The 57,671-nt window shown below is 42.2% G+C and carries 49 protein-coding genes, 4 tRNA genes, 3 pseudogenes and 1 riboswitch (1 of these 57 running past the window's edge); of the genes and pseudogenes, 34 read left to right on the top strand and 22 right to left on the bottom strand.

Annotation, left to right across the window (positions count from 1 at the left end; genetic code table 11):
• The 8 genes from glnE to ACPUEY_RS07345 form a co-directional block, all read left to right on the top strand.
• A protein-coding gene (gene glnE / locus ACPUEY_RS07380) for a bifunctional [glutamate--ammonia ligase]-adenylyl-L-tyrosine phosphorylase/[glutamate--ammonia-ligase] adenylyltransferase (RefSeq protein WP_425121673.1) crosses the window boundary here: on the top strand, window positions 1-696 show its final stretch. The gene continues 2,064 nt to the left of window position 1, outside the view; only the last 696 of its 2,760 coding nucleotides appear in the window; the start codon falls outside the window, past its left edge; it ends in the stop codon at window positions 694-696.
• An 18-nt stretch (window positions 697-714) separates the two neighbouring features.
• Complete coding sequence (locus ACPUEY_RS07375; protein ID WP_086199767.1) at window positions 715-1,641, top strand: branched-chain amino acid transaminase; 927 nt, start codon at window positions 715-717, stop codon at window positions 1,639-1,641.
• Window positions 1,642-1,718: 77 nt separating this feature from the next.
• Window positions 1,719-2,513 (top strand): GT-D fold domain-containing glycosyltransferase, encoded by a 795-nt coding sequence (locus ACPUEY_RS07370; protein ID WP_425121672.1) that lies wholly within the window; start codon window positions 1,719-1,721, stop codon window positions 2,511-2,513.
• Window positions 2,514-2,553: 40 nt separating this feature from the next.
• The gene (locus ACPUEY_RS07365; protein ID WP_180174407.1) at window positions 2,554-3,432 is read left to right on the top strand and encodes a mitochondrial fission ELM1 family protein; all 879 of its coding nucleotides are present in this window, start codon (window positions 2,554-2,556) and stop codon (window positions 3,430-3,432) included.
• A 12-nt stretch (window positions 3,433-3,444) separates the two neighbouring features.
• Window positions 3,445-4,473, top strand: coding sequence for a glycosyltransferase (locus ACPUEY_RS07360; protein ID WP_092820324.1), 1,029 nt, complete (start codon window positions 3,445-3,447; stop codon window positions 4,471-4,473).
• Complete coding sequence (locus ACPUEY_RS07355; protein WP_213031973.1) at window positions 4,470-5,225, top strand: polysaccharide deacetylase family protein; 756 nt, start codon at window positions 4,470-4,472, stop codon at window positions 5,223-5,225. Before ACPUEY_RS07360 ends, ACPUEY_RS07355 begins: the two co-directional genes overlap by 4 nt.
• Window positions 5,219-5,998 carry a glycosyltransferase family 2 protein gene (locus tag ACPUEY_RS07350; RefSeq protein ID WP_092820326.1) on the top strand — a complete coding sequence of 260 codons (780 nt, stop codon included), beginning with the start codon at window positions 5,219-5,221 and terminating at the stop codon, window positions 5,996-5,998. The genes ACPUEY_RS07355 and ACPUEY_RS07350 overlap by 7 nt, the downstream gene beginning before the upstream one ends.
• Complete coding sequence (locus ACPUEY_RS07345; RefSeq protein ID WP_425121670.1) at window positions 5,995-7,029, top strand: glycosyltransferase; 1,035 nt, start codon at window positions 5,995-5,997, stop codon at window positions 7,027-7,029. Before ACPUEY_RS07350 ends, ACPUEY_RS07345 begins: the two co-directional genes overlap by 4 nt.
• Here ACPUEY_RS07345 and ACPUEY_RS07340 read toward each other — a convergent pair whose 3' ends face one another.
• The gene (locus ACPUEY_RS07340; protein WP_409449188.1) at window positions 7,030-7,914 is read right to left on the bottom strand and encodes a glucosamine inositolphosphorylceramide transferase family protein; all 885 of its coding nucleotides are present in this window, start codon (window positions 7,912-7,914) and stop codon (window positions 7,030-7,032) included.
• A 79-nt stretch (window positions 7,915-7,993) separates the two neighbouring features.
• Between ACPUEY_RS07340 and ACPUEY_RS07335 the strand changes: the two genes are divergently transcribed.
• Window positions 7,994-8,761, top strand: a complete 768-nt coding sequence (locus ACPUEY_RS07335; RefSeq protein ID WP_092820329.1) for a glycosyltransferase family 25 protein — start codon at window positions 7,994-7,996, stop codon at window positions 8,759-8,761.
• 13 nt (window positions 8,762-8,774) lie between these two features.
• Window positions 8,775-9,545, top strand: coding sequence for a glycosyltransferase family 25 protein (locus ACPUEY_RS07330; RefSeq protein WP_092820330.1), 771 nt, complete (start codon window positions 8,775-8,777; stop codon window positions 9,543-9,545).
• A gap of 96 nt (window positions 9,546-9,641) precedes the next feature.
• On the opposite strand, the pseudogene ACPUEY_RS07325 reads toward ACPUEY_RS07330, so the two are convergent.
• From ACPUEY_RS07325 to ACPUEY_RS07305, 5 genes and pseudogenes are all read right to left on the bottom strand, one after another.
• Window positions 9,642-9,867 (bottom strand): annotated as a pseudogene (locus ACPUEY_RS07325) (hypothetical protein).
• 104 nt (window positions 9,868-9,971) lie between these two features.
• Window positions 9,972-10,835, bottom strand: coding sequence for a lysophospholipid acyltransferase family protein (locus ACPUEY_RS07320; protein WP_092820331.1), 864 nt, complete (start codon window positions 10,833-10,835; stop codon window positions 9,972-9,974).
• Between the two features lie 194 nt (window positions 10,836-11,029).
• Window positions 11,030-11,251, bottom strand: coding sequence for a hypothetical protein (locus ACPUEY_RS07315; protein WP_131274343.1), 222 nt, complete (start codon window positions 11,249-11,251; stop codon window positions 11,030-11,032).
• Between the two features lie 116 nt (window positions 11,252-11,367).
• Window positions 11,368-13,158, bottom strand: a complete 1,791-nt coding sequence (aspS, locus tag ACPUEY_RS07310) for an aspartate--tRNA ligase (RefSeq protein ID WP_092820333.1) — start codon at window positions 13,156-13,158, stop codon at window positions 11,368-11,370.
• Window positions 13,159-13,233: 75 nt separating this feature from the next.
• The gene (locus ACPUEY_RS07305) at window positions 13,234-14,580 is read right to left on the bottom strand and encodes an O-antigen ligase family protein (protein WP_425121669.1); all 1,347 of its coding nucleotides are present in this window, start codon (window positions 14,578-14,580) and stop codon (window positions 13,234-13,236) included.
• 433 nt (window positions 14,581-15,013) lie between these two features.
• On the opposite strand from ACPUEY_RS07305, the pseudogene ACPUEY_RS07300 reads away from it, so the two are divergent.
• The 3 genes and pseudogenes from ACPUEY_RS07300 to ACPUEY_RS07290 form a co-directional block, all read left to right on the top strand.
• Window positions 15,014-15,673, top strand: a pseudogene (locus ACPUEY_RS07300) (IS982 family transposase); the annotation flags it as partial.
• A gap of 129 nt (window positions 15,674-15,802) precedes the next feature.
• Complete coding sequence (gene znuD / locus ACPUEY_RS07295) at window positions 15,803-17,911, top strand: zinc piracy TonB-dependent receptor ZnuD (protein ID WP_425121668.1); 2,109 nt, start codon at window positions 15,803-15,805, stop codon at window positions 17,909-17,911.
• A 107-nt stretch (window positions 17,912-18,018) separates the two neighbouring features.
• Entirely contained in the window at window positions 18,019-19,482 is a 1,464-nt protein-coding gene (locus ACPUEY_RS07290) for a phospholipase D family protein (protein ID WP_425121667.1), read from the top strand.
• Between the two features lie 91 nt (window positions 19,483-19,573).
• Here the strand turns inward: ACPUEY_RS07290 and ACPUEY_RS07285 are convergent, their stop codons facing one another.
• On the bottom strand, window positions 19,574-20,026 hold the full coding sequence (locus ACPUEY_RS07285) for a hypothetical protein (protein ID WP_092820356.1): 453 nt from the start codon (window positions 20,024-20,026) through the stop codon (window positions 19,574-19,576).
• A 184-nt stretch (window positions 20,027-20,210) separates the two neighbouring features.
• Between ACPUEY_RS07285 and ACPUEY_RS07280 the strand changes: the two genes are divergently transcribed.
• A complete protein-coding gene (locus tag ACPUEY_RS07280) occupies window positions 20,211-20,663 on the top strand; it encodes an RcnB family protein (protein ID WP_131274651.1) in 453 nt (150 codons plus the stop codon).
• 63 nt (window positions 20,664-20,726) lie between these two features.
• Here the strand turns inward: ACPUEY_RS07280 and ACPUEY_RS07275 are convergent, their stop codons facing one another.
• Window positions 20,727-21,224, bottom strand: a complete 498-nt coding sequence (locus ACPUEY_RS07275; RefSeq protein ID WP_425121666.1) for a phosphate-starvation-inducible protein PsiE — start codon at window positions 21,222-21,224, stop codon at window positions 20,727-20,729.
• 168 nt (window positions 21,225-21,392) lie between these two features.
• Between ACPUEY_RS07275 and ACPUEY_RS07270 the strand changes: the two genes are divergently transcribed.
• The gene (locus ACPUEY_RS07270; RefSeq protein ID WP_425121665.1) at window positions 21,393-21,602 is read left to right on the top strand and encodes a hypothetical protein; all 210 of its coding nucleotides are present in this window, start codon (window positions 21,393-21,395) and stop codon (window positions 21,600-21,602) included.
• Between the two features lie 66 nt (window positions 21,603-21,668).
• Here ACPUEY_RS07270 and ACPUEY_RS07265 read toward each other — a convergent pair whose 3' ends face one another.
• From ACPUEY_RS07265 to ACPUEY_RS07255, 3 genes are all read right to left on the bottom strand, one after another.
• Complete coding sequence (locus ACPUEY_RS07265) at window positions 21,669-23,450, bottom strand: acyl-CoA dehydrogenase C-terminal domain-containing protein (RefSeq protein WP_425121664.1); 1,782 nt, start codon at window positions 23,448-23,450, stop codon at window positions 21,669-21,671.
• 169 nt (window positions 23,451-23,619) lie between these two features.
• Window positions 23,620-25,422 carry an acyl-CoA dehydrogenase C-terminal domain-containing protein gene (locus tag ACPUEY_RS07260; protein WP_092820341.1) on the bottom strand — a complete coding sequence of 601 codons (1,803 nt, stop codon included), beginning with the start codon at window positions 25,420-25,422 and terminating at the stop codon, window positions 23,620-23,622.
• 297 nt (window positions 25,423-25,719) lie between these two features.
• A complete protein-coding gene (locus tag ACPUEY_RS07255) occupies window positions 25,720-26,370 on the bottom strand; it encodes a hypothetical protein (protein WP_092820342.1) in 651 nt (216 codons plus the stop codon).
• Between the two features lie 135 nt (window positions 26,371-26,505).
• Here ACPUEY_RS07255 and baeS point away from each other — a divergent pair, with 135 nt between their 5' ends.
• Both baeS and ACPUEY_RS07245 read left to right on the top strand, forming a co-directional pair.
• Window positions 26,506-28,167 (top strand): sensor histidine kinase efflux regulator BaeS, encoded by a 1,662-nt coding sequence (gene baeS, locus ACPUEY_RS07250; RefSeq protein WP_425121663.1) that lies wholly within the window; start codon window positions 26,506-26,508, stop codon window positions 28,165-28,167.
• 13 nt (window positions 28,168-28,180) lie between these two features.
• Entirely contained in the window at window positions 28,181-28,867 is a 687-nt protein-coding gene (locus ACPUEY_RS07245) for a response regulator (RefSeq protein ID WP_131274647.1), read from the top strand.
• A gap of 74 nt (window positions 28,868-28,941) precedes the next feature.
• Here ACPUEY_RS07245 and ACPUEY_RS07240 read toward each other — a convergent pair whose 3' ends face one another.
• From ACPUEY_RS07240 to ACPUEY_RS07210, 7 genes and pseudogenes are all read right to left on the bottom strand, one after another.
• Entirely contained in the window at window positions 28,942-29,655 is a 714-nt protein-coding gene (locus ACPUEY_RS07240) for a hypothetical protein (RefSeq protein WP_425121662.1), read from the bottom strand.
• Between the two features lie 38 nt (window positions 29,656-29,693).
• Window positions 29,694-30,055 (bottom strand): annotated as a pseudogene (locus ACPUEY_RS07235) (MmcQ/YjbR family DNA-binding protein).
• 76 nt (window positions 30,056-30,131) lie between these two features.
• Window positions 30,132-31,577, bottom strand: a complete 1,446-nt coding sequence (locus ACPUEY_RS07230; RefSeq protein WP_425121661.1) for a protein adenylyltransferase SelO — start codon at window positions 31,575-31,577, stop codon at window positions 30,132-30,134.
• A 100-nt stretch (window positions 31,578-31,677) separates the two neighbouring features.
• Window positions 31,678-32,844: an acyl-CoA desaturase gene (locus ACPUEY_RS07225; RefSeq protein WP_092820347.1), complete on the bottom strand. Its 1,167-nt coding sequence runs from the start codon at window positions 32,842-32,844 to the stop codon at window positions 31,678-31,680.
• Between the two features lie 281 nt (window positions 32,845-33,125).
• Window positions 33,126-33,836: a glycerophosphodiester phosphodiesterase gene (locus tag ACPUEY_RS07220; RefSeq protein ID WP_425121660.1), complete on the bottom strand. Its 711-nt coding sequence runs from the start codon at window positions 33,834-33,836 to the stop codon at window positions 33,126-33,128.
• Between the two features lie 259 nt (window positions 33,837-34,095).
• Complete coding sequence (locus tag ACPUEY_RS07215) at window positions 34,096-34,674, bottom strand: cob(I)yrinic acid a,c-diamide adenosyltransferase (protein WP_425121659.1); 579 nt, start codon at window positions 34,672-34,674, stop codon at window positions 34,096-34,098.
• A 101-nt stretch (window positions 34,675-34,775) separates the two neighbouring features.
• Window positions 34,776-36,620: a TonB-dependent receptor plug domain-containing protein gene (locus tag ACPUEY_RS07210; RefSeq protein ID WP_425121658.1), complete on the bottom strand. Its 1,845-nt coding sequence runs from the start codon at window positions 36,618-36,620 to the stop codon at window positions 34,776-34,778.
• Between the two features lie 38 nt (window positions 36,621-36,658).
• A riboswitch (cobalamin riboswitch) is annotated at window positions 36,659-36,862 on the bottom strand.
• 154 nt (window positions 36,863-37,016) lie between these two features.
• Between ACPUEY_RS07210 and ACPUEY_RS07205 the strand changes: the two genes are divergently transcribed.
• The 4 genes from ACPUEY_RS07205 (at window position 37,017) to ACPUEY_RS07190 (ending at window position 41,120) form a co-directional block, all read left to right on the top strand.
• Complete coding sequence (locus tag ACPUEY_RS07205) at window positions 37,017-37,658, top strand: phosphoribosylanthranilate isomerase (RefSeq protein ID WP_425121657.1); 642 nt, start codon at window positions 37,017-37,019, stop codon at window positions 37,656-37,658.
• Complete coding sequence (gene trpB / locus ACPUEY_RS07200) at window positions 37,642-38,871, top strand: tryptophan synthase subunit beta (RefSeq protein ID WP_092820352.1); 1,230 nt, start codon at window positions 37,642-37,644, stop codon at window positions 38,869-38,871. Before ACPUEY_RS07205 ends, trpB begins: the two co-directional genes overlap by 17 nt.
• A gap of 565 nt (window positions 38,872-39,436) precedes the next feature.
• Entirely contained in the window at window positions 39,437-39,955 is a 519-nt protein-coding gene (locus ACPUEY_RS07195) for a DUF1543 domain-containing protein (RefSeq protein ID WP_425121656.1), read from the top strand.
• 172 nt (window positions 39,956-40,127) lie between these two features.
• A complete protein-coding gene (locus ACPUEY_RS07190; protein ID WP_092821064.1) occupies window positions 40,128-41,120 on the top strand; it encodes a DUF2804 domain-containing protein in 993 nt (330 codons plus the stop codon).
• Between the two features lie 57 nt (window positions 41,121-41,177).
• Here ACPUEY_RS07190 and ACPUEY_RS07185 read toward each other — a convergent pair whose 3' ends face one another.
• Window positions 41,178-42,056, bottom strand: coding sequence for a metal-dependent hydrolase (locus ACPUEY_RS07185; RefSeq protein ID WP_425121655.1), 879 nt, complete (start codon window positions 42,054-42,056; stop codon window positions 41,178-41,180).
• Between the two features lie 136 nt (window positions 42,057-42,192).
• Here ACPUEY_RS07185 and ACPUEY_RS07180 point away from each other — a divergent pair, with 136 nt between their 5' ends.
• The 5 genes from ACPUEY_RS07180 to ACPUEY_RS07160 all read left to right on the top strand — a co-directional run bounded on the left by ACPUEY_RS07180 (window position 42,193) and on the right by ACPUEY_RS07160 (window position 47,655).
• On the top strand, window positions 42,193-43,233 hold the full coding sequence (locus tag ACPUEY_RS07180) for an AraC family transcriptional regulator ligand-binding domain-containing protein (protein WP_425121654.1): 1,041 nt from the start codon (window positions 42,193-42,195) through the stop codon (window positions 43,231-43,233).
• A 420-nt stretch (window positions 43,234-43,653) separates the two neighbouring features.
• The gene (trpA, locus tag ACPUEY_RS07175) at window positions 43,654-44,457 is read left to right on the top strand and encodes a tryptophan synthase subunit alpha (protein WP_131274636.1); all 804 of its coding nucleotides are present in this window, start codon (window positions 43,654-43,656) and stop codon (window positions 44,455-44,457) included.
• A complete protein-coding gene (gene accD / locus ACPUEY_RS07170) occupies window positions 44,454-45,350 on the top strand; it encodes an acetyl-CoA carboxylase, carboxyltransferase subunit beta (RefSeq protein WP_261183543.1) in 897 nt (298 codons plus the stop codon). Before trpA ends, accD begins: the two co-directional genes overlap by 4 nt.
• Entirely contained in the window at window positions 45,347-46,630 is a 1,284-nt protein-coding gene (folC, locus tag ACPUEY_RS07165) for a bifunctional tetrahydrofolate synthase/dihydrofolate synthase (protein ID WP_425121653.1), read from the top strand. Before accD ends, folC begins: the two co-directional genes overlap by 4 nt.
• The gene (locus tag ACPUEY_RS07160) at window positions 46,621-47,655 is read left to right on the top strand and encodes an SPOR domain-containing protein (protein WP_425121652.1); all 1,035 of its coding nucleotides are present in this window, start codon (window positions 46,621-46,623) and stop codon (window positions 47,653-47,655) included. Before folC ends, ACPUEY_RS07160 begins: the two co-directional genes overlap by 10 nt.
• Before the next feature lie 18 nt (window positions 47,656-47,673).
• Here the strand turns inward: ACPUEY_RS07160 and ACPUEY_RS07155 are convergent, their stop codons facing one another.
• From ACPUEY_RS07155 to ACPUEY_RS07145, 3 genes are all read right to left on the bottom strand, one after another.
• Complete coding sequence (locus tag ACPUEY_RS07155) at window positions 47,674-48,255, bottom strand: dual specificity protein phosphatase family protein (protein WP_425121651.1); 582 nt, start codon at window positions 48,253-48,255, stop codon at window positions 47,674-47,676.
• Window positions 48,252-49,067 (bottom strand): MBL fold metallo-hydrolase, encoded by an 816-nt coding sequence (locus ACPUEY_RS07150; RefSeq protein ID WP_425121650.1) that lies wholly within the window; start codon window positions 49,065-49,067, stop codon window positions 48,252-48,254. Before ACPUEY_RS07150 ends, ACPUEY_RS07155 begins: the two co-directional genes overlap by 4 nt.
• 395 nt (window positions 49,068-49,462) lie before the next feature.
• On the bottom strand, window positions 49,463-50,104 hold the full coding sequence (locus ACPUEY_RS07145) for a peroxiredoxin (protein ID WP_092821080.1): 642 nt from the start codon (window positions 50,102-50,104) through the stop codon (window positions 49,463-49,465).
• A gap of 338 nt (window positions 50,105-50,442) precedes the next feature.
• Here ACPUEY_RS07145 and secA point away from each other — a divergent pair, with 338 nt between their 5' ends.
• From secA to ACPUEY_RS07105, 8 genes are all read left to right on the top strand, one after another.
• A complete protein-coding gene (secA, locus tag ACPUEY_RS07140) occupies window positions 50,443-53,175 on the top strand; it encodes a preprotein translocase subunit SecA (RefSeq protein WP_425121649.1) in 2,733 nt (910 codons plus the stop codon).
• Window positions 53,176-53,357: 182 nt separating this feature from the next.
• Window positions 53,358-53,678 (top strand): hypothetical protein, encoded by a 321-nt coding sequence (locus ACPUEY_RS07135; protein ID WP_425121648.1) that lies wholly within the window; start codon window positions 53,358-53,360, stop codon window positions 53,676-53,678.
• A gap of 156 nt (window positions 53,679-53,834) precedes the next feature.
• A complete protein-coding gene (gene argJ / locus ACPUEY_RS07130) occupies window positions 53,835-55,055 on the top strand; it encodes a bifunctional glutamate N-acetyltransferase/amino-acid acetyltransferase ArgJ (RefSeq protein WP_425121647.1) in 1,221 nt (406 codons plus the stop codon).
• A gap of 153 nt (window positions 55,056-55,208) precedes the next feature.
• Entirely contained in the window at window positions 55,209-56,276 is a 1,068-nt protein-coding gene (gene nadA, locus ACPUEY_RS07125) for a quinolinate synthase NadA (protein WP_092821088.1), read from the top strand.
• Window positions 56,277-56,429: 153 nt separating this feature from the next.
• Window positions 56,430-56,506, top strand: a tRNA-Pro gene (locus ACPUEY_RS07120).
• Window positions 56,507-56,550: 44 nt separating this feature from the next.
• Window positions 56,551-56,627 (top strand) — tRNA-Arg (locus tag ACPUEY_RS07115).
• A gap of 39 nt (window positions 56,628-56,666) precedes the next feature.
• A tRNA-His gene (locus ACPUEY_RS07110) sits at window positions 56,667-56,742 on the top strand.
• A 4-nt stretch (window positions 56,743-56,746) separates the two neighbouring features.
• Window positions 56,747-56,823 (top strand) — tRNA-Pro (locus ACPUEY_RS07105).
• The last annotated feature ends 848 nt before the right edge of the window (window positions 56,824-57,671 follow it).

Below are 57,671 nucleotides of genomic sequence, written 5' to 3'. Positions count from 1 at the left end.
GTGGCACAGAAATTCATGTCGCTGATGACCACCCAAACCCTAGATGGGCGCGTCTATGAAATTGATACCCGCTTACGTCCATCGGGTGAGGCGGGACTTTTGGTGACTAGCCTGAAAGCCTTTGAACAATATCAATTAAAAAGTGCGTGGGTGTGGGAACATCAGGCTCTGGTCCGGGCTAGATCCATTGCAGGTGAAGTTTCACTGCGAGAAAAATTTGAAGATTTACGCTGCCGTATTTTGACTCAACCGCGGGATGAGGCGAATGTTCGTGCAGAAGTGCTGAAAATGCGCCAGAAGATGAAAGATCATCTGGGTTCTTCCAAAGAGCAGCAAAAAGATGGGATTTTTCATTTAAAACAGGATGCAGGTGGTATCGTTGATATCGAATTTATGGCACAGTATGCGGTATTAGCATGGAGTGGGTCGAATCCTGATCTCGCCCATTACTCCGACAACGTACGAATCCTTGAGGATGCCGCAAAAACGGATCGCTTATCCAGCGCCGATGCGACAGCATTGATTCAAGCTTATCTCCGTGAACGAGCCGAGAGCCACCGTTTAGCCCTTGCAAATCAATCCATGCAAGTTGCAGCTGACGACTGGTACGATACCCGAGAGGTCGTTTGCAAGTTATGGCAAAGATTAATTGATCCAACTGCTACTTTTGCGTTGGATAGAAATGACTGTGTATAAAAATTTGGAGTGTGTGCCATGAATTTGGCTGATCGTGATGGTTTTATCTGGCAAGATGGACAAATGGTTGACTGGCGTGAGGCGAAAATCCACGTCCTAACTCATACATTGCACTACAGTATGGGTGTCTTTGAGGGTGTCCGTGCTTATGAAACACCAAATGGTACCGCGATTTTCCGTCTCCAAGATCATACAAAACGTTTGCTTAACTCTGCAAAAATCTATCAAATGAAAGTTCCATTTGATCAGGCAGCACTTGAGCAGGCTCAAATTGATGTAGTACGTGAAAATAAATTAGCTTCATGCTATTTGCGCCCAATTATCTTTATCGGTTCGGAAAAACTCGGTATTGCTGCAACCAATAATACCATTCATGCCACTGTAGCGGCATGGGGCTGGGGTGCTTACCTGGGTGAAGAAGCAATGGCGAAAGGCATTCGTGTGAAAACTTCATCCTTCACCCATCACCATCCAAACGTGACCATGTGTAAGGCAAAAGCGTCTGGTAACTATACCTTGTCTATTCTTGCGCATCAGGAAGTGGCACATTCAGGTTATGACGAAGCGATGCTGATGGACCCGCAAGGTTATGTATGTCAGGGTTCTGGCGAAAACGTATTCCTGGTGAAAGATGGCGTATTGCATACCCCTGATATCGCTGGCGGCGCTTTAGACGGTATTACCCGTCAAACCATCATTACCATTGCCAAAGACTTGGGTTATGAAGTGGTTGAACGCCGTATTACACGTGACGAATTCTATATTGGTGATGAGGCCTTCTTCACCGGTACTGCCGCTGAAGTGACGCCTATCCGTGAATATGATGACCGTATCATTGGTGAAGGCTGTCGTGGTCCAATTACGACAAAAATCCAGAAAGCGTTCTTTGATGCAGTTCAGGGTAAAGATCCTAAATATGCACACTGGTTAACTTACGTAAAATAAGTTGATCGGTTAAGATGAGAAGGCGGAACGAAAGTTTCGCCTTTTTTTGTATTTAATAGATATTGTACAGGTGTTGAATGGCATTTGAGTCGGCTATGCGTAGATTTAAACTACGCATGAAAAAAAGAATGTATAAACTCAATAAAAAGCGCTGGCTTGCTGAAAATCAGTTAGATTTGCAATATTTTGAAGAAAAATTGCTGTATTCAATGCCGGAAACTTTACAGCTGGTTGCGCAAGGTAAATCACTGGCGCGTTTTGGAGATGGTGAAATTACCTTAATGGATGGAGATGATATTGATTTTCAGAAAAGTAGTCCTGAACTTGCCTTAGAATTGGAAAATATCCTAAAAAACCAAGATGAAAAACTGTTGGTATGTTTGCCAACAATACTGACAGCTTGCGACGATGATGAAGCCAATTGGTGGTTAAAATTTTGGTATGTACGCTGGAAAGACTTAAAACAAAAGCTGAGCTTTGAACATTCATACGGACACTCTATGGTGACACGTCCTGATTTTTTCATCATGTATCCCGAACAGGCAGTACAGGCATGGAAATCAATTTGGCAGAATCGTAAAATTGTTTTGATTACAGGTGAGGGTTCTAAACTGAATTTAGAACATATGCTGTTTGATAATGTTTCCACCCGTCAAATAATTTATTCGAAAGCGATGAATGCTTATGCTGATGCAGAGCGGATTATTGCAGAGGTGCAAAATACTGCTGGGCAAAACTGTTTGATTTTGATTGCTTTAGGCCCTACTGGAACGGTTTTAGCCAAACGTTTTTCCGATCTTGGCTATCAAGCATTGGATATTGGTCACATCACTAGTTCATACGATGCTGCTTTTCAGCAGAAAGCAGGCTGATTGCCAGCCATTCAAGCAGCACTTGTGAGGATTTTTCTCTATGCATATTGTCTACGTCAGTGATGGTAAAGCGGGACACCGTTCGCAAGCAGTCGGTTTATATAAAGCTATGCAACGCATAAGCAATATCGAAGTGACCTTTCAGGAAATCTCCATTCAGCAATTGCCAGTTTTCATGCTGTTAAAAGGCATGTTGAGCCGTCAATTGGCACTGTTTGAAAAAAAGCCGGATTATATTTTTGGCGTGGGCAGTCATACCCAATCACGGGTTTTGCTGCTGGGAAAAGTATATCCGCAGGCGAAAACGGTTATTTTAATGAAACCGAATTTTCCGTTTGCCTGGTTTGACCATGCCATCATTCCTGAACATGATGGCGTACCTGAATCCACGCATGTCATTACCACCCAAGGCGCTTTAAACCCGATTGTCAATGAACAGCGCCATCAAGCCAATCGGACCTTGGTTGCTTTAGGTGGCTCATCCAAACGTCATCAGTGGAATGAGAAGAAGGTACTAGAGGCGATTCAGAATATTGTGCAGCACCATCCACAAGCTGAAATTATTTTAACCACTTCACGTCGTACCCCCAAAGAATTTCTTGGACATTTATCAGCTCAGCCTTATGCAAGCCAGCTACAGATTTTTCCGGTGGAAGACACGCCGCAAGGCTGGATCTTTGAACAGATGCAACAAGCAGAAGCAGTTTGGGTCACGGAAGACAGTGTTTCCATGATTTTCGAGGCTTTAACAGCCGGTTGTAAGGTAGGGATAATTACGATAGACCGTTTGAAATCTGATAGAATTACCACGTTGTTGGATCAGCTTTTATCGACATCGTCAGATAAACCACATCACAATCTATTGAATTTAAAACTGAATGAAGCAACCCGAGTTGCTGATATATTATTGAAAACATAGAGTTGTTTCTTCATGAAAATTTTACATATTGCGAATTTTGGCTTTAATAAACAAGGCGCGCATTTTTACTGTACAGACCGCAAAATTTCAGCGGGATTAATTGAAAATGGTCATTTTGTTTATGATTTCAGTTTTCGCGATATGGCGCGTATGGGGACAGTGTTCAAAACCAAAAAACTCGGTGCGAACTGGGCCAATAAAGAAATTCTAAAAATTGTGGATAATATTGAACCGGACCTGGTTTTGGTGGGACATAGTGACTTGATGAGTCCAAATGTGCTCAAAGAAATCAAGCAGCGTTATCCTCAAACCAAAATAGCTTTCTGGTATGTTGACCCCCTGTATCTGGAACAGAAACTCAGTTTTGTACGTGAATTTTCACCCTATCTAGATGCCATTTTCTGCACCACGGGTGGTGAGTATCTGAAAAAACTCAAGCAGCCGCATTTAAAAGTGGTTTATATGCCCAATGTGGGACATCGTAATGTAGAACAATTAAAACAGTTTGAATCAAGCAATATTGATAAGGAATTTATTTTCTGTGGCGTGGTGTATAAAGAGCCGGAACGTGAAAAATTCCTTAAAGATTTGGCTGACACTTTAAAGAATAATCATATTCAATATCAGTATTATGGCTGTTTTGAACAGCCGGGCGTGTATGGGAAAGGCTATTACAAAGTATTGTCTGAATCGCGTATGGGACTGAACTATTCACGTAAAAATGATGTCACGCTCTATAGTTCGGACCGGATTGTGCAGCTCACAGGCAATGGTTTGTTAACATTTAGCCCCCGAATTCCGGGCTTCGACAAACTTTATACTGATCAAGAAATCGTTTACTTTGATGACCAGTTTGATCTGGCTGAAAAAATCAAGTTTTATGCAGAGCATCCTGCTCAGGCAAAACGTATAGCGGAAGCGGGTTGGCAAAAAACACGCAATAGTTTTAATGCGCAACGAATTACCCAGTTTATGCTGGAAGTGACTTTTGATCAGCCTTTGACTGAAGCTTATGAATGGTCGCATGAGGTATATGCATAATGTGGCTACTGTATGTGGTTTTGGGTCTCGTTGCCTTTGCGGCAGTTTTATATCTATTGGGAAATTATACCTTTTGGTTGCCATTTCGTCGTGCCAGTTTGCCAAGAATAGTCATGCTGCACCAGGTGACGCCACATGCAGAAGCTTCAGGCATGAATATGCCACCGGCCAAGTTTGAGCAACTGCTGCAATATCTAACAAAAAAGCAGTCTACCTTCTGTTTTGTTTCGGAACTGGACCAGTTTCAAGGGCAAAAGAATATCGTGGCATTATCCTTTGATGATGGTTTTTTAGATAATTATCAATATGCCTATCCTTTGCTGAAAAAATACCATGCTAAGGCGACCATTTTCCTGGCGACACAAATTGAAGGCATTGAAAAGCTCAGTCCAGAACAGATTCGAGAAATGTCTGATTCGGGTGTTATCGAGTTTGGTGCGCATACACAGCATCATGTCAATTTGCTGAAACTGTCCGATGAACAAGCTTTTGCAGAAATGCAGGCTTCCAAACAGGATGTCGAAAAGCTGGTGGGGCGCTGTCCAAGTTTTGCTTATCCCTTTGGCCGTTTTAATGAAAAGCATCAGCAAATGGCCAAAGAAATTGGCTTTAAAAATGCAGTATCTACCCGTAAAAAAATCGAAGCCTATACCGCAGAAAATCAATTTAATATTCCTCGTGTCAGCACACACGGGGCCATGAATGCCTTGCAAATGCGTATTGCCTTAGCCAAAGGACGTTATAAATTATGAGTATTCCATGTAGTGTTTATATCGTCACTTTAAATTGCGGCGCATGGCTTGAAGCTACTTTAAACAGTGTGCGTGATTTTGCTGAAGTGATTATTCTGGATTCGGGCAGTACCGATACTACTTATGCTATTGCCCAGTCATTTCCTAATGTGCGTATTTCGCACCAAGACTGGCAGGGTTATGCCGGACAAAAAAGCCTGGCTCTGGCACAGTGTCAATATGATTGGGTGCTGAACCTGGATGGCGATGAAGTTTTGTCACCCGAGTTGAAAAAAGAAATTGAACAGTCCATTCAGGCCAGTCAGATTGATGCCTTAATTACACCTATTAATGATGTCTTCTTGGGCGTGCCGAACAGCAAGCACACGAAAAAGCATGCCAAAGTGCGCTTTTTTCGCAAAAGCAAAGGACATTACGACCTGGAAAATAAAGTCCATGAAAATGTGATTGTGGATGGTCAGAGCGTGCGTGCTGAAGGCGATATTTACCACTATGGCGAATCTAGCATCTTCGTTAAAGTGGAAAAAAACAACCAGTATTCCAATTTGAAAGCTGCTGAAAAATTTCAAAAAGGCAAAAAGCCAAGCTTGTTAAAATTGAGTCTGGTCATGCCTGTGACCTTCTTAAAATCCTATTTTATCCGCCGTAGTTGCCTGAATGGCTGGCGCGGTTTTGTGAATAGCATGATCAATGCATTTTATGCTTTTTTGAAAGAAGCCAAGCTGTTTGAACAGTATCAAAATGCGTCCAAGAATAAACAGGACAAGACATGAAGATTGTTCAGGTTCTGGCGACCAGTGGCGGTGTGGGTGGCCTAGAACAGCATACGTTTAACCTGGCCAATGAAATGTCATTGCAGCATGAAGTGCATATGATTGCGCATCCGTGTTATGCAGAAAAGTTTAATGAGCATGTGCATTTTCATCCGCTAGATTTTGCCCGTAGCCGCTGGAATATTTTCCTGCTCTGGCAGTTGAAAAGCTTAATCAATCAAATTCAGCCGGACATTGTGCATGCCCAGGCAGGCAAGGCGGCTGAACTGGTTTCTAAAATTAAGAGCTGGCTGAAACCAGTCAAAGTGGTAACGACGGTTCACGGTACGAAAAAGAATAAATCTGCTTATCTGGTGGGAGATGCAGTGATTGCAGTCAGCAAAGCACTGACCAAAGGCATTCCTGCAGAAAAAGCGCATATTGTTTATAATGGCGTATATGTGCAGCCCAGCCTGACAGATGCACAAAAGCAGGCATTAAAAACAGACATTGATCAGCAGTTTCCTGGCTTGAATGCGGGTAAAAAAAATGTGATGTGCATTGGCCGTTTAGAACCCGTCAAAAATATTGCATTATTGATTCAGGCCATGCAGGATGTAGATGCCAACGTGTATATCGTTGGCGATGGTTCATTACGGCAGACACTTGAACAGCAAGTTATAGACTTGAATATGCAAAACCGGGTTGCATTTTTAGGCTTTCGAACCGATGCACGTGACCTGGTGCAGTTGGCCGATGTCGTGGTGCTTTCATCCGACCGGGAAGGTTTCCCCTTGGTCATGGTAGAAGCCTTGCAAGCAGATAAAGCCATGGCTGCAACGAAGGTCAATGGGGTAATTGAATGGTTGCCTGAAGCCTATCTGGCTGACATTGGCGACGTACAGGGATTACAACAGGCCATTCAAAATGCGTTAAATGCACATGCCCAACATGATTTTCAGCCTTTATTTGCCAAAGCCAAAGCAGAATTGACGGTGGCTGCAATGACACAGCAAACGCTCAATATTTATGAGCATTTGCTGAAGGCTTGATTATTGTTTAGCGGATAAACGAATGGCATCCAGGACCACAAAGTTATTTTCGACATTAATGGTGTGGCAGCCATCATCCTCGCTCTTCCAGTCTGGCAAAACCACTTCTAAAAGTTGCTCTTGATAAACCGTCGGGCTCAGTTGAATAATTTCTTTCAGTTCAATGTTGCCACCATAGCGTTTGAGCGAATCCTGGCTTGGGCGAACCAGTTTGGCGTTGTAAATAAAAGGCTTGCCTGCCATGCGAAACTGTTGCTGGCCTTTGCACACCGGGTTTTGCGGGTGTTCTTGCCAGTCTGGGTTGAGAATATTTTCGGTAAAGAACAGGTCTAAACGGTCCCCAAACTTTTTACAGTTTCTGCGTGTTGAGGTAAACAGGTACCACATGCCTTCATGGTAAAAAGGTGTGCTATCGACGGCATCAATCCCTTCTAAAATATTGGAATGTTTTTCCCATTTCAAAGGAAACTCGGTACATTTCCACAGTTCGATGGTTTTATTGGCACTGGTTTCAGGAATCATATACCAGTCATTTTCGACCTTAAATACGCATGGATAAGACAGGTGATAATCCAGTTTTAAAATGGTCTGTGGTTCTGTATAGCATCCATCTTTGAAAATTTCCAATACGGATAGAAAACCAACAGGATGGATATCATTCACTTCTTCAAAGAAGATATAATGACGATTATTTTCCTGTACATAAAAACAGTCTGCAAAGGTGAATTTTTCAGGTGAATGGATTTCAAATAAACCATGTAACTGCTCTTGGCTTTTTAAGGGTTGATCAAGCCAGCCAAAGCGCATGTACCAATGAGAATCAAACTTTTTGAGTTGTTGGTTTTGTTGAAATTTATACCATTTTTTTAATATTGTACGCATCATCAAAGCAAGAGAATATATAAGACTATCTATCCAATTCTACATTAGATATCATTCAATGAGTGCGAAAAGGTAGGCTGCAATGAAAATTTTTGTCATAAGTATTGAAGATGAAAAATCACCCCGGTTAAAGAAATTTTTAGCTCAAGATTTTTTTGAAAAGGGTCAAGTACGTGTGACTAAAATTGGGATTAAGGGCGGGGATCTTTCTGCAAAAGAATATTTTGAGTTGGGTGTTAAAGGTCGATCTAAACCTCTTTCACCGAGTATGGTGGGCTGTACCCTTTCACATTTAGCAGCATTAAAAGAATTTTTAACAACAGATGATCAATATGCTTTAGTAATGGAAGATGATGCTATTCTTCCGTATGATTTAACGATTGAAAAATTATCAGCAGAATTAACTTCGCTGAACTTACCTAAAAATACTTTGTTCAGTATAGGGGGCATTCGTATGAAAGAATGTCAAAAAGTTCGCGGAGATATTTTAGATCAAGAGTTTTTATCTCAGAAAATTTTAAAAGTATCGCCAGATTTTTATCAGCGAATTTGTTATGCTGTTGCCTATATTGTTGATCGGGAAATTGCACAGACATTGATTGATTATCATCGTCCTTTACGAGCTGCAGATGACTGGCGATATTTAACTGATTTCAATGAATCAGCCTCAATTTGGATGACAGCAATTGTCGATCACCCAATCATTACTGCAGGGGAGCAGAACTCACAGCTTAGCTCAATTGAACAGGAAAGGGTAAGGATGAACAGCTCGGATGTGTTGGTAAGTCGTTATGGAACTAGTCTAAGATATAATTTATTAAAATTTTTCTATAAAAAATACCCTAAATAAAATTTGTAAATAAATGAAAAAGTATTTAATTAGTATTGAAACTGTTGATAGCCAGCGTTTAAATAATCTTTTTGAACAAAGTATTTTTAAAAGCTATAAAGATGAATTTACAAAAGTAGGAGTACGCGGAATTGATTTACCAATATTAGAATATTACAAGATGGGTGTTGCAAGGCAAATAGAACCTTTAAGTCCTGGCGAGCTTGGATGTACTTTATCACATGTTAAATCCTTGAGAGATTTTATAAATTCGAACGAAAAATATGCATTGATAATTGAAGATGACATAATTCAAATAAATCATTTTGATTTGAATTCTTTGGAAGAACAGATAGAAAAACTAAATCTATCCGAATGCTTCTTATTCAGTCTTTGTGGTATTCAATTGAAAATAAACAATCAAGTTAGAGGGATTAAATTAGAAAAATTAATATGTGGAAAACACATTTTGAAATTGCATCCTTATTATATCTCAAAATTTTCATATGCTTGCGCTTATATTGTTGATAAGTCAATGGCAAAGTTATTAGTTGATTATCATGAAATTCCTCATATCTATGATCACTGGGGAGGGTTAAGGTATTTAAGTAAAAATTATAATTTTTATGCAACACATTTATTTGAGCATCCAGAAATAACCGGAAATTATTTGTATCAAAGCTCTTTAGAGTCTGAACGATTGTTTAAAGGTTTTAAACCAAAATTTAAAAAGAATAAATTAAATAAATTTCTTGATTCATTAATAAAATTTATATTAAAAAAAACTAATTCTACATATTATTAAGTAGTTAGTAATGAATTAAATTTAATGTTTTATAAAGTAAAAGTAGTTGCAAAAAACTGATCAAAATTAGAAAATTGATTGGTTTTTAAAATTTAATCAAGGTTCAGTTTTCCGCTTTTTAATAGCTTTCAAGATCATATAAATCAAGCCAACAAAAATTACGAAAGCACCAGCAATGCTACTTACGCAAAAATATAGAATACGCTCTTTGGCGAGCGCAAAAAAAATTATTCGCCAAAATGTACCGCATGAAAAGCTATTTTACGATAGAAAATGCAATCAACATAATACCACGATTACGAACAGCGGGATGCATAGTCATAGCTTGCTTAACTCAATCCTAGAATGTTATTAGTGATTACTAATCTCAATTTATTCCATTATAGTGGTCTAATCATCTAATTTAATGTAAAGAGAAATACACGTTTAAATTTTATAAGGATTGACGTTTCCATAACAGTTTCTAAACCGTTTATAAGACCAAACATATTGCTCAGGCGCAACATTAATCATGCTTTCAAGATTTTGATTAAGGCTATCAACTGAAGTCTGTAAATCATTCGACAAGATGTCATCTGTCAAAACTGAACAGTGGACACTGAAACCGGAAATTTCATCCCGTATACAACTAAGCCCAATGATATTGCATTGAGTTTTATTGGCCAGTTTTGACACCAGTGTCGTCGATAAGGTATTTTGCCTAAAGAAGTTTGAATAGATACCACCGGATGCTTTAGGAAGATGATCTGGCAAAATGACTGTCAGTCCACCTTGCTTGAGGTGCTTAAAGATTGCACGCACACCATTTTCATCTGTCGGGACGAGAGTTGCATTTAATCGTTGTCTTGCTTCCCACATAAAACGATTCACAGCTTTGTTTTTGTTGGGTTTATACATAATCATGGGAGAAGTATGCAGATTCAGCCATGCATTTAAAAGTTCCCAACAGCCAAAATGGGCAACCACCACAATTACGCCTTTGCTATTGGCTAAGGCTTGAGTAAGGTGCTGTTCACCATAAATATTTTTTAGCTGATTCAAACTATATTCAGGCGACATACCCCAGCATTTAATGGATTCCACATAAGTCATACATTGGCTAATTAAGCTTTTTCTGATCAGAGTTTTTTGTTGTGATGCGTTCAATTCTGGATAAGCCAATTGTAGATTGATCCGCGTAATCCGCTTCATAGAGGAATTATGACTATTAAGGAGAAGGGCGATCCAAAAAGCAATGAATTGCAAAACCGAAAGTGGCAGCAGGGCAACAACTTTAAATAGAAAATACATGACAGAGCAACTCTAAAAAACCAAAAATAGAGAATGAAAAGAAAATTTTGGAAAGAGTTTTATCGCATCAATGATGTTGCGCCGTTTCTAAACTACAGAGTAGGAGTTAAAAGTCTTGAGAACAAAATAAAGAAAACACAAATTACAGAAACCACTGAAGTTCATGGTGGTATTCAGTGGATTAATAAAATAAGTTATTGAGGTTTATCGGCATTGCCTTTTAAAACCATATAAATCAAGCCGACAAAAATAAGCAAGGCCCCACCTAGACTACTTACACAAAAATAAAGAATGCGTTCATTGGTATCCATGTTAAATAAGCCATTGGCCAGGATATAACGCATAAATAGCCACTGCACAACAGAAAACACAATCAACATAATGCCACGATTACGAACAGCGGGACGCATAGCCATAGCTTGCTTAACTCAATAATAGAAAAACAGCATTATTATGCCATTACCAGAAACCAATCTCAATTTAATAAAAAACCCTGCCTGAGCAGGGTTTTGGTCACTGTACTAGAAAAACATTAAACTTCTTGTTTAGTTTCAGCTTTTGGTTTTTCACGTAAGCGAATACCCAAATCACGTAATTGATTGCCTTCAACTGGAGCAGGAGCTTGAGTCAACGGACATTCAGCTGTCTTGGTTTTCGGGAATGCAATCACGTCACGGATTGAAGATGAACCTGTCATCAGCATGACAAGACGGTCCAGGCCGAATGCCAAACCACCGTGCGGAGGTGCACCGAATTTCAAAGCATTGAGCAAGAAGCTGAATTTCTCTTCGGCTTCTTCTTCAGAAATGCCAAGCGCTTCAAAGATCGCTTTTTGCATCTCGAGCGTATAGATACGAAGTGAACCGCCACCAATTTCGGTACCGTTCAATACCATATCATAAGCCACAGACAATGCTTGACCTGGATTGTTCTTCACTTCTTCTACACTTGATTTTGGCAGTGTGAACGGGTGGTGAACAGAAGTCCATTTGCCATCATCAGTTTCTTCGAACATCGGGAAGTCAACAACCCAAAGCGGAGCCCACTCACAAGTCGCCATGTTCATGTCATGACCGATCTTGATACGTAAAGCGCCCATTGCATCATTTACAACTTTGGCTTTGTCCGCACCGAAGAACACGATATCGCCATTTTCAGCACCAACACGTTTCAACAGATCCAGCACGATTGGCTCGATAAATTTCACGATTGGAGATTGAAGACCTTCAATGCCTTTTTCAAGTTCGTTGACTTTAATGTAAGCCAAGCCTTTGGCACCGTAGATACCCACGAATTTCGTGTATTCGTCGATCTGGCTACGTGGAAGAGAACCTGCACCCGGTACGCGAAGCGCAACAATACGGCCTTTAGGGTCTTTAGCAGGACCTGCGAATACTTTGAACTCAACGTCTTGCATCATGTCTGCAACGTCAACCAGTTTCAAAGGAATACGCAAGTCCGGTTTGTCAGATGCGTAATCACGCATTGCATCTGCATAGGTCATGCGCTGGAATTTGTCGAATTTTACGTCCAGAAGTTCATCGAACATCTTGACCGTTAAACGTTCCATCAAATCCATGATGTCATCGTCACTCATGAACGATGTTTCAACGTCGATCTGGGTGAATTCAGGCTGACGGTCTGCACGTAAGTCTTCATCACGGAAACATTTCGCAATTTGATAGTAACGATCAATACCACCCACCATCAACAACTGCTTGAATAGCTGTGGAGATTGTGGAAGTGCGTAGAAGCTACCGTTAGAAACACGACTTGGAACTAAATAGTCACGTGCACCTTCAGGTGTCGCACGGGTCAAGATCGGCGTTTCAACGTCCAGGAAACCATTTTCTTCGAAGTAGTTACGAATCAGGTTTGTCAATTTAGAACGGAAACGCAGGCGATCTAACATTTCTGGACGGCGAATATCTAGAAAGCGATATTTCAAACGGATTTCTTCAGAAATGTTGGTGTTTTCGTCATTCAATGGGAAAGGAGGAGTTTCTGAAGTAGCAAGAACTTCGATGTCTTTTGCTAAAACTTCGATTTGACCACTCACCATGTTGGCATTTTCTGTGCCTTCATAACGGCGACGTACACGACCTGTGATTTTTAATACGAATTCAGAACGTGCCTTGTCAGCAGTTGAGAATGCTTCCGGGGTATCTGGATCGATCACCACCTGAACCAGACCGTCACGGTCACGCATGTCCAGGAAGATAACACCACCGTGGTCACGGCGACGGTGAACCCAACCGCATAATGTTACGGTTTGGTCAATTTGGGCTTCAGTTAATGAGCCACAGTAATGAGTTCGCATCATAGCGTAAAAAATCCAACTATATGGGTTAAGGTCAGCGTATACGTAAACAGCGTACCGCTTTTTTCGAGTGTTGAATTATGCCTCTTTATCAATTTCCTCACAAGGATTCACATTGTTAAATTCTCCCCCACTTACTTTCTGCAAACGATTTGAGGATTCATGTTGGAGATTTTTTAGGATTAGAGACATTAAAGTAAATATTACAAGATAATAAAGTATAGTTTGACGTGGAGCATAAAAATAAAAGTCAGTTAAGCCACAGATAATGATATAAACAATAAAAGAAATCCCTGCACAGCATAGAAGTCTTATCTCTTCATTGTTCGAATTTTTTCTGAGCGATTGTATAAAAAACTGAAGAGGAAGGAGCAGCAGAGTTAATAAAGCTAAAATTCCTAACAGTCCCTGTGTCGCTAGAATTTGAAAGAAAATATTATGGGCATGTATTGTACATTCTCCAATTTTTCCTTGTCGGTTTAATTCACATATATCTTCTTTAAACTGTACAATTCCGATTCCAGTAAGCGGGGCTTCTTTGAATTTTTCTAGAGAAAGTTCCCAAAGGGATAATCGAGTACCCACACTGGTATTATAATTCTGATTGTGTACAATATTATACTCATCTGATTTAAGTGCTTGTAGTCTCGTTTGTATTGGATTGTTAGGTATCATCAGGACTATTGCTATTAATAGTAAACTTACACCAAAAATTGTTAGAATTTTTAAAAAATTTTTCTTGTAAAAAATAATAAAAACTATAAGAAATATAATTGGTATACCTAGCCATGCACCTCTCGTACCATGAAGACAAATTAATAAAATATTAATCAAGCTTAAAAATATAAAAATATACGCTGTTTTATTTTTTTTATAGAATCCATAACAGAATGTTAATAAACTGATAGCGATTAAAGAATAATCATAAAGAATGACAGGATTAAGTTCTTTGGCAATTAAATCTCTATCGAAATGAGAACTTAAATTTATATAAATATTAAATGGAATTGATATTAGTACAGTGATATTAATTATTTTAAAGAAAACTTCACTGCAGAATTTTGTATTTAAGATTAGGGCCGGTAAAAAAAGAAAAAATAGTGTGTATATAAATTGGAATTTATATAGCTCAGAGGTGTGCGAAAACCATGCTAATTGGTTGCTGGGAATAATATTTTTATTTATTATAATTTCATTTAAGCTAATAAATAAAAATGGGGTAATTGTAATTAAAATAAAATATAGGTTGGTGTGAATTTTAATTTTTTTTGTAAAAAAAAATAAGATTGCTAAAAATGCAAAAAATTTAAGTAAAGATCTGTCAGAACCATCATTTATTGTTAAATTAAAGAAAAAAATTACATAAATAGCTGTAGTGAAAAAATATATAAAATTTTCAGAATCAAAAAATTTAGAGTGAAACATCGTATGATTTTAGTTAAAAAAAAATATTTTAACTGTTTTCTAATCTAATTCAATCATTTGTTTTTTTATTTGGATTTTTAATAAAAATTTATTTAATTCAATTAGTTGTTTTTTATTTTGGAATACAGGGTAGAGCATGATTTAGCTTATGATAAATGAGGTATGGTTGTGCTAAAAAGTACTGCAAGTACAATACCTATAAAGAATTTAATAGTGGAGTAAAAATTTTAAATGCCTAAATCATATTGGATTACGGGGAAAGTAAATAAATTTTTGATATAGACGATACTGTAGACTGTAAAAACTAGTCTAATCTATAAGGTTGGATGGTCAGTGAGCTCCCATAAATGTTGGATATTAGAATTTTCCTAAGTAGATAATCGCTATAAATCTGTAGCATTGTACCAATCACAACTACCACAAGAGATAAAGTAAAAAGCATCTATTTAAAAGCGTACCTTGTTCCAACGTATGATTCACCTCATCAATATGCATCAACTGGCACTCCATGCTTTACATCGCACCTTAATAAAAGTGCAACAGAGCCAATATTTATGGATTGAGTCAACCACACTACCTGTCTGTAAAAATCAATGGATTCAACGCCATAGATCATTAACCAACATCGTATCTCGAGGTAACAGCTCAATGCACTGGTTTTTTGGTTGTAAGCTGCATGTCATCATGAGTCAGTCAGGCGAGATTGTCCGTACAGCTTTATCGAATGGGCATACAAAGTGGCTATTAACATGGTTGAATAGCTCGTTAATGGTTTACAAGCAAAACTCTATGCAGATCATGGCTATATCAGCCAAGACGTAAAAAATAGATTAAAGAATCAAGGTATTAATTTAATCACCTATCATTGAAAGAACATGAAGTCTGTTCAACTGTCTGTATCAGATAAATATCACTTAAAACAGTGTAATAAAATAGGAACGTTATTTAGCCTATTGAAAGGCAATACTATTTAGTGACGAGTAAAGCCCGGAGTATTTCAGGCTTCTTAAGTGGAATCTATGCTTCGTTATGTGCATACCAATTGAATCATCGAAATAAGCCTGCAATTCAAATTATGGAATTGTCGTTTTAAACAGAATTCAGCTTTTATTAGGAAAGCACTACAGTTTAGTCTAAGTATGTGGAAGAAATGTTTTATTGCAAAAAAAATGAAATGTTATATTATAACAATATTCAGAAATTGCAGCTTTGAGTCCGTTCCATGCTTCTTCATAAGAATTTAATTACACTTTCTATTTTTGCCGTCATTGCACCTGCTGTTTTTGCTGATGAAGAGCGTCAAACTCAACAACTCTCCACCATCAAATTGCAGGCACATCCCTTGGTACAGTCGGCTGCAGATTTTGCAGTTGCCGATCAAGTGATTGATCATAAAAAGCTTGCCGAAGGTGGTACGACTATTGGTGATGCTTTGGCAGGTGAGCTGGGGGTATCTTCAAACCAGTATGGTTCAGGTTCCAGCCGTCCGGTGATTCGTGGTCAGGACGGTCCACGAGTGAAAATCTTGCAACATGCCTCTGAAACGGCGGATGTCTCTACGCTTTCACCAGACCATGCCGTCATTGTTGATCCGATTCTGGCAAAACAGGTTGAGATTATTCGTGGACCATCGACCTTGCTGTATGGCACAGGAACAGTGGGTGGACTGGTCAATGTTACTGACCAGAAAATTCCGACTCAAATGCCTGAAAAAGGGTATGAAGGTCAGGTGGGCTTGCGTTACAACACGGGTAGCGATGAAAAATTAGCGAGTGCTGGTTTAACAGCGGGTATTGGTGAAAACTTTGCTTTACGTGTAGAAGGTTCGAAACGTAAAGCCAATGACTATTTTGCGCCGGATTATTTTCATGAACATGAAGGGGAATTAGAAAAAGAACGCCGAGTCGCGAATACTTTTGCTGAAAGCCAGGCCGTGAATATTGGTGGTTCATGGATTCATGATCGTGGCTTTGTCGGTTTATCCTATAGCAACCGACAGGATGAATATGGTCTGCCGGGGCATAGCCATGAATATCATGGTTGTGTACTGCATGGCGATCATTTTCACGGTTGTCCAGAGCCAGATCCAAATGCACCAGCACATGAAGAAGAACATGGCGGACCATGGGTAGATTTAAAATCTGAGCGTTATGAGGTGCGTACCGAGCTGGAACAGCCTTTTGCCGGTTTCGAGAAACTGCGTGCCCATGCCAGCTTTACCGATTATGAGCATGATGAACTTGAAGAAAGTGAAGTCATCAGTAACTTCAAGAGTAAAGGTTATGATGGCCGTTTGGAGCTGGTACATGTGCCTGTCGCTGGCTGGGAAGGCGTGATTGGAACGCAGTATAGTCAGCAAAAGATTGATCTTGCTGCGTCCGAGCATGACGAACATGAAGAGGGCGATGAAAATGATGCAGAGCATCATGTCCATGGTTCAAGTGTGGTGATGCCGAACACAAAAACTGAAAAATACAGTCTGTTTGCCTTGGAGCATAAGCAGCTGGGTGATGTACATGTGGAGCTAGGTGCGCGTGTTGAACATCAGAAAATTGCAGTAGAGTCTGAGCAAAAAGATTATTCAGGCACAGGTGTATCGGCTTCTGCAGCTGCAAACTGGGAATTTGCACCAAACTATAAACTGTCATTGGTGAGTTCACATCAGCAGCGTTTACCGCTCGCTCAGGAACTCTATGCAGATGGCATGCATTTTGCCACGAATACTTATGAAGTCGGTAATCCGGATCTGAATAAGGAACGCTCCAACAATCTGGAACTGGGCCTGCATTATGAAGGCGATAAACTCGACTATCACGTGCATATTTATCATAACTGGTTTAATGATTATATTTATGGGGCTACGGTTGCAGAACAAGGCAACTTACGTGGTATCAACTACACCCAAGACAAAGCCACATTCTATGGTACAGAAGCACAAGCCGGTTATCAGATCAATGACATGTATAAGCTCAGTGTGTTTGGCGACTATGTCCGCGGCAAAATTGACGGTGAAAATGCACCCCGTGTTCCGGCAGGCCGTCTAGGGAGCAAAGTGGATGCAAGTTTTGATGACCACTGGTCCGGTCTGGCTGAGTTTTACCATGTCTTTAAGCAAGACAAAATTGCCAGCTATGAACAGGAAACCAACGGCTACAACATGCTGAATCTGGGGCTGTCTTATGCGGGCCAGATGAAAGATCGTAATGATTACCGTGTCTACTTTAAAGCCAATAACCTGCTGGATGATCAAGTCTATTCACACGCTTCATTCCTGTCGAATATTCCGCAGGTGGGACGCAACTTTACTGTTGGTCTGGAATTCGATTTCTAGACAAAAGTGATCCCGGGAGGGGTTGATTCAAGCAGGTGAAACAGAAATCCTCTTGATAAATCAAGCAATAAAACCTAGTCTGATGACATTGGACTAGGTTTTTTGTTATGCGTATTTTTCAACGAATTCATCAGAAACTGAATTGGTCACGCCGTCGTTATGTCAGCGTGATCGTCGGTTTGCTGGCTTTGGGATATCTCTCATCGGCCATTTATCATACTTATAAACCTTTGCCTGAAGGCCTGAATTTTACCGGTAAGTTACGTCATGCCGAGGTGAAGTTTATTGCTGATCAAACCTATCTGGATGCAACTGGAAAACAGCAGCAAGACCATCATATTTTTAATGAAATGTTAAAGTTGATTGATGAAGCGCAAACCACCATTGTACTGGACATGTTCTTGTTCAATAGCGAAGTGGGCGAATCGACACGAGCGCATCAGACATTGGCACAACAACTTACGAATGCCTTGATTTTAAAACGCGGTGTGCAGCCAAATATTGAAATCAGGGTCATTACCGACCCGATTAATTCCGTCTATGGGGGGCTTGCACCCGAGCATTACCGTCAGTTACGCAATGCAGGCATTGACGTGATTGAAACGGATTTACGCCCACTGCGTGCATCCAATCCCTTATGGTCTGGCTTCTGGTATCTCTGTTGTCAGGATGCCGGCAATAATCCTGAAAAAGGCTGGCTCGCCAATCCGTTTGGTCAGCAGAAAATTACCCTGCGCAGTTATTTTAATTTGTTTAATTTTAGAGCCAATCACCGTAAAACCGTGGTGGTCGATACGGCTCAGGGCTGGAAAGCCTTGGTGACTTCAGCCAATCCGCATGATGGCAGTTCTCGTCATTCCAATGTGGCCTTGCTGGTAACGGGCAATACCGCCATTGATGTATTGAAGACCGAGCAAGCTGTGGGCCGGATGTCCAAAGCTGACATTCCAATGGTCATTATTGGTGAGTTTGAGGGGGATCGGTCTTTACCCCAGGTTCAGGTGCTGACTGAAAAAGCGATTTACGATGCAACACTCAAACTGATTGAAACGGCCAAGTCCAAAGAGCGGATTGATTTGGCCATGTTCTATTTGTCTGAACGGCATATTGTCAAAGCCTTGATTGCTGCACATGAGCGTGGGGTAAAAGTCCGTGTATTGCTCGATCCGAATAAGGACGCATTTGGGCGTAAGAAAAATGGGATTCCTAACCGGCAAGTGGCTTCTGAACTCAATGCTGCCGGTGTGCCGGTGCGTTGGTGTAATACTCAGGGTGAACAATGTCATAGCAAGATGATTACTAAATCAAATGCACAGCAATCTGAAATGATTTTGGGTTCAGCCAATTTTACTGTACGAAACATTAAAAACTATAATCTGGAAACCAATTTACGCGTGGTCGGTTCATTGCAAGCACCGGTGTTTACCGATGCTCAGGCTTATTTTGATACGGCTTGGTCGAATCTGGATGGTAAAAACATGAGTGTGGATTACAGTCAATACGCAGATGAATCGAAACTGAAATATGGAATTTACCGTTTTATGGAATGGAGCGGATTGTCGACGTTTTAAATAATCTCCCTAAGTCCCTCTTTGAAAAAGAGGGACTTTCCTCCCTTTATAAAGGGAGGTCAGGAGGGATTTTAGCGCATTACACACTTTTTTATTGTTGCGGATTAGGCGGCACCATCTGATCCAAATCTTTGTCAGAGATTTTATCCAGCTCTTTTATATCCGTTTTAATTTTCCACTGGCTTTCATCTTCAACCGGCTGCGGTAAACGTGCTTCTAGCCAGTCACAGACCACATCGGGCGGAAAATCGGGATGGTTGCACTGAATGACCCAGGCCAAAAAGTCTTTGGCTTCACCATTCATATAAGGTGGCGGAGAAACCGGTAAAAACTGTGTCGGTAAACGTTCATTCTTGGAAATGTAATTCAGTACATGACCCAGTTCCTGTACGGTTTGCCATGCCAGAGGATGTTCCACATTGATTTGAAATTTGAACCACCAGGCATGTTGACCATCGGAACCATAGGCATTAATTAAAGATTCTTGAATACTTGGAACCTTGCAAAAGAATTGATGTAGGCGGTCAAAACTTAAATCAGACACTCTGTTTGATCCCATAATAAAAAACGGCATTTTAGCATACTCATCATTTGAGCCGGGATGTGTCTGCAGAGAAAATCCGTGAAATATTTCATTTACAAAACTTTGCATTTGCCGTTTTTTTATTCATTTTTTATCCTAGACTAGGGATTAAAATAAGCTTTATAAAGTAGGTGGGGTGGCTCTTATGAAATTGGCAGTTCTTTGTGCTTTGAGTGGTATCATGCTCTTGGGGGCTTCTGCAACAACGCAGGCGGAAAATCGCTGGTCAAATTATCGCGGGGTAGATACCACCCGGTATCAACATCGTCCTCATTATCCGCAAAATCATTATCCACAAAACAGTTATCCTCAGCATAACTATCCACAGCACTATCCGAATTATCCGCAACGTCCAGCGCATCACCAGCATTATCCGGTTATTCAGAATGGCATCAGCATTCAATATCAGGCACCTACCACCATCACGCAAAATTCACAAAGCTATAGCTGGGTTAATGGAGATCCCAACACTTCAAGGATTGAAAGTTCGCGTTATACCTTTATCAGCGATTGGCAGCGTTTAGGTTTACCTGCACCACCGAATGGTACTTATTGGATTTTTGAAAATGGGCGTTATGTGCTGGTGCCGAATCGTTAAAGATTCATTTTAAATGATTAAATCTCCCCAAACCCCTCTTTAAAAAGAGGGGCTTTTAACATATTAAGCTAATTCATCATCTTGTGGTCGAGGGGTTTTGTCTACAGGTAGCGTTTTTTCTGAATGTTTGTCACGAATGACAGATGGATAAGTCCAGGAAGAGAAACGCACCACCAAAATCGCAAATGCCAGGATTAGGATTGAACCGGTAATAATCACCAGATCCATATCGGCTTTATGGTCATGCTGGATATCTGAAATAAGTAAACGGGTCAGGGCAGTAATGGCAATATAAATTAAAAAACGCACTGGCATATGATTGGTTTTGAAGTAAATACCGACCATGGCACCCAGTTCAAGATAAATAAACAGCAGCAGAATATCGTCAATGGTCGCAAACTGTTTAATGGTTAAAATTTCAAATACCGTATGTCCGGCAGACCAGATCACCATACAGCCAATAATAAACAGTGCAATATAGTGAAAGCTTTCTACGGCGATATTTCCAAAACGGTCGAGGAGGGTCTCAATTTTTTCAACTTTGCTATCAGGTTTTTGCATCTTTTCCTCCTGTATCTTAAATGGTTATTTAGATGAAATATCATGCAATTTTCATGCACATTAGAAGTGGAAAAATGAAAGATTGTAAATAATTTAAGGGAGTGTATTTTTTTTATACTAAATTCATGTAATGTATGAATGGTTATTTCATTGATTAGGGAAAAGAAAATGTTAGAAATAATTCAAACAAAAATTAATAATTTACAGAATGGTAAAAAACTTATTTTAGGTTCAGGGATTAAAATGGACGAAATGCAGAAGCTGATTGCATTATGCGAAAATTTACAAGCTGAAGGCGTGATTAAAATTGTGAAAATTAATCAAAATGCTCAAAGTGACAAAAAGGTTTCAGATTCTATTATTGTGGAAAAAATCTAATTTATTTTAAGCAATAAAAAACGCCTGCATTTGCAGGCGTTTTTTATTGCTTATCTTTGTGCAGGATTAAGCCTGATTGGTAAAGTAGTCTTCAGAGAAGTTCATGACCACTTCAGCACCGGCTTTTACTTTGGTAATGCGCAGTGCAAGTTCAGGCAGAATGCGTTGTACAAAGTAAAGTGCCAGTGACAATTTATTTTGATAGAACTCGCCGTCTTTGGCTTTCGCTGCATGGGCAATTTTCGCAAACATGTAAGAGAAGCTGAGCAGACCCACCGCATGCAGATAATCCACAGCTGCTGCATTCGGGAAGTCAACATTTTCTTTGCTGGCCTCAAGAATATATTGAGTGACCGATTCAACTTCTGCTGCTGCATCTAAAGTGGCATCTTTAATGAAGTTTAGATCCGCATCCAAGCCATTGGCAAAATCACGGATTTCCTGGATGTATTCTGCAATGAAGGCACCGCCACATTTAATGGTCTTACGGCCGATCAAATCTTGAGACTGAACCCCGTTGGTGCCTTCATAAATCTGCGAGATACGCAAGTCACGGATACATTGTTCCATGCCCCATTCACGAATGAAGCCATGACCACCGAAAACCATTTGCGCATCTAAAGTTGCGTTAAATGCAGTGTCAGTCAGGTAAGCTTTTGCGATTGGAGTTAATAGCGCAACACGGTCATTGGCTTTCTTTACCGCTTCGGCATCGGTCGAGAACTTGGTAATGTCAAGCTGTTGACCGACATACACCGCAAAAGCACGAGATGCTTCGTTGTTGGCACGCGCATTGAGCAACATACGACGCACGTCACCATGGACCAAAATGCTGTCCGCAGGTTTGTTTGGAGATTTCACGCCAGAAGCGCTACGACCTTGAAGACGGTCCGTCGCATATTGCGCAGCATTCTGGTAAGCAAATTCAGAAGCCCCCAGACCTTGGATCCCCATAGACAGACGTTCGTAGTTCATCATCACGAACATGGCAGCCAGGCCTTCGTTTTCTTTACCGACCAGATAGCCTTTGGCACCGTCAAAATTCATCACGCAAGTCGCAGAGGCTTTAATACCCATTTTGTGTTCGATTGAACCTGGACCTGTATGGTTACGCTCACCCAAAGAACCGTCTTCATTCACCAGGAATTTCGGGACGATAAACAATGAAATACCACGGGAACCGGCAGGTGCATCTGGCGTTTTCGCAAGGACCAGATGAATGATGTTTTCAGCCAGGTCATGATCACCACCGGTAATGAAAATTTTGGTACCGGTAATGTTATAAGTGCCATCTTCATTGCGTTCTGCTTTGGTTTTGATAATGCCCAAGTCCGTCCCTGCATGTGGCTCGGTCAAGCACATGGTACCTGACCATTCGCCCGAGTAGATTTTAGGCAGGTAAGTTTCTTTTTGCTCTTGGGAAGCATAGCTGTTTAATGCCATACCTGCACCGACAGACAGAAGCGGGTAGAGCATAAAAGATGGGTTGGTTGCAAACAGCATTTCATCAGAAAGCACGGTCAGCATTTTTGGCATTTCCTGACCGCCCCATTCAGCGTCAGCACCCAGACCAATCCAGCCGCCTTCTGCATATTGTTTGAAAGCTTCTTTAAAGCCCGCAGGGGTCGTCACATTGCCATTTTCAATTTTAGCGCCTTCTTCATCACCCGTACGGTTTAAAGGCAAAGTCACGTTTTGCGCAAATTTCGCCATTTCTTCAAGAATGGCTTCAGCTGTTGCTGCATCAACATGAGCAAGATTTTCATTGGCTTGCCAGAATTGTTCTGCATTGAAAACATCATTCAGAATGAATTTCATATCTGCAAGAGGTGCATTATAGATTGGCATAGTGAGTCACCTGTTTATTGTTTGATTCAGTTCGGTTTGATCAGTCTAATAGATGAAAATTCATGTGGTTAGACGACTAAAGGTTAATTTTTTTGTTTATTTGATAAAGAAAAAGGACTGCCAAAAACATGACTGTCCTTTTTCTCACCTCAGTTTAAAAATCCTGTACTTAGAATGCGAAGTGTTCAGCATCTAAAGCCAGTAATGGCTCAACACCACCCGCAATCACCTCAACGTGTGAGCGAACGCGTGGAAGAATTTTCTTGAAGTAGAAACGGGCAGTAGTCACTTTCGCGTTGTAGAAATCTACGTCAGTTGTACCAGCAGCCAATGTTTCTTGAGCAACAAGTGCCATACGAGCCCATAGGTAAGCAAGCGTTACATAGCCAGAGAAGTACAGGTAATCTACTGCAGCAGCGCCAACTTCATCCGGGTTTTGCATTGCACGCATACCAATCTGCATAGTCAAATCACCCCACTCTTTGTTCAGAGCAGCAAGTGGTTCAACAAATTCTTTCATTGCAGCATTGTCTTTGTGGGCTTCGCAGAATTTATGGATGACTTTGGTGAAGTCTTTCAACATTGCACCTTGAGTACCCAAAACTTTACGACCTAGCAAGTCAAGCGCCTGAATTTCAGTGGTACCTTCGTACAAGCAAGCGATACGTGTATCACGAACAATCTGTTCCATACCGTGTTCAGAGATGAAACCGTGACCACCGAATACTTGAACACCGTGTTTCGCAGATTCAGAACCGGTTTCAGTCAAGAATGCTTTTGCGATCGGGGTAAGTAGTGACAACATGTTGTCCGCAGCTTTACGTTCTTCTTCAGTTGCACCTTGCTCTACCGTGTCTGCATAGAAAGACAATAAGTAAACCAATGCACGGCCAGCTTCAGCAAAAGATTTTTGCGTTAATAGCATGTTGCGTACAGCAGGGTGAACAATAATTGGGTCTGCTTCTTTTTCTGGCGCTTTAACGCCTGAAAGTGAACGCATTGCCAAACGGTCTTTAGCATAAGCCAATGCACCTTGGAACGCGCCTTCAGAAGCTGAAAGACCTTGTACCGCAGTACCAATACGGGCAGTGTTCATGAATGTGAACATGCAGTTTAAGCCGCGGTTTTCAGGGCCAATCAGGAAGCCTTTTGCGTTATCAAAATTGAGTACACAGGTTGCGTTACCATGAATACCCATTTTGTGTTCAATTGAACCACAGCGAACGGTATTGCGTTCGCCAAGTGAACCATCAGCATTGAGGTTAAATTTCGGTACGATAAATAAAGAGATACCTTTAGTACCTTTTGGTGCACCCGGAAGACGCGCCAACACGATATGAATAATGTTCTCTGCCATGTCGTGTTCACCAGCAGAGATAAAGATTTTCTCGCCAGAAATTGCGTAGCTGCCATCTGCATTCGGTTCAGCTTTGGTACGGATAATTCCCAGATCTGAACCTGCGTGAGATTCTGTCAAGCACATGGTACCGGTCCACTCACCTGAAACCAGCTTAGGCAAGTAAGTATCTTTTTGTTCTTGAGAGCCGTGATGTTCCAGGGTACGGACAGCACCGTGTGAAAGACCAGGGTACATACCCCATGCCCAGTTTGCAGTACCCACCATTTCAGAGATCACGTTGCCTAAAGAAACAGGCAAGGCTTGACCACCGTATTGCTCTTCAGCAGATAATGACGGGAAACCCAATTCGATATATTTTTGATAGGCTTCTTTAAAGCCTGTAGGTGTAGTTACCACACCATCATTCCAGGTACAACCTTCGCGGTCACCGCTTTGGTTGATTGGAGACAATTCATTTTCACAGAAGTCAGCCGCAGCTTCTAAATATTGATCAACCAATTCACGGCTTACGGTGTCAGAAAATGCAGGCAAGCTTGCATAATGTTGTTCAGCATTTAACAATTCATGTAGAACAAATTGCATATCACGTAAGGGCGCTTTGTATTGTGGCATATCGGTTTCCTCAATACTGGTTTAACCAGCGTTAATAATTCTAAATAAACATTGGAACGTATCTTCAATGACACGTATTTGTATGGCTCAATCGTGCAACATCTTCCCCCTTGGTACAAGCGTTAGGGGCTTTTTCTTGGTGACTGTAAAGTCAAAGATTTATAATTTGAAATGGCTAAGTATCTTGAGTGTAAATGCTTTTATGGCTTTGTGAGTGGCATAAATAGTCAAATGGTTTAATTTTTGACAGGCAATAAAAAAGGCGCAGAGCTGCGCCTTTTTAACTTTGGGTAAATTTTATGATGCAGGTTTTGCTGTTGTGGAACCCATAGGGGCTTTAGGCTGAAAGTGGACTTCACATTTACCATTGAGGGTGTGTGTGCCCATTTTGACTTGAACCGCCTTACCATGAGGTTGACCTTGGCAAGCTTTTAACATGGCTTGCTGATGTGCCTGGTGCTGAGCGAGGCGCTGGTCAAATTGTCTGGTCAATTCTGCGCGTTTGGCATCAGTCAGCGGTTCATCGTGTTGCATCCTGTACATGCCTTTCATTTCACCCTGCATGGCACGATGATCAGCTTGCATGTGCATCGCTCTCATTTCGCCACGCATGCGCTTCATCTCTGCACGATCGGGAGTGAAATGCGTCACGCAAGTCCCAGCAATGCTTCTTTCACCTGCCTTGATTTGTACCGCAGAACCCACGGCTTTGCCGTCACAGGCTGTTTTCATGCTTTTCATCATTTGCTGGCGTTCGGCACGGACCTGCTGCCACTGCTCACGCTGTTCGGGTGTCATGTTGCGCTCATGCTTTGGATGATGGTCTCGCATCATGCGCGGGTGGTCACCATCTTTGTCCTGAACCGTGCTGGTCGATTGGCAGGCTGTCAAAACACCCATACTGAGTACGCTGGCACCGACTAAAGCCATTTTTGTCATGGAATTCATTGTTGTTATCTCCAATGAAAAAACGAAATTTGATATGTTAAAGATTAAACAATAATGATGAAGAAACAATGAAGAGTATTTTTTTAGAAGGTTCGTTACAATAATTCATTGAGAAAAAAGATTGAGACTTAACTTTTGAAGATTCGCCGTGTTCCGATTGCCTTACGCCTGTTTCTGACCGTACTGTTCACTACCTTGGTGATTACGACGGTCAGCCTGGGTGTATTGCATTGGACCATGCAAAAGAACTTCGCCCGCTATGTCGCGGATGTGGAAATGCAGAAGCTGGATCATGTGATCAGTAATCTGGCAGGCGTCTATTCGGTTTATCATGACTGGGGCAATGCCATTCAGGCGCAAATCCTGCAAATAGAAGGCACTGCTGCACCGGATGACTATGACCGTCTGTCTCGCTGGTGGTTACGCCGTCAATATGATATTGCCTTGCAACAGCGTTATTTTCAGGACAATACCTTGCTGAGTGTGTCTCCGAGTTTAAATAAAACCGGACCGAGCAAACCGATTTTAGACGCAGAAGAATTGCGCCTAATCGAGTTGAATTTACCTTCCGAGTATCAGCCTTTTGAAGGGCTTAAATTTCCACTCAGTGCCAATCAAAATATCTTCCGCTCTGACCGGAAAGCTGAAGATAAGCCTGCCGATGCAACATCCACTCAAGCTAAGAAAAAGCAGTTTATTTCTTTGCCGGACCGTTTGGGCTTAAGTTCCCGCTTGTCGCTGTATGATGCCAAAAAACAGTTTGTCGTTGGTGAGCCATCCGATATTCCAGTGTCATACCGTCCGATTATGGTGAATAACAAGGTAGTTGGTTATTTAGGCTTGAAGCCGGTGCTGGATCAGGATGATGCTTCAAGCATTAACTTTTTTAGTAATCAAAAGCGTTATTTATTATTGGTATATGGTTTAACGTTCCTGACCAGCTTGGTCGCGGCTTTATTGTTGGCCACTTATTTTAAAACGCCCATTCAGCGTTTGCTGCAAGGGACCCGCGAACTGACCAAAGGCAATTTCCAGCATCAGGTCACAGTCAACCGCAATGATGAGCTGGGTGATTTATCGACAGAGTTGAACCATCTGGCGGTCATTCTGGATCAGCATGAAACCTCACGCCGTCAGTGGGTGGCAGATACTTCACATGAATTAAAAACACCATTGGCGGTACTGCAAGCACAAATTGAGGCGATGCAGGATGGTATTCGCAAACCGACACCGGAACATTTTGAATCAATGCTGCGCCAGGTCACCAGCCTGAAAAAACTCACTCAGGATCTGGCCGACCTGGCTCAGGCTGAAGCACAACAGTTGAAATGCTATATGGCAGACGTCAATCCGTGGAATGTGGTGCTGCAAGAAGTTGAAAACTTCAAGCCTAAATTTGCCCAGGCTGATCTATCCGTTTCAGTGCAGGGTGAAGGTGCGAATTTACAATTAGATATAGATCGTTTTAAACAAATTATGGTCAACTTGCTGGGTAACAGTATTCGTTATACTGAAGCAGGCGGCGAAGTTCGTGTGCATACCGAGCAATCAGCCACCCATTGGAGTGTGATTGTGGATGACAGTCCGCTTGGCTTGAGTGACGAACAGTTGGCACGTTTAGGCGAGCGTTTCTATCGTGTGGATGATTCCCGTACCCGTAGTACCGGGGGAACAGGCTTGGGTCTGGCATTATCTGGTAAAATTGCGCAGGCAATGGGTGGACAGTTGAGTTTTGATCATTCTCCATTAGGCGGTTTGCGTTGCAAATTGACTTTTCCAAAACAGTTAAACAAATAAAGGAATAACATTCATGAAACATATCATGCTGGTAGAAGATGAAGTGGAACTTGCACAACTGGTGCGGGACTATCTGGAAGCTGCGGGTTTTGAAGTCAGTATGTTTCATGATGGGCAAGAAGCCTATGACAGCTTTCTGCAACGTAAACCCAGTTTAATGATTCTGGATCTGATGGTGCCACGTATGGATGGCCTGACTATTTGCCGTAAAGTGCGTGAACAGTCCGATTTGCCGATTATTATGGTGACTGCACGGACTGAAGAAATTGACCGTGTACTGGGCTTAAACATGGGCGCAGATGATTATATTTGCAAGCCTTTTAGCCCGAAAGAACTGGTTGCACGGGTACAAGCGGTGTTGCGTCGCCTGGACCGTCATGCCGAACCTGAGCAGAACAGCCTGTTCCGTATGGATAAAGCCCAGCAACGCATCTGGTATCAACAAAAAACCTTGAACCTGACGCCAACCGAATTCCGTTTATTGGAGTTATTTTTGGAGCATGTTGGGCAGGTGTATTCACGTGCGCAATTGTTAGATCATATTAATCCGGACAGTTTTGATGTGGCAGACCGAGTGATTGATAGCCATATTAAAAACCTGCGCCGTAAAATTTCGGATGCTGCCGAAACTGGCAACCGTCATGAGTGGATTCAGGCGGTGTATGGAGTAGGTTACCGTTTTGAATATCCTGAGGATTAAGAAAGAAAACTGTTATTAATAACAAATAGCGAATAAAAAATTATTCGCTATCGGTTTTTTATAATTTTAAATACTCAATCTAAATGCTTCAATATCTTAAGCTCGGGGAATTCTTGAGTACAAAAAAGTTTAATTTGTTGAGCTTTTATAGAGTCATCTAAATCATGTCCCCATAGAGCTAAATAATAGTTTAGCCCTTCATTTTCATAATAGATAATCCATTCACCTGTTAGGTGTTTTTTATAAACATTTTTTTCAGGAGCTAGTCGATCTATATAGGGAGTCCAAAGATTTTTTCCGAGAATAGTTAGAGCTTGATAAATTGTAATCTCTTTACCTTGCAACTTTTCAAGTTCAGAAGCTTCTTCTCTAATTTTTTTCTGTACTGTTGTTTTATTTATTTCATCTAAACAGTTTTTTTTTAAATTATCTAAGCTATCTTGAACATAGTGTTTCCTTTTTAGTCCTGTAAGATATCTGCCGCCTAATGTTTTGGGCTTACCTGTAAGAGATTTATATTCAACAACATTTTCAAGTATTTCAATTTCATTAATGATTGAAACTACAGACATAGGAGAAAATGTCTGAGGATATAATTCAATTAAATCTCTAATAAAAAGCCAACTAAATCTATTTCCGACTAAATTCAGCCAATTTCGCCTTTTTAATAGAGTTTGTACTTTGTAGTAATTATTTTCGATTTCTATCTGAGTTAGTTGATCCTCAAATTCAAAATTTAGAAATTTATTGGCTTCTTGAAAATTTATTTCATAGAGTTTTGATTTCATATGTTTAAATAAAATAAATTGCGCGGTTTATAGCAATATCATTTTACGAGATTAAGTTTCAATCTCTGCCACTTATTTAATTTACTCACCACCAGTTCATAAGAATTTCTTATTAAATCCTGTACCAAGGATTCATCCAAATTTTTATCCTCATAAACCGTCACCCAATGTTGCTTGTTCATATGCCATCCGGCACGTATATAGGGATAAATATCCCGTAGCATGGCACCATCATCCGGGATAACTTTTAAGTTAATGGCTGCTTGGCCTTTTAAATGAAAACTCAACATAAAGACTTTATCCATGACTTAAACACATCACAGCCATCGCCAAAAGGTTGGGTAATCGTCACTTCAGGTAGCTTTAAAGCAGTTTGGGAAGCAAGATTGTGTAAAGTCATAAGTTTGAATAATCCAAAACAAAACTGTGGATAATGCTGAAATTATCCACAGTTTATATATGCTTTATGAATAACTTTAAGAAGAACAGCTCACCATCACTTCAGGCACATCACTCGGCAAAGGGCCTAAATCTTCAGGCTGCTCTAAATCGGGTTGTTTAAGATAAGGCTGGCTCAACAACTTAAACAGGCGCTCCACTTCGGAAAAATTATCCCGTTCTGCCAGTTCAATGGCTTTCTGCGCCATGTGGTTGCGCAGAATATAGTGCGGATTGGCTTTCACCATTTCGGCATCCAGTGCATCGGTATCCTGATTTGCCCGAATGCTTTCATATTGAGCCAGGAAACTTTCAAACTGGCGACGATCGAGGCAATCATCTTTAATAGTTTCATATTGCTTATTCTGTAAACGAATAAAGCTTTGGGTGTAGTCCAGTTGCTCCGTTTGTAAAATTCGCAAGAACGCCATACCGCAATCAAAACTGTCTTTATGGAAACTTGGTAAGCCCATTTTCTGGCACAAACCAACCGTATAATGTTCGAGGAAGGTCGGCTCAAAATGCTCTAAACATTTCGCCAAATCTTCTTTGAACTGTTCTTTTTCAGCAGGATCTTTTTTAAGCCGAATCAGGTTGTTCAGCCACATCCATAAATTCCAGTGCCCAATACTTGGTTGCTGCTGGTAGGTGTAGCGGCCTTGATAATCCGAGTGGTTGTTAATCCAGTTCGGACGGAAGCGCTCCATAAAGCCAAAGGGGCCAAAGTCGAGCGTTGAACCGGTGATATTCAGGTTATCGGTATTCATCACCCCATGCGCAAAACCCACCAGTTGCCATTTGGCAATCATCACCGCAGTACGCTGGATGACTTGAGTTGCGAAAGCCAAAACTGGCTGTTCAGCCTCCAGACATTCAGGGTAGTGCCATTCCATGCATTTTTGTACAAAATCTTCTAAAAGGTCGGGCTGATATTGGTTGATCCACTCAAAATGACCCAAGCGGATATGACAGTCTGACGTACGCAGCATCATCGCGCCTGGTTCCAGTTTTTCCCGCTGTATGCCTTGGGTGGAAGAGGTAAAGCCGACGGCGTTACTGGATGCAATGCCCAAAGCATTCAGTGCATGACCTGCCAGATATTCACGGATGACGGAACGCAATACCGCACGACCATCGCCCATACGCGAATAGGGCGTTGAACCTGCGCCTTTTAAATGCAGGTCGATGGTTTGGCCATGTTTATCCAGAATTTGCCCAATCAGCAAACCACGACCATCACCCAGTTGTCCTGCCCATTGTCCAAACTGATGTCCGGCATAGACCATGGCCAAGGGTTCAAATTCGGCAAAGGTTTTTTGTCCACTACAGATTTCCACCCATTGAGCCTGGTCTTGTTCTGACCACTGTAATTCATCAGCCAGTGCTGCATTGAAATGACCGGCTTTTGCTCCCTTTAAGGGAACTGGCATTTGATGATGATAAAGTTTGGGATTGAGCGAAGGGTAGCGAGGATTAAATTGCATGGGACAATCTAAGAATGGGGAGAGATGACATCACTATAGCAAATTTAAACGGCCAAAATGAATAAAGCCCCAATAATGGGGCTTTATATTGAACCTGGTCTTATTCAGACACTGGATTCTTTTTAATATTGCGCATCAAGATTTTCAAGGTATCACGATGATGAACAAGGCGCTGTTCAACCAGCTGGAAATCGACTTTAAGCTTGCTGTCGATTTGGTGAATCTTTTCAGCTACAGATGCTTTTTTCGCCTGAATTTCTTGCTCTTTTAACTTGGCCCAATCATTCAGCGTTTGGGTAAACGCTTCATATTCCTGAGCGATACGAAGTTTAGCCGTAGCCATATCTTCATTGACATTGTGGCCATACACTGCCAGATCCTGTTCTGCGTATTTAAAACGCATCGCCAATTCCGCTTTTTTGATATTAAAGCTTGGAATACGACGCAAGTTTTTAGCTAAGCCTACTTTTGAACATGACCAGATTAACCATTTTGTAGGGTCGTACTGCCACCATTTCACCCCGTTACGGTAATCGTACTGGAAGATGTGGTGGTAGTTGTGATAACCCTCACCCCAGGTAGCAATGGCTAATACAAAATTGTCACGAGCAGTGTTTTCGTCAGTATAAGGACGTTTGCCCCACATGTGACACAGTGAGTTAATGAAGAAAGTCACGTGATGACTCAAGATCAGACGAAGTAAACCGCCCAATAACACGACGCCCCACATGTCACCCACAGCCCAGCCTACAGTGGTCAGAATGACTGCGTGTACGGCAATCACCAGCGGAATGTAATATTTGTCCTGAAACATCACCACCTTGTCATTTAACAGGTCAGGTGCGTTTTTATAGTTTGCTTCTGCTGCCGGATAGTTGCGTAGCATCCATCCAATATGTGCATACCAAAAGCCATTATTAATTGAATATGGGTCTTTTTCGACATCATCTACATGACGGTGATGGGTACGGTGACCTGAAGCCCAGAACAAAATACTATTTTGAACGGCAAAAGTACCCATAATCATTAAAATAATCTTTAATGGCAAGGTTGCTTCATAAGCACGGTGTGCCCATAAGCGATGATAACCCGCAGTAATCCCTAAACTGCTCATGCCGAGCAGTACAAATAAGCTGATCCATGCGCCTAAGCTAAAATCATGATGATAAGCATATAAAGGGATAGCGATTACAGCCACAATTGGTAAGAATACCAATGCGAACACTGCAATCCAGTTAATTGGGGCTTTGGGTAAGGGAGCATTCATCTCCAACAGCACTCCTAGAACCGTATAAGGTAAGGTATAAATGAATTCTTAATTCAATACAAATTATAGGGATTAAGACTTCTTCAATATTAGCATGAGCGAACAAATCTTCACTAGCATTATTCTACAGGTGTATTGTACTAAACAGTAACAGAATACAGAGAAGGGTTGATTGATTTTACCGAAGGTCAAAGCAGCTTCCGTGAATAGCAGCGATGTGAGTCATTTTTGAGTAAACAAATAGCTGATTGAGTCACAAAAAGAGAGATAAAATTTTTTTGTTAAAGTTGTTCCAGCATCATTTTGGGAAAGTCGGTAATCAATCCGTCTATTCCCAAACTTTGCAGATGCTTCGCACGCTCAACGTCATTGACGGTCCAGACACTGACTTTTAAATGGGCGTGTTGGGTGGCTTGAATCATCTCATCGGTTGCCAGCTGGTTCATCCAGCCAATTTGGCAGCAACCGAGTTCTAAAGCCTGTTCAAGGGCTTGGTATTTGATGTCATCTTCAACCAGTAAGCCACGTTTAAAGATGGAATACTGCTGTTTTAAAGCCTGATGGATTTTTAAATCGAAACTGGTGATGACCGCCGTTTGTTCATAACCGTGTAATTGTTTTTGTAACTCTACAACCAGTTTCTCAGCTTCCGTCATGGTTGCAACCGCTTTGACTTCAACTTCAATATGCTCAAAGTCATGAATAATGCTGAGGGTCTGGCGGAGTGTCGGAGTGAGCTGCTTTTCCCAATCCATCCAGATATGGGCCTGGTTATAAGCTGCAAGCTGGTGGCTGTTTAGGTCATAGAGTGCCTGATCTGCGCCAGTCGTTCTTAAAAAATTGTCATCGTGCATGATGATGAGTTCACCATCTTTCAGCTGTCGGACATCAAACTCTACCGCCCGAATACCCAGATCATGAATATATTGAAAGCCACCGAGGGTATTTTCCGGGGCTTCACCACGTGCACCACGATGTCCGATGATGATCATAATGAACTCTGTTTGATGGGATTTTTATCTAATTTTAAAAGTATAAGATGATCATGAGTTTATATTGTATTGAAAAGTTAAATTAATTTGCGTAGAGGATGCCTTACTTTTCAAGGATGAAAAGTAACAAAAATCCTTTGTTGGCTACAAGGGAAGTCCATTTATCTGTAGCCAACGGCGAAATCCTTGTCGCCTAACGCGATAGCACTATCACGGCTTAGTTTTATTTATGAACAAGTGTGTAAGTGGCTCAGAGGGATTAAATCGTCTCATTAATATTTTTTTGCCACAGGACTTCAGATCCGCCTTCAGCACGTTGCAAGGTACGCGAGGCCACAAATAGCCAGTCGGATAGACGGTTGAGTAATTGTAGCGAGTTGGCCTGAATGTTTTGGTCACGGCTATGTACAGACATAACACTGCGTTCGGCACGACGGCACACCGCACGTGCTTGATGTGCATAGCTACATGACAAAGTACCGGCAGGAAGAATAAAGTCTTTGAGCATAGGAAGGTCTTCATTCATACGGTCAATGTCATTTTCCAAAAACACGATGGAAACGGCTTGAACCAGGTTGAAGTTTGGAATGCAGACTTCTCCGCCTAAATCGAATAACCAGTGCTGAATCAGGCTTAAGGATTTATCCCAGCTGGCTTTGTCTGCAATGGTACTGACCGCAATTTGTGAGCGAAGCACACCAATACAGGCATTCAGCTCATCCACATCGCCTAGTGCAGTAATACGCAAGTCGTCTTTGGCAACGCGTGAACCATCACCGAGTCCAGTTGTGCCTGAGTCGCCGGTACGGGTATAAATTTTACTTAAACGGTGGCCCATATCTGTTCCTTGAGTTTTTGATGAATACAATAAAAAAGGATAATGTCGGTCATAACATTATCCATAAACTGCGCTGTTTTAAAATTTTTTGCTGTTAAGACTTAGTATTTGAAAGTCACACCGGCAGAGGCGAGACGACCGCCGTTGACATAGTAGTAACCTTGGTCTTGGTACGCTGTCTTGTACTCAACATCACCAATGTTTTGAATGTTGGTAAAGAGCTTCACATTTGGGTTTACATTCCAGAATGCATTTACATCTACGGTCGCATAGCCCGGCGTTTTGTAGTTTGCATCCCATTCTTTGGATTTGGACTTGGCCACTAAAGACGCGCTAATACCATATACATCATTTTGAATACCGGTAGTTAAGGTTAACCCTTGACGAGGACGGCGGCCCAAGTCTTCATGGGTTTCTTCATTTTCAGGCTTGACGTAGCTATAGGTTGCCTTGGCAAATAAATCAGCTTGCTGCCAACCCAGGTACAATTCACCGCCTTGATAGCTTGCCTTATTGATGTTACCTAACTTGCCAAAGTTAACTGATGCGATCAGGTCTTTTACTTCAGTGTAATAAGCAGATAAGCCGGTTTGAAAACCGTAAGCCAGGTTTTGGTCAAGGCCGATTTCATAAGAGCGGCTTTCTTCAGGGTTCAGATCCGGGTTGCCGTTCCAGGAATTATAAAGTTCATTTAGCGTTGGTGATTTAAATGCTGTCCCCACATTTGCATATACACTTGTAGATGGAAGCAATTGATAGCGTGCAGCGATTTGACCCACGGTATGTGAACCATACTTTTCATTATCTTCGACACGCACACCCACCTGAGTATTGAGCTTCGTTCCCTTAAACTGGTGTTGAACATAATATCCAGTCGAGTTTACATCTTCATCATATGGTGTGCCGTAAGACAGAATATCACCATCCAGCTTGCGATGAGTAACACCCGTCAGCAAAGTCTGCTGAGGCATGAAGTTCCATTTGGTATAGAGTTCAGCTTCCCGGGTTTTGCTGTGCACGAAATCGGTCGAATCTTTTTGCTCTACTTCATCATTAAACTGGGACAAACGTGCATTCAGTTCAAGCTGTTTCGTTAAATTCACACGACCACGAAGATTAAGCATTTCATTTTCAAAGTCTTGTTTTAGCAGTGCCCCATTAAATGTATAAGCATCATATAGGCTCGTACCTTCGTTTGTACTGTAGTCTACAGAGGCAGCAAAATTCTCTTTTTCAACGCCAAGTTTGGTACTCAAGCCTTTTTGATCAAAAGCAGCTGTTGCATTGGTATTGGTGTTTTGATTGGTGACTTTGGTTGCCTCGGATTCGAGACGTTGACCGCGCACCTGAGCATAGAAACCGTCTTCTGCTAAATCTGCACCGATGACAGATTTATAGGTTTGATGCTCGCCTATTTCACCGGTTACAAACGCCGTATTTTTTTCTGGTGTCTTTGAGACCAGGTGCACCACACCGCCAATGGCATCGGTACCATACAGAACAGAAGCAGGGCCTTTTAAAATCTCAATTTGCTTAATATCTGTGGTATCAATAAAAGCAAGGCTTGCTGTGCCAGAAGATGCATTATTCAGTCGCACGCCATCACGCAAAACTAAAGTATGGTCGGATTCAGTGCCACGTAAATAAATATCGGCAAGTTGCCCCATACCGCCGCTTTGCACCATATTGATGGCTGCATCGTGTTTAAGTAGGTCAGGAAAGGAGGCAATCGGAGATTGCTCAACAATTTTAGGTTCAATAATTGAAATTCTTGAAGGAACAAGGTTTATTTTCTCTTCAGAACGGGTTGCCGTCACCACCAAAGTATCTAAAGAAGTATTTATTGAAGGTGTATTTGCTGTGTCTTTTGCAGAAATACTGGTAGAAAGACCCATTGCAATAGCAATTGCGCCCACTAAAGCAGTAGGCTGAAAAAGAGATGACATGTTTTGCGCTCCATACATTCACCCCACGTGAATGACTGAGTTAAAGAACACAACAAGCAGGTATCCGGACTTAAATGCACATGCATCTGCATGCTACATATCCACCTTCCCACATTAACATGCAGTGGTGTAAATCAACTGATTTATAAAGATATGCTTTTCATTTTACCGTTGCGGGGGCAGTGTTGGATTTGCACCAACTTCCCTAAAGCCTAAGCTTGACTTGTTGCAAGATGCGCGCAGTATAAGGTCTGCATATCATTTAAACAATATTGATGAAGAATAATCAGGATGAACTTTACTCAAGCTAAAAAAATTGCATTACAATGATTCGCCCCAATCTATCTGTTTAGAGCAAAAATTGGGTTTTAGTTGAGCCAGATTAGAGCCAAAAACATGCGAACCCGAGCCAAAATTTGTGGAATTACCCGTGTTGACGACGTACATGCTGTGGTGAACAGCGGTGCAGATGCAATTGGTTTTGTATTTTATCCACCCAGTCCACGCAGTGTGACCAAAGAGCAAGCGAAAGAACTGATCCAGCATGTACCTGCCTATGTGCAAACAGTGGGTTTATTTGTCAATGCATCAGCAGATGACATTCTACACGTTTTAAAAGATGTGCCCTTGGATATGCTGCAATTTCATGGTGATGAAACACCTGAACAATGTCAGGAAATTGCAGCGCAAGTGGGCCGCCGCTGGTACAAAGCCATCCAGGTGAAACCGGGTTTAGATATTCAAGCCGAAATTCAAGATTATCAGGATGCAGGGGCAAGTGCTGTGCTGTTAGATGCCTGGCATCCAGATTTAAAAGGGGGCACCGGGCATAGATTTGACTGGACCACTTTTCCAAAATTAAATATTCCGCTCATCTTGGCAGGGGGCTTAAACCCTGACAATATCGAGCAGGCAATTCTCACCACACAAGCCTATGCTGTGGATGTGAGTGGCGGTGTCGAGTCCGCAAAAGGTATAAAAGACCAACAACTCATCGAACGCTTTATGCAAGGAGTCCTACGTGGATCAGCAAAATAATGTGATTGACTATACCCAATTCCCTGATGCAAAAGGGCATTTCGGTATCCATGGCGGACGTTTTGTGTCAGAAACCCTGATGGCAGCTCTAGAAGATCTAGAAAAGCTGTATTTCCGTATGAAAAATGACGAACAGTTTCTGGCAGAATTCGACCGTGATCTCGCCTATTATGTAGGTCGTCCTAGTCCTTTATATTATGCTGAGCGATGGTCAAAAGAGTTGGGTGGTGCGCAAATTTACTTAAAACGTGAAGACCTGAACCATACCGGCTCACATAAAATCAACAACACCATTGGTCAGGCACTGCTGGCTAAACTTTCCGGTAAGAAACGTATTATTGCAGAAACAGGTGCAGGTCAGCACGGCGTGGCAACCGCGACGATTGCGGCGCGTTTAGGTCTGGAATGTGTGGTGTTCATGGGCGCTGAAGACGTGAAACGTCAAGCCATGAACGTCTATCGTATGCGTCTGCTCGGTGCAACGGTTGTGCCGGTAGAAAGCGGTTCAAAAACATTGAAAGATGCCATGAATGAAGCCATGCGTGACTGGGTAACCAATGTTGATTCAACCTATTACGTGATTGGTACGGTGGCCGGTCCTCATCCATATCCGCAACTGGTTCGTGATTTCCAGTCGATCATTGGCCGTGAAGCACGCCGCCAGATTCAGGAACAGGCAGGCCGCTTGCCAGATGCACTTGTGGCATGTGTGGGTGGGGGTTCGAATGCAATGGGCTTGTTCTATCCATTCCTCAATGACCAAGACGTGAAAATGTATGGTGTGGAAGCAGCTGGTTTGGGGATTGAAACCGGTAAGCACTCTGCGCCGTTAAATGCCGGTCATGTCGGCGTATTGCATGGTAACCGTACTTACCTGATGTCAGATGAGCAAGGCCAGATTATTGAAACGCATTCAATTTCTGCCGGTCTGGATTATCCGGGTGTTGGGCCTGAACACAGTTTCTTGAAAGATATGCACCGTGTTGAATATGTGCCGATCAAGGATACAGAAGCCCTGCAAGGTTTCCGTGATTTAACCCAGATTGAAGGCATTATTCCGGCACTGGAAAGTTCACATGCGATGGCTTACGTGACCAAACTTGCGCCTACCATGTCTAAAGATCAAATCATTATTGCAACGGTTTCAGGCCGTGGGGATAAGGACTTGATGACAGTTGCACGTATTGATGGCGTGGAAATGGTTGAGATGTAATTTGCCTTATTATAGCCCTCTACCTTTGGGATGAGAATCTCAGAATATATTCTGAATTCGCAAGGGGAGAGGTCATCTGAAATAGGAAATCGCACTAAAGTAATTTAGTGCGATTTTTTTATGTCATTAAGCAACAGAAATTTGAATAAATGCAAAGGCGACATGGATGTCGCCCGTATTTCTGTGATACAGGGAAGTATCATCAGAAATACAAAGGGATTTTGTTACTTTTGGCCCGTCAAAAGTAAGGCCTCACTTACGAATGAAAAGAGAATTTTTAAGTAAAAATTGGAGTGCATGACAAATTAATTTAATAAAAAACGAGCAGTAAATGTTGATGTTACTTTGGAAAATCCCAAAGTAACCAAAGGCTTTCTATTGAGCAGATATTACCTCCCTGTAATACTGCTCAACGGGCGACATCCATGTCGCCAGCGCTTATCATATTGAGATGTAATAATTATTCTCCTAACTAACTTTTGTTATGTAAAGTTCCCCCATCCTTTGAAAAAGGATGAGAAACACTGTTTCGCAAGGGAGGAGGATTAAAATTAAGGAGAGAATCATGCCCAGTCTTTTTATTGTCATGCTCGGTGGTCGTCATGCACGTGCCAATACAGAAGTGCATGATGTCGTACTGGCAGTCGGTGATTCTCTTGAAGATGTTTATCCTCAATTAAAACAGGCATGGTTTGGCGAGCAAAAAGGGCTGCATATTGATGCCTGGGCACAAATTAACGGGATTGAATTTGAAGGTAAAAAATATCAAATCCAGTTTGGTGATGCAGCGCCGAATTCATCTTCAGAACATCTATTTTTAATTAATCTGGGTGGCTACGATGCCCAGGAGTTTGGAGAACTGCATCGTTATGTTCTGGTCGTGGCGCAAAATGCCAAGGGGGCAAAACAACGTGCTAAGGCTTATTTTGCACAACATTGGCAGAAACAGCATACCGACCGAATATTAGATGTGGATGACTGTATTGCGATTGATCATGTCCATGGCCGTTATGTACAGCTGGTCAAAGGTGATTTTGTAGCCAACCGCTGGGAAAATACCTATTTAATACTGGATGAGGGATAATTTATATCTATTTGATTAATAAATTATATTTATCAAATATTAGACCAGGTGAAATATTATAAATTTTTGTATTTTTTCGATGAAAATTGCTTTTTGACACTTTCAAGTTCCGCTTATATAGGCATAATAACGCTAAGGAATTGTTATCTCTTGGCTAGATGGAATTTGATAAATGGATTTGATTCAATCAAATGGACAACCGCATTATGGACGTTTTAGCGTCCTCCCTAAAACCATCGATTTGAATCAATACCAGTACAAGACACCTTATGGCGATGTCTTAACCGGTTGGCGCAAGCGATTAAAATATAAAAAGTTTAAATTTTGCTGCATTCAGCATGGCCATTATACGATTGGTCTGGCGATTGCCGATATTGCATGGGCTGGGCATGCCTTTTTCTATATTTATAATCATCAAAACCATGAGGTTTTAGAGTGGAATGCCATTAACCTGTTATCACGCAATACCGTGGTAGATGAACAGCCGCTTTATAACCAGAGTTTTTTTTCCAAGTCGCCTTTTCAAATTGATATCCAGCATGCCAATGGCGTGCGTTATATCCATGTCACAAAATACGGGGAAATCAGGCTCAGTGCGCGAATTTTCTGTGCAGGTACAAACCCGCTTAGTATGTGTAGCCCGACGGGGATCAATGGCTGGACTTATACCCAGAAGCTGACCACTTTGGCGTGTGAAGGCTTTTTTATCAATAAGCAGGGTGAAACCATACAGTTTAATGAAAGAACGTTTGCATCGCTGGATGATACCTGCGGTTTTCTGCGTCCGGAAACGGCATGGTTCTGGTTATCCTGCAATTTTTGGGATGCACAAAATAACCGGATTGGCTTGAATCTGGCTTCAGGAGTCAATGAAAGTTTTGGTAATGAAAACTGTTTATGGGTGAATGGGGTGCTGTATCCTGTCAGTGATGTTTTGTTCCAGCATCTGGATGAGGGACACTGGACCATTCGCTCACTGGATGAAAAGTTAAATCTGGATGTCAAAACGGGCTGGCGACGTTATGAAAATCTGAATTTAAGACTGGTGGGCAGTCAGTTCAGCCAATGGCAAGCCAAAATTAGCGGGACCATTCAGCAAGATGATCAGGAAATTGTCTTGATCAATGAATATGGTTTGCTCGAACAGCATTATGCCAAGTGGTAAGCGCCAAGTGATTAATCTACAAAAATAAAAAAAGCCTGCGATATAAGCAGGCTTTTTTTATTCTTTTGCCGCTTGCCAAAACGCTTCGCCCGCTTGTATAGGGTCGCCAGTTTCTTCTAAGGTTTTGACCCAGACCTCGTATTGGGCAATCACCGGATGCTGGTTGGGATGAAAGTCTTTTTTAAACCAGTCACGATATTGCTTGCTCATTTTGGTGAGCGTACCTTTTCTCCCAAAGAACCACGGTAGTCCGCGAATATTCATTTGCAGACGTTGCAATGGGCTAAATCCGTCATGCTTTAACATGACATTGGCACGGTAAATGGTAAAGCCGAACATTAATGCGGTGGTCCATGCCAGAACAAATTTACGGGTACTTTCAGGTACATTGCCTACCTGTTTCATCACGTCAAAAGCAACATCCCGATGTTCCATTTCTTCAATCGCATGCCATGCAAACAGTGCCCGCACAAAGGGATGAGCGTCTCTTAACGTTTCTTTACTGCCGTAAAAGGTTTCTGCCATTAAGGCCGTCAAGTGCTCAGCGGCAGCTGTCATGGCAATATTGTATTGCGGAGAACGTTTTTCCAGCTCGAATTTAAAAATTTTATTCAAACGCTGAATAAACTGATCGACCGGCATGCCTTGTTCTTTCATGACCTGATTCATTTTGTCATGCGCAATGCCGTGCTGTGCTTCCTGGCGGATAAAATCTGCCACACGCTGCTTTAAATCCGGATCGGTAATCTGGTCCCGAAACAGACGGACTGACTGGATAAAATAACGTTCGCCATCCGGGAAAGTCAGGCTAAGTGCATCGAACATCCGGGTAATAAACGGATCGCCTCCGAACCAGAAGCGCGGCACTTCATTCAGCTTGAAATCCAGATTGCTACGTACGACTGGAATAACCTGTGCTTGGACAATCGCATTCATGTTGTTTTACTTCAATTGCCTGGGATGATTGCAGTATGTCGGGATTTTTCTGTTTTGTTTTGACAGTAGTTGCCATTTTTTATACATTTTACGCCAAAGTGAAAATATAAAATGTCAAAAATAATCAGGATACATCGTGCAAGAATTGCAAATTCCAAATGGCTATTTTCAGTTGCTTCAAATGTATTTTCAGCAGCAGGGAATGGACCTCTTTAGCTTGGCCTGTCTAGCGCAGCACCAAGCACACCTGCGTTATGTTTTATCTTTGCCTATTGATTCGCAATCGAGCTATTCATTTTTTGCAGAAGTCATGCAGCTGACTCAAAAACAGATGAATTGTCCGCAGTTGGTATTTGAAATGGCCCGCCTGATCCGCCCTGAACACTTTGGTGTACTGGGCTATATGGCGACTCGAAGTAACAGTGTAGCAGAGGCGTTGCAATATGTGATCCGCTTTAGCCGTCTGGTGATTGACGGAGCGGATGTTAGCCCGATACAGATGCATCAACGGAACAAAAAGATCAGTTTAAGCTGGCCTTTGCATGATTTGAAATATGCCTTGCTCAATGAAATGACCATGGCCTGTATGGTGCATTTGGCCCGGCAGATTTTTCCGGCCGAAAAAATTGAGTTATTGCAGGTCAATTTTGCCCATAGTCCACAAATGGCAGGTGATCATTATCAAACGTTCTTTGATTGCAAAGTGGCATTTAAACAGTCGAACTATTCTTTTGAGATCAGTGCGGAAAACTTATGGCTGAAGTCCGAGCTGGCGGATCCCTCTTTAATGCAGCTTTTACTCAGGCAGGCAGAAGATGCCATTGCGGCCAAACCCCATTATGAAAATCTATTGCTGCATATTCAGCAAAAACTGGCTGAATATTTGCGAGTTAAGGAACAGACCCCGAAAATAGAATGGCTTGCGGATGAATTGCATGTGTCTGTACGAACCTTGCAGCGTCAACTTTATGAACAAGAGACTTCCTTTAAAAAACTGCTTGAAACCGAGCGAATGAAACGCTGTGAACAGTTACTGCTACAAACCATGAGTTTTACGGAAATTGCCATGTGTCTGGGTTATTCAGATCAGTCGGCGTTGGCACGTGCGTATAAAGCGTATAGTGGTCAAACCCTATTACAGAGAAAGCAGCAACTCAAAACCCAGTCAGAACGATAAAAAACGCCCTGTTCAGGTCGCTTGGTTCATGAATGCAACTGTGCAAGCACTCCTTCAGTTAGACCTTTGGGCGTTATATAAAAGTAGTGGAGTACAGGTTTTGCTATTGCTCCAAACTTTAAGAATAAAAGCTAACTTAATTATTTTTATCAATTTTTTAACAATAAAAATAAATTTATCCGCGTGAGGGATATTTTTTTACAAGGCAAAATTAGGCATCTTTGATCATTGAGAAAAAATCGTAAATATCAGTAAATGGTGCTCTCGGATTGTTCTGAAAAAATGAGATGCTGAGTCGAAAGTAGCGTGAAATGCTCAGGCTCTATTCAATGAGTAAAAAATAGCGTTACAATGCGTTGTCTTGTATTTCTACAAAGCCAACTCCTCAGTTTTTTAATAATTCAAGGAAAGTACAACCCTATGTCACGTTTAGCCACTCGTTTTGGACAGCTTAAATCTCAGCAGCGTAAAGCGCTTGTTTCTTATGTAATGGCAGGTGACCCTCATCCACAAGTAACCGTTCCATTGTTACATCAAATGGTTGAGGCTGGGGTAGATGTGATTGAACTTGGGCTACCATTTTCAGACCCTATGGCGGATGGCCCGGTCATTGCCCTTGCAGCGGAACGTGCACTGGCAGGCGGAACCAATACCCTGGATGCTTTGAACATGGTGAAAGAGTTCCGCCAGAAAGATACAGAAACACCGGTAGTTTTGATGGGTTATCTCAACCCTGTAGAAGTGATCGGTTATGAAAAGTTTGTGTCAATTGCCAATGAATGCGGTGTGGATGGGGTGCTTCTGGTGGACTTGCCGCCTGAAGAAGCCAAAGATTTTGATGACGTGTTGAAGAAATTCGACATGGATCAAATTTTCTTGCTGGCACCGACATCGACTGATGAACGTATTCAGCATGTGGCGAATCAGGCCAGTGGCTTTATCTACTATGTATCCTTGAAAGGGGTAACCGGTGCTGCAACCTTAGATGTTGCTGAAGCGGCAGCCCGTATCCAGAAAATTAAAACTGTGACTGACGTTCCTGTGGGTGTCGGTTTTGGGATCAGCGATGCTGCCTCGGCAAAAGCCATGGGTGTAGCAGCTGATGCTGTCATTGTTGGTAGTGCATTTGTAAAACAGTTTGCGAACTTAGCGCCAGAACAAGCCGTTGTCGAAACGGTCAATAAAGTCAAGGAGCTTCGAGCTGCGCTCGATGAGTTAGTATGAATCAAGAAGTGAAATCAGGCAAAATTCTTAGCCCAGCGAAGCCGTGGACCGAACGTCATGTTCCGGGTATTCAAGTGCCCGATGAGCAAGCTGCACTCAAGGCAACATTTACCGAACCTACGGTTGAGTGTCCTGAATGTCATGCGCTGGTTACACGTACCGCGATGACATTTAATGCCTATGTTTGTCCACAATGCGATGAACATTTGCGTATGAAAGCACGCGATCGCTTAAACTGGTTCTTCGATCAGGTTCAAAATGAATTGGGTCAGGAATTTGTTGCTAAAGATCCGCTGAAATTCGTCGATAGCAAAGCCTATCCGGACCGTATGTCTGAAGCGCAAAAGAAAACCGGCGAAACTGAAGCCTTGGTGGTAATGCAAGGTTTGCTGAAAGACATTCCTGTTATCGCGTGTGCATTTGAATTCGACTTTATGGGCGGTTCAATGGGTACAGTGGTAGGTGACCGTTTTGTGCAAGCTGCTGAGCGCGCCATTAAAGAGAAACAACCTTTAATCTGTTTTGCTGCATCAGGTGGTGCACGCATGCAGGAAGGCATGTTGTCATTGATGCAAATGGCACGTACTTCTGCGGCAATTCAAAAAATGAAAGACGCTGGCCTGCCATATTTAGTAGTGTTGACCCATCCGGTTTATGGTGGCGTAACTGCATCATTGGCAATGCTCGGTGATGTACATATTGCAGAGCCTAAAGCCATGATCGGCTTTGCGGGTAAACGCGTTATTGAGCAAACTGTACGTGAAAAACTGGAAGAACCGTTCCAACGCGCAGAATATTTGCTTGATCATGGTGTAGTCGATCAAATTGTTCATCGTCACGCATTACGTGATACTGTATATCGTATTATCGCGAAACTGATGAATTTGTCTTGAACACAGCACCACTTGCAACAGACTCTTTAAACACATGGCTCGATTATTGGAGCCATGTTCACGTTACGGGTATTGATTTAGGTCTGGAACGGGTTATTCCTGTGGCTGAAAAGCTCGGTGTGACACGTCCGCAGGCCAAAGTGCTGACTGTAGCGGGAACCAACGGTAAAGGTTCAACCACCACTACTCTGGCTGCCATTTTAAATGCGCAAGGTTATCGGGTAGGACTGTATCAATCACCGCATATTTACCGTTTTAATGAACGGGTGAAACTGGCCGGGATTGAAGTGGATGATCAAACCCTGGTAGATGCCTTTGTGCAGGTGGATCAAGCCCGTCGTGACTGTGATTTAACCCTGTCTTTCTTTGAAGCCACCACACTGGCAGCTTTTGTGATTTTTCAAGTCAAGCAATGTGATGTCTGGGTGCTTGAAGTCGGGCTGGGTGGCCGTCTGGATGTAGTCAATGTGATTGATCCGGATGTCGCCGTGATTACCAATATTGGTCTGGATCACACCGACTGGCTGGGCGATAGCATTGAAAAGATTGCATTCGAGAAAGCCGGGATTATTCGTCCGAATATTCCCGTGATTTTTGGCGGTTCGCAAGAGCTTCCTCAAGCCATACAAAACAAAGCCGATGAATGTCAGGCACAACTGTTTGCCGTCAATCGTGATTATTTCTATCAATATACCGATGATGGTCAAGCCTGGATGTTTGCCTCATCGGGCACAACTTTAAAACTTCCCCTCGGTGCTCTGGCACTGGAAAATATTTCCACCGCCGTTGCCGCGATTCTGGTCAGTGGCTTAAACGTGACTCAGCATGCCATTGCACACGGCATTCAAAAGGCACAATTGCCAGGCCGCTTTGAAATACGCCAAATTCAAGATAAAACGGTTATTTTTGATGCCGGACATAATCCGCATGGCGTAGAATTTTTGTTAAATCAGTTGCGAAAATTTTTAGAATACAATAAACAGTACACAGAAGTGATCAGTGTTTTTTCCATGTTGGCGGATAAAGACATCAAATCTGTCGTAGATTTGTTGAAAGATACTGTTTTAACATGGAAAATTGCACCCTTAGCCGTTCCGCGAGCAGCCACAATCGAGCAGCTTGACGAGGCGTTACAGGGCGAAACAGTACAACACTTCAATAGTGTTCAATTGGCTTTTAAATCAGCGCTAAATGAAACAAAAAATAATCAGTTGATCTTGGTATGTGGTTCATTTCATACCTTAGAAGCGGTATGGGAGTATTTGGAAGAATGTCAATGAATAGCAAACAACGCTGGATGGGAGGCGTTGTTTTATTAGGTGGTGGTGTTTTATTGGCAGCATTGCTTCTAAAGGGTAAAGAAGAAATATACCAGAATGAACTCAGAACATCTGACTTGGCCGCCCAGGTTGAGCAAAAAAAGCCGGTAGCAGATGGGGGAATAGTTCAGTTGCAGCCTTTAACGGTTGATGTGGAAACAGAAAAACGTTTACTTGAAGAACAACGCCGGGCACGTGAAAAAGCGGTTGCAGAACAGGAAGCACGTGCAGCCGAGTTTTTGGCGATGCAGCAACAGGCTGAGGCAGAAGCGGCACGTAAGGCAGCCGAAGAATATGCCGCTTTAAATGCGCTTCGCAGTGGAGCACAGCAGAGTTCGGATAATATTCCGCCTGAACTGGTAGAAGATGAAAAAGCCAAACAAAAGCGTCTAGCTGATGAAAAGTTGCTCGCTGAAAAAAAGTTACAGCAGCAGACAGCTCAACAACAACGAACTGATGCTGATAAAAAAATAGCTGAAGAAAAACGTAAGGCCCAAGCGGAAGCCGAAAAGCAGTTAGCTGCGAAACAAGCAGCCGAGAAAAAAGCCGCTGAAGAAAAGGCAAAGCATGAGGCGGAATTAAAACGCAAAGCAGAAGCTGAAAAACAGTTGGCTGCCAAGAAGGCGCTGGAAGCCAAGAAAAAAGAACAAGCCGAGCGTGAATTAGAGGCCAAGAAAAAAGCAGAAGCCAAGAAAAAAGCAGAAGCTGAAAAAGCCCGTGATTTGCTTGAAAATGGCGATAAGCAGTGGATGGTTCAAGTGGCCTTGGCCGCCAATGAAGCCAATGCAGATGCACTGGCCTCCAAGTTGCGTGCCAAAGGTTATAAAGTGACCAAGAGCCCAACATCCAAAGGGGTTCGCATTATGGTGGGGCCGGCTAAAGATCGTGATATTGCCGACGCTACCCGTAAAAAAATTACTGCCGATGAGAGCCTGGGAATGAAGTCGGCATGGGTGATTGACTGGGTTCCGCTCGATAAGCGCTAAATCTGGCTTGAAACTAGACTAAGGTGGATTCAACAGTTGCTGTTGAATCCATTTTACATTTTCAGGACTGAATATTTTTTCAATATGAATCCAGACGGGGTGAAAGCCGTAGCCGCCATGTTTCATTTCACTGAGTGCATCCGCAATGGACCAGTTTTCAAAAATAATCCGGTACATGGCGATACTTGCACCGGTACGGTCTGAACCGTGATAACAATGGATGAGTACTTTTTGATTTAAGGCTTTGGCTTGCTGAATCTGCCGCATGACCTCTAATAAATCTTCACGCGACATTGCCCAGGTGTGGATGGGGATATGAACCAATTTAAAATCTTTGGATGGCAGCACAGTCAGATCTTTGTTTCTTGACCTTAGATTAATCACCACATCAATATCATGTGCCTTCAATTGCGGAATCAGTTCGGCATTGGGTTGTTCACTACGAAACACATGCTCGCTAATTTGATAAAAATTATCTGTTTGATTAATTAATGTTCCCCAGTGTGCAGGGCGTTGTTCAGGTGAAAATGCAGCTGTGGTCATGCATCCCTTCAAACTTGAGCTACAGAGTAAAATGGCAAGAATGGTTTTTTTTATCATGTTAGATAACGCGCCAGTTCAATAGGGTCATGTGCACAGATAATCTCAATATTTTTTTCATTTTGTGCAAGTTGCTGGATTTTGTGCAAGTTATCTATACGCCTCTGATTGTCTTCGGCAAAAAACCGCTCCAGTTTATCCAGTGTTCTTAGCCTGTTTGTAGGGTTGAGTTGCAAGTGGGAGAAATAGGCATCACCACAGAAAAACAGCCAGCCATCATTCTGCTTAATGGCAACCCCGCAATGACCCTGGCTATGACCCAGCAGGGGAATCATTAAAATTTCATCCTGGAATATGTGAAATCCCTGTACTTGATGCAGGTTAAACCAGGCTTCGCCCTGATCAGGTTCTATAAAGTTCCAGTATCGGTGCTGCCTGAATTGCTGGGTTTTATAACGGGCTTTATTTTTTAAGGAAAAAAAGTTTTGAGTAGCATTATATTCGCTGGAAAGAATATGCACGGTAGCGTGCGGAAAATCGGAAATACCGCCGGCATGATCAAAGTCAAGATGTGAAATCAGAATATGTTTTACATCTTTGGGGCTAAAGCCCAGGTTCTGAATCTGGGCAAGCGCCGTGAGTTCTAAGTTATTTTCGATGCGACCTAGCCGTGAAACCAGATTGCCTAAGCGGGCTTTGGTATGCAGATAATCTTGTACGCCTAAACCGGTATCCACCAATACCAAGCCTTGATCGGTTTCCAGCAGCAGGCAATGACAAACCACTTTGGCATGTAAACCTTTTTGCCCAAATAGCGGGCCGCACACAGGACACATCGTGCCACAGTGCAAATGATGAATGTTATAGATCACAATATTTATTCTTAAGATGATTAGGCGTAGTTATAAACTGGCTATGAAACAAACACCAACTCGATTTTGTAATTTGTTTTTTGAGTTGAATAAAAAAGCCTGTCATCAGACAGGCTTGAGCAAGATCAGGATTTGGCTTGTCATTTTAATCCTCTATTTGCTGCATACTTGCGGCAGAGCTTCTCACCTTAATGCGCGCAAGGGTAGAGCAGTATTTTCTGAGTAAAACTACGCGCTTTGCTTGTCTTGCGACAAAATAAGACAGCACTTTAATTTTAACTCGAAGCCTAGCTTCTCGTCTTCTTACGGAATATATTCCTCAGGGCAGAGCAGTGCTCTGCTTGTCCAAAACTACGCGCTGCGCTTGTCTTGCGCAAAATTAAAAAGGAATCCTTTTAATTTTGCTCAGGCTGTGGCGTTAAACGTAAATAAGGGGTTACAGCTTTATAGCCTTTCGGGAAACGTTGCTTGATTTCGTCTTCATCTTTAAGAGAAGGTACAATCACCACATCTTCACCTTGCTGCCAGTTGGCCGGTGTGGCTACCTTATGGTTGTCAGTCAGTTGCAGCGAATCAACCACACGCAAAACTTCATGGAAGTTGCGGCCAGTCGAAGCAGGATAGGTAATAATCAAACGTACTTTTTTGTTCGGATCAATAATCACCAAAGAACGAACCGTCAAGGTTTCACTAGCATTCGGGTGAATAAAGTCATACAGCGTTGAGACTTTACGGTCTTGATCGGCAATGATTGGAAAGTTTACAGAAGTGTTCTGGGTTTCGTTAATGTCCTTAATCCAGCCCTTATGTGATTCAACATCATCGACCGACAGGGCAATAGCTTTAACACCGCGCTTTGCAAATTCATCTTTCAGTTTTGCGGTATAGCCGAGCTCAGTGGTACATACCGGCGTGTAGTCAGCAGGATGGGAAAATAGAATTCCCCAGCTGTCACCCAAAAAGTCGTAAAAATTAATTGGGCCTTCGCTTGAGTCTTGCACAAAATTCGGTGCTGTATCGCCTAAATGTAATGCCATTTTTATTACCTCAAATTATTTGTTATAAACTTGGATAGGACTTAATATGGCGCATTTTTTTATGCAATGAAAATAGTGTTTTTGTATTTCTTTATGAATATATGGAATATAAAAAGTGGCTTGATTTGTAAAAACAATATGAACGGTTAGGTTTATGGCTATATTGGCTGTTTAAAATTTGTTACATTGTTTGACCTTAGCTGTCTCGTGCTAGAACAAGTGATCAGAATTTTTTTACTGGTTTTGTGCAAAGCCCTTGTACTTCAAATTTCTAGCACCATAATAACGACTGAGAAAAAATTTATTCATTCGACAAGCAAGATTTAGAGAGTCTATTCATGTTGGCAAGTCTGATCGGAGGAATCTTCGGTACCAAAAATGAGCGCGAACTCAAACGCATGCGTAAAATCGTAGACAAGATTAATGCGCTCGAGCCGACGATATCTGCACTAAGCGATGCAGACTTATCTGCAAAAACTGAAGAATTCAAACAACGATATAACAAGGGCGAAAGCCTGGATAAATTATTGCCTGAAGCATTTGCGGTTTGCCGTGAGGCGGCAAAACGAATCATGGGAATGCGTCACTACGATGTTCAGCTGATTGGTGGTATTACGCTTCACGAAGGTAAAATTGCGGAAATGCGTACTGGTGAAGGTAAAACTCTGATGGGAACCTTGGCGTGTTATCTGAATGCCATTAGCGGGCAGGGTGTGCATGTCATCACTGTAAACGATTATCTGGCACAGCGTGATGCCGAGTTAAACCGTCCCTTATTCGAATTCTTGGGTTTGAGCATTGGTGTCATTTATTCCATGCAGGACCCAACAGAGAAAGCAGAAGCCTATCGTGCCGATATTACTTACGGTACCAATAACGAATTCGGTTTCGACTACCTGCGTGACAACATGGTGTTCTCTCTGGCAGAGAAAAAACAGCGTGGCTTAATCTATGCCATTATTGATGAGGTCGATTCGATCCTGATTGATGAGGCGCGTACACCGTTGATCATTTCCGGTCAAAGTGATGACTCGTCTCAGCTATATGCGGCCATCAACAGCATTCCGCCAAAACTTCATGCGCAAAAAGAAGAAAAAGTGCCGGATGGGGGTCATTTCTGGATTGATGAAAAGCAGCGTCAGGTTGAAATGACTGAAGTGGGTTATGAAGCTGTAGAAAACCAGTTGATTCAGATGGGTTTGCTTGCTGAAGGCGAGAGTCTGTATTCACCCTCTAACCTGAACCTGGTTCATCATGTTTCTGCCGCAATTCGTGCGCACTACTTGTATCAACGTAATGTGCACTACATCATTCATGATGGCGAAGTGATTATTGTGGATGAAAATACCGGTCGTACCATGCCGGGTCGTCGTTGGTCAGAAGGTTTGCACCAAGCGGTTGAAGCCAAAGAAGGTCTGGAAATTCAGCCTGAAAACCAGACTTTGGCAACCACCACTTTCCAGAACTATTTCCGTCTTTACAAAAAACTTTCTGGTATGACCGGTACAGCCGATACCGAAGCTGCGGAAATGAAAGAAATTTATGGTCTGGATGTGGTACTGATTCCAACCCATCGACCAATGATCCGTAAAGATCAAAACGATCTTATTTATTTAAACCGCAATGGTAAATACAACGCCATTATTCAAGAAATTCAGCGCGTGCATGAAGATGGTGTGGCACCGATCCTGATTGGTACGGCAACCATTGAAGCGTCTGAAATTCTTTCCGAAAAATTGAAAGAAGCGGGCATCCCGCATGAAGTGCTGAATGCAAAACAGCATGAACGTGAAGCAGACATTATTGCCCAGGCCGGTTCACCGCGCGCTGTGACCATTGCAACCAACATGGCCGGCCGTGGTACCGACATCTTGCTGGGCGGTAACTGGAAAGCCAAACTTGCCAAAATTGAAAATCCAACTCCTGAAGATGAAGCACGCCTAAAAGCTGAATGGGAACAAAACCATGAAATGGTATTGGCGTCTGGCGGCCTGCATATCATCGGTTCAGAACGTCATGAATCACGCCGTATCGATAACCAGCTGCGTGGTCGTGCCGGTCGTCAGGGGGATCCGGGTGTTTCACGTTTCTACCTGTCACTTGAAGATGATCTGATGCGTATCTTCGCGGGTGATCGTGTTGTTGCCATGATGCGTGCGATGGGCTTGCAGGAAGACGAAGCGATTGAACACAAGATGGTGTCGCGTTCGATTGAAAATGCACAGCGTAAGGTAGAAGCACGCAACTTCGACATTCGTAAAAACCTGTTGAAATACGATGACGTGAATAACGAACAGCGTAAGATTATTTATTCACAACGTGATGAAATTCTTGCTGAAAGTACGCTACAAGATTACATCGAGGAAATGCACCATGAAGTGGTGAAGGGCGTGATTGCTAACTACATTCCACCTGAATCGATTCATGACCAATGGGATATCGATGGTCTGGAACGTGCACTGCGTGAAGAGCTCGGTATTGATTTACCGGTCAATCAATGGCTGGAAGAAGACCGTCGTTTAGACGAAGAAGCTTTGGTAGAACGTATTTCTGACGAAATTGTCGCACGCTATCGCGCTCGCCGTGAACAAATGGGTAGTGAATCAGCAGCCATGCTGGAACGTCACTTCATGTTGAGCGCTTTGGATCGTCACTGGAAAGATCATCTTGCTGCGATGGATTACTTGCGTCAGGGCATTCATTTGCGCGGTTATGCGCAAAAGAACCCCGAACAGGAATACAAGAAAGAAGCCTTTAACCTGTTTGTAAACATGTTGGCTGTCATTAAATCCGATGTAATTACAGATCTTTCGCGTGTTCATGTTCCTACAGCTGAAGAACTGGCTGAAATGGAAGCCCAACAACAAGCTCAGGCAGAAGCAATGAAGTTGAATCTGACGCATGCAGAATTTGATAATTTGTTGGCGGGTGATTTAAGCGGTACTGAAACTGTAGAAGTCGAGTCGGGCTTTAATCCGGCAGAGCAAACATTTGCACCGCCTGCAAGCCGTAATTCACCTTGTCCATGCGGTTCAGGTTTAAAATACAAGCAATGTCACGGTAAAATTTAATTTTTATCTTAAGCATTCAGCCACTTTATATATTTATTTCCCTCCGGATTTGAATCGATAAAGTGGTTTTTTTATTGCAACAAAATAAGAGTTTATTTTTGCAAGATGTGAATATGTTTGCAGAGCGCCAAATTAAGTGGTATTTAGTGCATATTGATGAACATTGACTCGCGGAAAAGACAATGAAAAAAGTATTACAACCATTGATGATTTTAGCTTTGGCTATTCCAGGTTTAGCTTTTGCCAATGAGCCATCCAAAAATGCCACAGCAAATGCTGTAAAAGATGAAAACACGACGGTGATGAGTCCGCGTACAGGAATTCGCTATACCTTTGCGAATCCGCAGCAACGTCCTGTGGTGTTAAAAACGGCAGCGATCACGCCTGCAAATGCAGCAAATGCAAACCGCATTGTCGCTTCAAATCCGGCTTTATCTGCTGCAAGTCAGGAAAAAGCCAAACAGGTACTGTTATCGGAATCGACTCAATTGGCTTCCAACTAAATCTAATCTATTGCTAAAACCAGTCTGCGGACTGGTTTTTTTATGCCTGAAAATGTCAAACTGATAAAAAATAAATCAAACAAAGTGTTCTGCTCGATTTTTTACTGAATTTCTACTAAGCTGTCTTTTTATCACGAACTTATTTGGAAGTTTAAAATGGCGGTGGGCGACTTAACAATGCCACAGATGCATGTGGTTAAAGGTGTAAAAATTGGTTCAGCTGAAGCATATGTACGCTATCAGAACCGACGTGACCTCGTTATTTTTGAATTTGCTGAAGGTTCAAACGTTGCCGGTGTGTTTACCCAAAATGCATTCTGCGCAGCACCGGTACATGTGTGTAAATCTCATTTGCAAGCGGGCAATCCGCGTTATCTGGTCATTAATACCGGTAATGCCAATGCAGGTACCGGCAAAATCGGTATGACAAATGCCCAAGCGACGTGTGCCAAACTGGCTGAACTGGCCGGTGTATCGACTAGCGAAATTTTACCTTTTTCAACTGGTGTGATTGGCGAGCAGTTGCCAATTGAACGCTTGGTGAATGGTTTACAGCCTGCATTAGACTCTTTAAAAGAAGATGCCTGGCTAGATGCAGCAACAGGCATCATGACCACGGATACGCTACCTAAAGGGGCGTCAGAACAGTTTGAAATGGATGGTGTGACCTACACCATGACCGGTATTTCTAAAGGTGCCGGCATGATTCGTCCAAATATGGCGACCATGCTCAGCTATGTAGCGACCGATGCACCCATCAGCCGTGAACTGGTACAGCAACTGTTAAAAACCACGGTGAATGTTTCATTTAACCGTATTACCGTAGATGGTGATACCTCAACCAATGACTCCTGTATTTTTGTGGCGACAGGTCAAGCGGGCGGTACTGAAATTACATCAACTGACGATGCACGTTATGCGATTGTTCTGGATGTGTTAACCCATGTTATGAAGCGCTTGGCTCAACTGATTGTACGTGATGGGGAAGGGGCGACCAAATTCATTACCGTTGCGGTTGAAGGTGGAGCAGATACCCAGGAATGTTGTGATGTAGCGTATAGCATTGCTCATTCTCCGCTGGTGAAAACTGCGATTTTCGCCTCAGATCCGAACTGGGGACGTATTCTTGCCGCAATTGGTTATGCCGGTGTTAAAAATTTAGACGTTGAAAAAATCCAGGTTTGGTTAGATGATGTACAGATCTGTAAAGATGGTGGTGCGGCAGCGGACTATACGGAAGAAGCTGGTGCACGCGTGATGTCTCAGGCTGAATTGACCATTCGGGTCGATTTGGGACGAGGACAGGCAAAAGATACAGTCTATACCTGTGATCTGTCTTATGACTATGTCAAGATTAACGCGGATTACCGTTCGTAAAATTCAAATTGAATGACAAAGCCTCCGTTGTGAGGCTTTTTTAGCATTCAATCAATCGGCAAAGGGCTGGTGAATGAGCAAATTGCCCCCATATCATCAGTGACTTGAGTACGCTTGTGTTAGGGCAAGCATGAAGATAGAGAAGACGTTGTTATGAATGATGCGACCAATTTAATTGCTAATGAAGCAAAATCGATTGTGCAGGCGCATTTAGATCGTTTAGGCGAACCTAAAGATATTCATTTAAGTGATGAGGTCAAACAGGAGAAGTTTGCGCAAATTCTGGCAGAACTCAAAAAACGTGATGCTGTCCTGGTCGCTCATTACTATTGTGATCCTGAAGTGCAAGAGATTGCAGAACTGTCGGGTGGGTGTGTTTCTGATTCCCTGGAAATGGCACGTTTTGGCCGAGACCATCCTGCCAAAACCTTGGTGGTCGCTGGGGTGAAATTCATGGGAGAAACAGCGAAAATTCTTTCTCCTGAAAAAACCGTGCTTATGCCTACCCTGGAAGCGACCTGTTCGCTGGACTTGGGTTGTCCGGTCGATGAGTTTACAGCATTCTGTGATGCCCATCCCGATCATACAGTGGTTGTATATGCAAATACATCTGCTGCTGTTAAAGCACGTGCTGACTGGGTGGTGACCTCAAGCTGTGCAGTTGAAATTATTGAACATCTGGATAGCCTGGGTGAAAAGATTATCTGGGCACCGGATCAGCATCTGGGGCGTTATATCCAGAAGAAAACCGGTGCAGATATGTTGCTATGGGATGGTGCCTGTATCGTGCATGAAGAATTCCGTGCCCGCGGTATTGCCCAGATGAAAGCATTGTATCCGGATGCAGCGGTTCTGGTTCATCCTGAGTCGCCAGAGTCAGTGGTAGACATTGCAGATGCAGTAGGAAGCACCTCGCAACTGATTAAAGCCGCACAAACGCTTCCAAATGAGCGTTTAATTGTGGCAACCGACCGCGGCATTTTCTACAAGATGCAACAAGCTGTGCCAAACAAGACATTAATCGAAGCACCGACTGCAGGTGAAGGGGCAACCTGTCGCTCATGTGCCCATTGTCCGTGGATGGCAATGAACGAATTAGATGGAATTTTAGAGGTTTTACAAAAGGGTGATCAAGAAATACACGTTGATCCTGCTCTTGCAGAACGCGCTAAATTACCACTTGATCGTATGTTAAGCTTTAGTGCGAGTTTAAAACGTTAATTTTGATCAAAAAATGCCTAAAATGCTTGATAAATAAGCGGTTGAAGCGTTTTTTTGAGTTTTTTTGAATATAGGTGTTGACGTCTCTAGGCGTCACGCCTAAAATGCACCCCGTACCGCACGATGTGCGATACACTAAAAGCTGAGATGAATCGGAGTATGGCGCAGCTTGGTAGCGCATCTGGTTTGGGACCAGAGGGTCGTAGGTTCGAATCCTACTGCTCCGACCAATTCTTCAAGGCGAGTATCGCATGATAGTAATATCATCGGTCATGCGCCTGTAGCTCAGTTGGATAGAGCATCCGCCTTCTAAGCGGATGGTCACAGGTTCGAATCCTGTCAGGCGCGCCATTTGGTAGTCTGGTATTATAGAACCAAAATGTTGTAACGGTGGATGTAGCTCAGTTGGTAGAGCCCCGGATTGTGATTCCGGTTGTCGTGGGTTCGAATCCCATCATTCACCCCAATTTCGGAGTATGGCGCAGCTTGGTAGCGCATCTGGTTTGGGACCAGAGGGTCGTAGGTTCGAATCCTACTGCTCCGACCATTTTAAGTGTCAACTTAAAAATAAATGATCCGCTTAAATGCGGTTTTTTTATGCCTGAAATTTAATAATTATCTTCAATCTTCAATCTTCAATCTTCAATCTTCAATCTTCAATCTTCAATCTTCAATCTTCGTGGTGTAAATCCATTGAGGGGTGATGAAGCGAGTTTGTTTAACTCTGGATGATGGCGTTGAATAAAAAATTCATTCCAAAATAAAATACCTTCTTGTGTGGAGTAAGGGTATAGATAAGGCTATTTTCAAATCTGGCTATACTTGCTGCTTTGATTATTGATGTATCTGGATAAGCTGTATTTAAAGACTGGCTATAATTGAAGAGAGGCAGTGTTAAAAGCATAAAAAGTAGATAAGAATAGAATTATTTATTCATGAGGAGAAATAAATAATATTTTGACCTGTTTGTGAGGGGAAACTGAAATTGTTGTTAATTTAAACTTAAAAATAATAAAAAGCCCCTGTTTTGTAGAATAAATAAACATTCGAGATGTTTTTGCTGAATTATTTAAAAAAGGGTGTTGCATTGAGGGTGAAATGCTGTAGAATGCACATCCATCGGCGGTGATGAAGATTAAAACTTCTGATAAAACAGCAACTTAGCGCGAAGTGTTAAGGTTGGGTTTTAGAAAGAAAGTTTAAAATAATTTGAATTACTGATTGACACTGGGAATATCTAGTGTAATATAGCCGACCTAGCTTGATGCTGACGAAGCATTGAGAAGATCATTAAGAGATTATGAAGAACAACTTGTGTGGATTTTTACTGGTTGATCGATCGAAATTATTTTCATTGATTGATGGTAGAAATTACTCGAAGTTTATTTGAGCAAA

Origin of the sequence: Acinetobacter sp. G11 (assembly GCF_049808495.1) — a bacterium.
Lineage (GTDB): Bacteria > Pseudomonadota > Gammaproteobacteria > Pseudomonadales > Moraxellaceae > Acinetobacter > Acinetobacter kookii.
This window is presented reverse-complemented; position numbering and strand designations above follow the sequence as displayed.

Excerpts from the sequence above, each read along its gene's own strand:
- ACPUEY_RS07360 (WP_092820324.1), top strand. The coding sequence starts at position 3,445 with ATGAAAATTTTACATATTGCGAATTTTGGCTTTAATAAACAAGGCGCG.
- ACPUEY_RS07375 (WP_086199767.1), top strand. The coding sequence starts at position 715 with ATGAATTTGGCTGATCGTGATGGTTTTATCTGGCAAGATGGACAAATG.
- ACPUEY_RS07145 (WP_092821080.1), bottom strand. The coding sequence starts at position 50,104 with ATGGCATTACATTTAGGCGATACAGCACCGAATTTTGTGCAAGACTCA.
- ACPUEY_RS07255 (WP_092820342.1), bottom strand. The coding sequence starts at position 26,370 with ATGAATTCCATGACAAAAATGGCTTTAGTCGGTGCCAGCGTACTCAGT.
- ACPUEY_RS07245 (WP_131274647.1), top strand. The coding sequence starts at position 28,181 with ATGAAACATATCATGCTGGTAGAAGATGAAGTGGAACTTGCACAACTG.
- znuD (WP_425121668.1), top strand. The coding sequence starts at position 15,803 with ATGCTTCTTCATAAGAATTTAATTACACTTTCTATTTTTGCCGTCATT.
- ACPUEY_RS07270 (WP_425121665.1), top strand. The coding sequence starts at position 21,393 with ATGTTAGAAATAATTCAAACAAAAATTAATAATTTACAGAATGGTAAA.
- argJ (WP_425121647.1), top strand. The coding sequence starts at position 53,835 with ATGGCGGTGGGCGACTTAACAATGCCACAGATGCATGTGGTTAAAGGT.
- ACPUEY_RS07160 (WP_425121652.1), top strand. The coding sequence starts at position 46,621 with ATGTCAATGAATAGCAAACAACGCTGGATGGGAGGCGTTGTTTTATTA.
- secA (WP_425121649.1), top strand. The coding sequence starts at position 50,443 with ATGTTGGCAAGTCTGATCGGAGGAATCTTCGGTACCAAAAATGAGCGC.
- ACPUEY_RS07205 (WP_425121657.1), top strand. The coding sequence starts at position 37,017 with ATGCGAACCCGAGCCAAAATTTGTGGAATTACCCGTGTTGACGACGTA.
- ACPUEY_RS07210 (WP_425121658.1), bottom strand. The coding sequence starts at position 36,620 with ATGTCATCTCTTTTTCAGCCTACTGCTTTAGTGGGCGCAATTGCTATT.
- ACPUEY_RS07335 (WP_092820329.1), top strand. The coding sequence starts at position 7,994 with ATGAAAATTTTTGTCATAAGTATTGAAGATGAAAAATCACCCCGGTTA.
- ACPUEY_RS07220 (WP_425121660.1), bottom strand. The coding sequence starts at position 33,836 with ATGATCATCATCGGACATCGTGGTGCACGTGGTGAAGCCCCGGAAAAT.
- trpA (WP_131274636.1), top strand. The coding sequence starts at position 43,654 with ATGTCACGTTTAGCCACTCGTTTTGGACAGCTTAAATCTCAGCAGCGT.
- ACPUEY_RS07260 (WP_092820341.1), bottom strand. The coding sequence starts at position 25,422 with ATGCCACAATACAAAGCGCCCTTACGTGATATGCAATTTGTTCTACAT.
- ACPUEY_RS07330 (WP_092820330.1), top strand. The coding sequence starts at position 8,775 with ATGAAAAAGTATTTAATTAGTATTGAAACTGTTGATAGCCAGCGTTTA.
- accD (WP_261183543.1), top strand. The coding sequence starts at position 44,454 with ATGAATCAAGAAGTGAAATCAGGCAAAATTCTTAGCCCAGCGAAGCCG.
- ACPUEY_RS07155 (WP_425121651.1), bottom strand. The coding sequence starts at position 48,255 with ATGATAAAAAAAACCATTCTTGCCATTTTACTCTGTAGCTCAAGTTTG.
- ACPUEY_RS07305 (WP_425121669.1), bottom strand. The coding sequence starts at position 14,580 with ATGTTTCACTCTAAATTTTTTGATTCTGAAAATTTTATATATTTTTTC.
- ACPUEY_RS07320 (WP_092820331.1), bottom strand. The coding sequence starts at position 10,835 with ATGTATTTTCTATTTAAAGTTGTTGCCCTGCTGCCACTTTCGGTTTTG.
- nadA (WP_092821088.1), top strand. The coding sequence starts at position 55,209 with ATGAATGATGCGACCAATTTAATTGCTAATGAAGCAAAATCGATTGTG.
- ACPUEY_RS07185 (WP_425121655.1), bottom strand. The coding sequence starts at position 42,056 with ATGAATGCGATTGTCCAAGCACAGGTTATTCCAGTCGTACGTAGCAAT.
- ACPUEY_RS07290 (WP_425121667.1), top strand. The coding sequence starts at position 18,019 with ATGCGTATTTTTCAACGAATTCATCAGAAACTGAATTGGTCACGCCGT.
- ACPUEY_RS07230 (WP_425121661.1), bottom strand. The coding sequence starts at position 31,577 with ATGCAATTTAATCCTCGCTACCCTTCGCTCAATCCCAAACTTTATCAT.
- ACPUEY_RS07135 (WP_425121648.1), top strand. The coding sequence starts at position 53,358 with ATGAAAAAAGTATTACAACCATTGATGATTTTAGCTTTGGCTATTCCA.
- ACPUEY_RS07215 (WP_425121659.1), bottom strand. The coding sequence starts at position 34,674 with ATGGGCCACCGTTTAAGTAAAATTTATACCCGTACCGGCGACTCAGGC.
- ACPUEY_RS07345 (WP_425121670.1), top strand. The coding sequence starts at position 5,995 with ATGAAGATTGTTCAGGTTCTGGCGACCAGTGGCGGTGTGGGTGGCCTA.
- ACPUEY_RS07240 (WP_425121662.1), bottom strand. The coding sequence starts at position 29,655 with ATGAAATCAAAACTCTATGAAATAAATTTTCAAGAAGCCAATAAATTT.
- ACPUEY_RS07265 (WP_425121664.1), bottom strand. The coding sequence starts at position 23,450 with ATGCCAATCTATAATGCACCTCTTGCAGATATGAAATTCATTCTGAAT.
- ACPUEY_RS07365 (WP_180174407.1), top strand. The coding sequence starts at position 2,554 with ATGCATATTGTCTACGTCAGTGATGGTAAAGCGGGACACCGTTCGCAA.
- ACPUEY_RS07275 (WP_425121666.1), bottom strand. The coding sequence starts at position 21,224 with ATGCAAAAACCTGATAGCAAAGTTGAAAAAATTGAGACCCTCCTCGAC.
- ACPUEY_RS07370 (WP_425121672.1), top strand. The coding sequence starts at position 1,719 with ATGGCATTTGAGTCGGCTATGCGTAGATTTAAACTACGCATGAAAAAA.
- ACPUEY_RS07190 (WP_092821064.1), top strand. The coding sequence starts at position 40,128 with ATGGATTTGATTCAATCAAATGGACAACCGCATTATGGACGTTTTAGC.
- ACPUEY_RS07225 (WP_092820347.1), bottom strand. The coding sequence starts at position 32,844 with ATGAATGCTCCCTTACCCAAAGCCCCAATTAACTGGATTGCAGTGTTC.
- ACPUEY_RS07315 (WP_131274343.1), bottom strand. The coding sequence starts at position 11,251 with ATGGCTATGCGTCCCGCTGTTCGTAATCGTGGCATTATGTTGATTGTG.
- ACPUEY_RS07195 (WP_425121656.1), top strand. The coding sequence starts at position 39,437 with ATGCCCAGTCTTTTTATTGTCATGCTCGGTGGTCGTCATGCACGTGCC.
- ACPUEY_RS07280 (WP_131274651.1), top strand. The coding sequence starts at position 20,211 with ATGAAATTGGCAGTTCTTTGTGCTTTGAGTGGTATCATGCTCTTGGGG.
- ACPUEY_RS07340 (WP_409449188.1), bottom strand. The coding sequence starts at position 7,914 with ATGATGCGTACAATATTAAAAAAATGGTATAAATTTCAACAAAACCAA.
- aspS (WP_092820333.1), bottom strand. The coding sequence starts at position 13,158 with ATGATGCGAACTCATTACTGTGGCTCATTAACTGAAGCCCAAATTGAC.